This window comes from Evansella vedderi (assembly GCF_030813435.1).
Taxonomy (GTDB): Bacteria; Bacillota; Bacilli; order Bacillales; family Salisediminibacteriaceae; genus Evansella; species Evansella vedderi.
In genome coordinates this window covers 288358-346028 of the sequence record NZ_JAUSUG010000003.1, presented here as the reverse complement: position 1 = coordinate 346028, position 57671 = coordinate 288358, and the positions used below count along the sequence as shown (strand labels likewise).

Here is a 57671-nt window from a genome sequence, read left to right as displayed (position 1 = left end):
CCGCCCTTCAAATGGGGCGGTTTTTTCGTATAAGAGAGGTAGGAGGCCACAATTAAAATGGAAAGATAAGACAAAAAAACTACGGTTTACCACCGTAGTTTACCATTTATACATGTAATGGAGCTGTAAAAATACTTTAGGATGCATCCTCGTTCTTAAACAGAGTTGATTCCAAAAGGCTGTATATTTCTTGTGAATCTTTAAAACCTTCAATTCTAACCTTCACATTTAGGTCATATATGACTAGTAAGGTAGGATAGATTTCCACTTCAAAATAATTAACTAGCTCTTCGTCATTGGATGAGACTATACTTATTGTATTAATTTGATCAGGATACTTTCTTCTGAAATCTAGCAAAGCATCATAATAACTGCTTTCATCTTCCATTCTTTCATTATTGGAGAATAAATAGGTTATATGGGTATTTTCACTTTTAAACACAGGCTGACTGGAAGAAATGCTCTCATCTTCATTGAAGCAGCCTGCATTAATGAACATGAAGAAAATGAAGAAAACAAGTAAACCAGTAACTTTCATTCCAGCCATCCTTTCAAAGAAATTAAAGTTCGTCATTACACCTTATACTAGCATTTTTTTCTAGGGAGGGGGCTTTCGTAACAAAACTGTTATATAAATGAAAGCTTATGATACATTACTGGAATGGAGTCGCCACCCTCCGCTGACCCAAGCTTAAAAAAAATAAAGGTTTACGAAAACAGCCAAAATTATTAAAGCATAGGGAAAGGATTCCCTATGCAAAAGTGTAAGGACTTATACTTAATATCACTCGTATTCTTTGATTTTCCGCGGTGGTATTTTCTCCGCCCGTAATGCTTTTAATAAACTAATAATCATAAAGATCATAATGATAGTAAATGGAAAAGCAGCAATGATGGAGGCAGTCTGTAAAGCATCCAATCCACCTGACCAGAGTAACACACCTGCTGTTAACGATTGAACAATACCCCACATCAACTTAACACTGTTAGGTGGATTCATATTGCCGTTCGTTGTTTGCATTCCTAAAACAAATGTGGCTGAATCAGCAGATGTTATGAAGAAGGAAGAAATTAATAAGATTGCAATTCCTGACATGATAATACCGAAGTTATACTCTTGAAGGACAGCAAATAAAGCTATTTCTGTTCCATATTCTTCCATTAGTGTCATTAAATTAGAATTCCCAAACAACTCTAAGTGAATAGCAGTTCCACCAAAGACAGAGAACCATAAGGCACTGAAAACAGTAGGAACTGCAATAACACCAATAATAAACTCCCTAATGGTTCGCCCCTTAGATACACGAGCAATGAACGTTCCTACAAAAGGAGCCCATGCAATCCACCATGCCCAGTAAAAAATAGTCCACCCTTGTACCCAGTTTGATTCGGGATTAAAGGTGTCTAACTGAAAGCTCATTCTCACCAAGTTTTGTAAGTATCCACCTAATGTTTGGGTAAAGGAGTTCATAATGAAATTAGATGGACCCGAAAAAAGTAAGAAGAGCATAAGTACGATAGCTAAGTAAATATTCGTTTTACTAAGAATTCGTATCCCCCGATCTAGACCGGTGAGGGAAGAACCCATGTAAAGAACGGAAATAATAACTATTACCATTATTTGTAAAAATGGACTATTTTCCATTGGAAATAAATTAGAGATGCCACCGCTTATTTGAGCAGTACCAAACCCTAGGGACGTTGCTACACCAAAAATGGTTGCAAAAACAACAATTACATTTATGGTTGTTCCAATTCCTCCATTAATCTTATCTCCAAGGAGAGGTTCAAATGCGGCACTCAAAACCCCTGGAGCCCCTTTCCTAAATTTAAAGTAGGCAAGTGCAAGTGCGACGACAGAATAAATTGCCCATGGGTGAAGCCCCCAGTGGAAGAAGGAATATCTGAGGGCAATGGCTGCGGCCCTTTCTGGACTATCTATTACTTCTGCCGTTGGTGGTGCGTAAAAGTGATTAATTGGTTCGGCTACTCCCCAAAACACTAAACCAATCCCCATACCGGCAGTAAACAGAAATGCAAACCATGTTAAATTGTTGTATTCAGGTTCATCATCGTCTTTTCCAAGCTTTATTCTGCCTATGGGGCTAAACATTAAGATTAGAGCAAAGGCAAGAAACCCAGTGGCTGCTAACAAATAGAACCAGCCAAATTGATCCGTAATAAAACCTTGGATTGTGGCTGTAATATTATCTAAATTATTAGGCGCAATTACGCCCCATAATATAAATGCTAAAGAAATAGTAATAGAGATAATAAATACAGGAGTTAATCTTTTCAATTTGTATTCATTCCTTTCCTGCTGTAATTATTAAGCACGATTTAACTTTCCCCAAAAATTAAACATTTACTCAGTTTATAGTTTTCTTCTTTCATAGATCATGTGCTCATCGCTGGAGTCGCCGCCTTTCGCAGCTCCAAGCTTTTTAAAAAAGCAACAAAGTTTCGAATACTGCCTTCTTAATTTAAATTAGCAGCTTTTTTTGGGGGGGATTTGGTATAAAAAGAGGATTTCGCATACGAACTTTTATGTGGTAGAATTCAACAATAAGAAAAGAAAGGGGAATATTATGAAAAAGGTTAGTTTGTCTATGTTATGCTGCTTCATGGTGATTTTCATGATTGCCTGCGGGGGGGAAACGGAAAATGAAGGGGCATTTGAGGAAGTGGATAATCCGGTAGAGGATGAGACAGAAGCTAATGAAGAAATCGATGACTCCACGGAAGGTGATGAAACTAACCTCCCTTTAGAGGAAGAAGTAGAAGAAAAGACGAAGGAACCAGAAATAGAAGAAGTGGAAGAAGAAATTGAACCACTATATCAATTACATGGAGCTACCGTTCGCCCAATTGAGGAAGGTACACCTGAAAACGTAGTACTTATTACCATTGATGACTCCTTTGATTCACCTAGCGAATCAAAAACATATTATGCCCTTGAGATGGCACAAATCCTAAAAGATTTAGATGCTGGAGCAATCTTTTTTGTAAATGGTCAAGGCTTAGCCCACGAACATAACAGAGAGATGCTAAGAGAAATTTATGAATTGGGTTTTGAAATCGGTAATCACTCCATGACCCATTCCAATTTCAGAAATTTGTCTGAAGAGGAAGCAAGAGCAGAAATTATCGAATTAAATGATCTAATTGAAGAAATTACAGGGGAACGACCACGTTTTTTCCGTGCACCGTTCGGTATAAATACGGATGTTACTAGAGAGGTAACAGCAGAAGAGGGTATGCAATGGATGAATTGGACATACGGATATGACTGGGAGGAAGGGTATATGGAAGCGGAACCCCTTGCGGAAATTATGGTTGAGACGGAGTTACTCAGGAATGGAGCAAATTTATTAATGCATGACAGGGACTTTACAAGGGATGCCTTAAAGGATATTGTAGAAGGTCTTAGAGATAAAGGATTTGAAATAGTAGATCCAGCCTTAATTAAATAATTACCGAAGCATCGTAGGAGTGACTTATTAAAATGAAAGTTTGGATTACAACAATGCTAATGAGTATTTTCCTTATCGGTTGTACCATGTTTAATGGTGATGAAAATGGCAATCGTGAACAACTGCCCAAGGAAACGGAAGAAAATAGTACAGGTGAAGGTGTCGAAGAAACGGTTAGAAATGAAATCACCATCGATGTTTTTTCTGTAAATGGAAAAGAGGTTGTAGCTGTTGATCAACTAATGGAAAAAATAGATGGAATGTATGAATTTGATGAAGTAAACAGATCTTTAACGATGGAAGTAGCCGATCGTGAATTTTTTCTAGTAGATGAGATACCCGTATTAGAAGTAAATGGTGAGTACTTAGCTACAGACGAAATAACGCTACAAATAGATGAAGAAATGACTCCTCATGTGACCGTAGGATTTGTTGAAAAAGGGTTAGAAACGGAAGTTAATGATGTTGAATCAAATTTGGTTACTTTTGTATGGGAAGAGGAGGTTATTCAAGCCTGGAGCCCTGCTAACAGGGAAGAATTTGATCTCTTCTCCTTAAGTGTTGAGGAAATGATTGATTATTTATCCTTCTTAGAGAAACCAATAGAAGGAGCTCAGGTGAGTACACAAGAAAGCCATTTACCAGGAGCACCACGCCCCTATCGTAATGGAACGCACGAAGGTATTGACTGGTACGAACATACTTCTGGAACTGCCATTACTACAGATACTCCTATCTATGCCATGGGAGAAGGGATAGTTGTTAGGGCAGACCATGACTTCATTGAGTATAAATCACCAGAAGTTCGTAATGAGGACTTAGAGCTTTCAGCGGAGCTAGGCTTAACCCCAGAGTATATTTTAGACCGCTTAAGGGGTAAACAAGTGTGGGTCCAATATGATAATGGTATAATGAATCGTTTTGCCCATTTAGATCGCATACCTGATGATATAAGAGTTGGTGATAAAGTAGATGCGGAAACAATCATCGGTTATGTTGGTAATACGGGATCTAGTCATTCCGTCAATGGAGATGGCGGGGGATTGCATTTACATCAGGATTTACTAATATATGGAGAGCTTTTTTGGGAGCCGTATACACCAGAGGAAGTGCAACAAATATTAAGGGCCATTTGGGAGTAAAGATAGAAGAGGGGGGACTATTTACCCCCTTCTTTTTCATTAATTTTTATTTTTATTGAAAAATATTATTTTTAAATAAGACAAAAGGTGACAAAATTATTGTCTAATATATGCTACTATATAAAAACATTCAATACTGGCAGTTATTAATAGGTGGTGGGACTGTGAGGAAATCTGATTTTTTAGATCAACTGAGACTTGAAGTTGGTCTTGCTTATGACTATGCAGTAGATAAAGAGGACTTTTTTAAAAAGGTCCTAAATAAGCTATATGAAATGGTTAATAAGCGTTGTAATATTACCGTTTATATTCCTTTAGAGGATGGAAATCTAAGCAGAAGGTATGTCTTAGGAAAAGCGGAGGAATTTGGGGTTGGGTTTACAGGCTTATGTACTTTGAATACCTCTGTTCTTTTAAATAAAAATAATGAGCAGGCCATTATATCACCAATATTTGAAAATGGGAGCTTAACATATGTTATTTGTATTAACATCATAACTGAGTCGTATCGATTATCAAAACAAGACATGGAATTTGTAAATGAATTAGTTCGATTTATTGGGGCAAAGTGTGCCACATTTCCTAATTCCGAGCTAGAGGAGTAAGTCTTCCTACTTATTTTTAAAATGGGCTTGGCTCCATAGGCAGATTATTTGCTTTCCATCCCTCAATCATATTATAATTGAGAATATTCTGATTTTTACAAAGGAGGGATTTTCTTATGGAAACATATGAGAGGCTTTATGATGAGATGGAACGTGTAAATGTGAGGTTTGTAGGGATGACTACGGAAAAAACTCGTTATGATTTTGGATTGATGTATACGAATATGTTTTTTGGAAAGCCGCTCGTTACATGTATGCAAACAGGTCGCTCCTTTTTAATGTGTGCTGAAGATGCTGAAGATGTAGAATATCTTCAAAAGATTTTAAAGTTAACTGATATTGAGGAAGCGAAGGCACTCTCTGAATTTTTTAAGGTCACACTTCCATTCACTTCAATAGAAGCACAATACATTGATTAGATTGATTATAACACATTACCTGACAGGTAATGTGTTATTTTTTAGTGAAAACTACAATATATATGCAAATTATGGTCGGAATAATATTATAAAATAGGCTTTATTTCGATAAATATGTTATACGATTTATGTTGACAACATCAATGTGACATACTAAAATAAAAGTGTAGAAGCGCTTACATTTTAAAAAAGGGAGTGTGCCATACGAATGGGAAGCATTGTATGCCAATCTTGTGAGCAGGTAATCGAATATTATGAAGATGAAAAAGTATCTGTGTTATATGGAAAGTGCTGTCAGGTTTGTGGGGAGGACCACGAAGAGTAAGGTAATCATCAAATAAATACTTCGAGGGTGTCTTCAAAAGGTTATAATCATACCTTTTGAAGATACCCTCTTTTTTATAGTTTAAAACTATATTTTTACTAAATGAGGTTAACTGTGGCTGAATAATCGTCTAGCTTCAGCACCTACTCCCTCGAGGTCAAAAGCATTTGCTTGCTCCTGCGATTACTCGTCGCACAAAAGAGTGTCGCTCGTGTACAAGGCACTTACGCTTTTGTAATTACAATATAGCTTTTCTTTCTTGGATTACTCGAATGGTATTTAAAGTTGGGTCTTCTGGGCCTTGGACGGGTAAGCCAACTTCAATATTTTTAGCGATGTATTCCAGATTATCTTCGTCTATTATTTCCCCCGGTATAAGGATTGGTATTCCAGGTGGATAAACCATAACAAATTCTGCAATTATTCTCCCTGCAGACATATCTAGTGGAATAACTTCTGTTTCCGCATAAAAGGCATCCCGTGGTGATAAGGATAGTGTAGGGATATTTGGGACATAGACATTTACCTTTTCTTCCCTCTCTTCTTCAATAATCGATTGCTGTTCCATAGATAGGCGAGTCAGTGCATCAATAAGTAAATTTGTTTTCTCTTCTGTATCTCCGAAGGTGATGATACAAAGAATGTTATATAAGTCAGAAAGTTCTACTTCAATACGATAATTGTTTCGTAACCATAACTCTACATCGTGTCCCGTAAGACCTAAGTTTTTTACAGAGATAATTACTTTTGTAGGATCCATATCGTAAATAGCTCGGTCGTTCAATAATTCCTTCCCAGGACAAAAGATCCCAGGAATTGCATTTAACTTTGAACGTAAATCTTCAGCTAAGGCAATCGTTTGTGTGAGCTTTTCTTTTCCATGCATCACCAGGTGCCTTCTAGCTGTATCTAAAGAAGCTAGTAGCAAATAGGATGTTGATGTTGTCGTTAACATACTGATAATACTTTGTATTCGTCTAGGGGATACAAGGTTTCCCTGGACGTTCAAAACAGAGCTCTGGGTAAGGGAGCCCCCCAGTTTATGGACACTTGTCGCTGCCAAGTCAGCGCCAGCTTCCATTGCGGACATAGGTAATTCCTCATGGAAATGAATATGTACTCCATGGGCTTCGTCCACTAAGACTGGAATGTTTTTATCATGTGCTAAATCAACAATTGCTTTTAAATTTGCTGCTACTCCAAAATAAGTTGGATTGATCACTAATAATCCTTTTGCATCCGGATGGGCCTCAAGGGCTTTCTCTACCGCCTCCGTTGTAATACCGTGTGATATTCCCAATGTTTCATCAATTTCAGGATGAATAAAAATAGGTGTAGCACCGGAGAATACGATAGCAGACATAATGGATTTATGAACGTTCCGAGGAACGATAATTTTTTCCCCGGGACCACAAACACTCATAATCATGGTCATAATCGCGCCGCTTGTTCCTTGAACGGAGAAAAATGTATGATCAGCTCCAAAGGCTTCGGCTGCTAAACTTTGGGCCTCATTAATGATACCACCGGGATGGTGAAGGTCATCGAGAGGTTCAATATTTATTAGATCTAAGCTCAAGGCATTATCTCCGATGAATTCTCTAAAGTCCTGGTCCATACCCACTCCACCCTTATGCCCCGGAATGTGGAATTGGATTGGTTTTTGGTTTACATGGTTTAGGAGACCATCAAATAATGGTGTTTCCTGTTGTTTTTTATTATACAAAATTAATCACCTCAAACGTTTATCGACAAATAGTTTTCACATTCGTTTCTATTTGATATCCTTCTTATAAAACAAAAAGAGTATACCAAAATGTGTTTCTGTTGCAAAGTAATATTTTTTAAGGAGTGATTAATTATGGGTGATAATGTATCTCTTCCAATCTCTATTGATTGGAGTAAAGAGGAAATAGTGGATGTGGTAAATTTTTATGAAGCAGTAGATAAAGCATATAATAAAGGAGTGGACAAGGATCTTCTCCTTGCACTGTATTATCGGTTCAAGGAAGTGGTCCCAGGTAAAGCAGACGAAAAGAAAGATTTTAAATTATATGAAGAACAAACGAACCAGTCACCTTACCATGTGGTGAAGAAGGCGAAGGAGCTACAAGATACCGCTATTGTAAAAATGAATTAAAGTATAAAACAAGGATGTCTTAAAAGGTAAATTAATCTTTTGAGACATCCTCTTTTCTTAGTCGCGTATGGACATTTTATATAGTGGGACTAATGTTTGGAAGGTATCCTTTACTATTTCAAGGAACTTGTCCCCATTTTTTAAAATTGGATCGTTAGCTGATATATGGCGACCGATTAAAAATTCTGCTTTTTTTACATCATGGAAACGTTGGAGAGCATGTTGCAGATTAATTGTTTCTAATGGTTCTGCCCCCTTTTTCATATGATCGAGGGATACGACATAATCCCCTGGAACATTGTCTGTAATGGCATCTATATCGTCTAGGAATGTCTTTGCAATTTCCGATTTATTTGGTAGTTCATAAATATAAGCCAGCCATAGAAAAACATGGTCATCAAACAGTCCTACTTGGAAATGCGGATGTTTCTTATATCCACGTTTATTGTGGCACAATGCCATCCAAGTATCCTTCGGGGGATTTACACTACGGCGGGCGTGTTTGGCGATATGCAGGTACATCTCATGCCCTGCCCATTCTGAAAGATCCTCGGACACTGATTCCCCTATAATCCTAAATTTTGGCTGAATACGTTCTCGTATCGCTTCCATTCTTTCATCTAAACCGTCAATATGGAATGTTTCAAAATCTTGGGTAGTAAAGCCTTCCAGTTTCATATAAATACACCTTCTTTTTTAAAAAAATTTAGTTGTGTTATAGATTACATCGCCTTTATTTTGACATTTTCCGTTTTCTCCTGACAGTTTACCACAAATATTCATATAGTATAAAAAACAATGCTCTTCCAAATTCCAATGTTTAAAAAAATTTAATAAGAGGAAAAGAAACATACAAAGAATGTTCCAAATTTACCTTCTCTCACATATGCTATATTAATCCTAAATAAATCTGTTATGGAACAGCATCGTTGGAGTCAGTAAGACTAATCTTGAAAAGGGGTGTGGATCATGGAGAAGGTCATTCAAACCTTAAAGAGAAATGACGGTGAAAAGCGGATCCCCGTATTGAAAATGGAAATAGACTATGAACTTCTAACACTATATGATGCACTTCAATCCAACGATAAAGAACAAATTAAGAAAAGTAAAAAAAAGTTGGAGAAATTAAGAAGTGAATGGATCCTTTTAGAAGCATAAATGACAATTTTTATGTGAACCTTCAGAGGTTCACTTTTTTTGGGGTACAACGCCGATTCTTTAGGGAATGGCATTTGCCATTTAGTATGTTTTTTGGTATAAGTGATACATATTGCCGGCATTGAGAAGGGGGTATGATGAATGAACGACGATACTTTGCAACAGATTTACGATCACGCTGTCCAATGGACACGTGAAGCTGGTAAATACATACGTGAAAAAATGAAAGAGTCTATTTCCGTTTCAACGAAAGCGAATCAGGATGATTTAGTAACAGATGTGGATAGGGCAGTGGAAAGATTTTTTCAAGAGAAGATTGCTGCTTCCTTTCCTCACCACCGCCTGATGGGGGAAGAGGGGTCCTATGAAGCAATAAAAGATTTAACGGGCACCGTATGGATTCTAGACCCTATTGATGGGACAGTAAATTTTGTACATCAGGAACGGTACTTTGCCATATCACTAGGTGTTTTTACCGAAGGACACGGTGTTATTGGGATCGTATATGATGTAATGAACGATGAACTTTTTACTGCACAAGAAGGAAAAGGGGCTTTTGTTAATGGTCAAGAGTTGGCAAAGCTCTCAGAGATGAATCTCAATGAATCCATTTTAAGTTTCAATGCGGGCTGGATATTAAAGGACCGTAAATTGGAAATGTTAGTGGAGGAAGCAAGGGGGATCCGTTCTTATGGGGCAGCAGCCCTTGAAATTGCCTACGTAGCAGCAGGCCGTTTAGACGCTTACATAAGCTTTCACTTGGCACCATGGGACATTGCAGGTGGTTATGTCATCCTTCAAGAAGTGGGAGGGGTCGCAACAGATTACAGTGGGAAGGAGTTAACCTTTTTACATAAAGGAACTTTCTTTGCTGCAAATCCATACCTTCATAAGAAAATTTTGCAATTGCTTCGAGGATCCTAAATAAAGAGGCTGGGACATAACTAAAGTGTTTAATCGGAAATACGAACAATACACTACCTTAGGGAAGTATATTTCCGAAGCGGGTAGATTGCACCTACATCTAGTTTGTTCGGATTTCTTATTAGTAAAAATACTTTTGTCCCAGCCTCTTTTTTACGAATGGCTTTCTGCCTTCGCATTTAATTTTTTCTTTAAAGTAAATCCTGTACCAACGGATACTAAAGTAAGTATAATGGCACTTAGGATAATGATGGAACTACCTTCGGCAATACCAATACCAATTCCCATTAAACCTGTGGTACCTAATAAAGCTAACATAAAAAATTTCCAACTAAATCCTTCCATAGATCAAACCTCCTCTTCTCTAGTTTATCCGAAAATTATATTATAGAAAAGGTTTATATGTTACTTTCTTCTTTCCCTTATGATTGCTATAATAAGATAGTGTTATTATTAGAGATAATTTAGGAGTGAAGTTATGTTATTGGCAACTATAAATACAACTAGTACACCTGCACCAAATATGACCCCTATAGCAGAACTTTTCGGGGCTAGTAATCCCGAGAACTTTATTACAGCTTATACTGCCCTTTATATAATTGTAAATGTTTTAACTATTCTTGTATTCAATCTAGGATTTGCAAGAAAACTGCCTATTTTAAAAGCCGCAATCGTTTATATAATGATGCTTTTAGGTAATTTATTACTTACTTTCCTAGCCTTTACCTTACCAATCATTGAATCACTTGCTGTTGCTGCTATTGTGCTTGGGATGTATAAGCTTCAACTACGTCGACATAAACAGGAATCTCAATCGGAGAATACAGAATAGGGGATATAAATACAAGGGTTACACAAACCAATACGAAGCCAATTTGAGGATGCCTCAAAGGAAAATACGACCTTTAGAGGCATCCTCTTCTTATTGGAGAAATTTATCTTTGTTTTCATTACTTGAGTACTGTCTAAATTTTCCCGTTTCTTTTCTCTCGTTCGTTCTTATTTCTATCCTTTCATAACATTGGTTACACATATATGTATGAATAGGACGGTTACGTAATTTTTTTGCTAATGGTGAATAGTCGTCAATGTTTTCAATTACATCACAAATGACGCATTTAACCCGCATTTAGGATCACCTCACTGAAAGGGGATTCGAGTTTACCCTTATTTTAAATTTATTGGCTCTGTTAAATTTTGATGTTGATTTTCGCTTCAGATACTCCCTTTCCGTGGGCAACGCTTCAGCCTCCTCGTCCCTACGGGGTCTTCAGCCGTTTCTTTTCGAGGCCACTGAAAAAGTCATATATTTTTCGCTGAGAAAATAGCAATCGCTCCGCGCGTTGCGCGCCTGCTATGAAAAAACCACTCATAGCAGGCTTTAAAAACTTGCAACGGCTTCGCTGATTGCTTCGAGACCACTGAAAAAGGGAAAAAACGTCCTTTTTCAGTGGCCTCTTGCTTTTCCAGCAGGAGTCTCGTATCTTACGCTTCAATCAACTATGTTAAAAATTAATTTTATCCTTTAACAGAGCTAATTTATTAAATAATTCTTATTATTTTACCTTATATTAGCACATTATAGACTTCTATCCTATGGATGAAAAGGGTTTTTTCTAATATATCCTTTTATCCCTATGGTTTGAAGCTAAGTATTGACCTATCAAATTCTTTACTTTTTATTTTGATTACAACTGTTTTATCTTCAGGAAAATATAGGTATAGTAGTATTGTGAACAAATAATAAGGAGGCATCCACCAATGGCCAATCGTGTAGAAACGGAATTAACCGATGAATTATTACCATTGCTTAAACAAGAGCAATACGTAACTATTGCTACCGTAGATCATGAAACGGGGGCACCAAATGTTAATGCTATTTCTTGGGTTTATGCTCCTAATACGAAGAGTGTTCGTTTTTCCATCGATAATCGTTCTCGGATTGTGGAAAACATTAAGAAGCAGTCATTAGTAACATTGACTCTAATTGGTGCCGGATCTACATATAGTATTACGGGAAATGCCCGTATTCTTCTTGAAAAGATGGAAGAAGTTCCATTAAAATTGGCGCTTATTGAAATTACTGTTAAAGAAGTTAGGGATGTAATGTTTTATGGATCAAGGATCACCACAGGTCCTAAGTATGAAAAAACATATGACAAAGAGGCAGCAGATAAATTAGATCGTCAAGTAATGAGTGCGATGAAAAAGTAAAAGTGAGGTTGACTCAAAAGGGTTTATTTGTACCCCCCATGAGTCAACCTCTATTTTTAATCTTCGCTATTGGAATGAATCCAGAATGTTAGTTTTGATTGTTCCTATTACCGTTGTTCATTCGTCCATGACTTTGTTCATCTTGTATATCCTCTAGCTCATCCTGTTGATCTGGATCCAGTCTTTCATTATTTGTATCCGTTGGATCTTCTTCCCCAGGAGTCTCTCTTGGAATATGTTCATACCCAGGAACAATTGGCATTATTCTTCCAACAATTCCTGCAAGCTCATCCATAATAGCCCCTAATGGTCTCCCTTGTCCCATTTCAACCCGCATTTCCTCAATTCGATTTGTAATATCAGGGTCTGCTGTAACGGCAGCGGATGCCCCATACGGATCCTCAGCTAACGCAACAGCTACCTGATATTTAATGGACCCTACTTCTGCTTGGTCAATATCACCTTCCACATCGATACCAACTACAGCATACGGGCCAATAACAATAGCAGTTGCTCTATTTACATCAGGAATTTCAGTAGCTAAATTAGCAAGGTGGTTAGCAATTTCTGTTGCTGAATGCTGATCATAGTCCGCAAAATCACCGTTATCAAAGTTTTGTCCCTGAGATGCACCTTGCCCTTGCACTCCTCCTTGTTCTTCTAGAGTAGGGTCAGTCAAATCTTCTTGCCCTCCACAAGATGCTAGTAGGCTTAATGCAAGACAGCTTAAAATGAAACGTTTCATTTGAATATCCCTCACTTTTTTAATGTTGTTAAATGTATTGTTCGTTTAAAAGTCTATCTTTATTCGAGAGCACATACATTATAGTAAGTAAACGAGATTATCATAGTTTGTAGGAGGCGAGAAGTTGATTACACGACGATATATTTTAGATACGAACGTCCTACTACAAGATCCCTTGGCGATCTATGCATTTGAACAGCATGAGGTTATTATCCCTGCAGTGGTGTTAGAAGAGGTAGACTCCAAAAAAAGAAATATGGACGAAATAGGCAGAAATGCGAGATATGTAGCACGGTTGATTGATGATCTCCGAGAAAAAGGAAAGCTTCATTTAGGTGTACCTTTATCTAATGGAGGAAGTTTTCGAGTGGAACTTAATCACCGATCTTTTGGAAAAATGAAGGAGCATTTTTTTGAAGTTACAAATGATAATCGTATATTAGCAGTAGCACTCAATATGAGTCTGGAGGAAAAGGAGAATAATACTGGGGTTGCAGTAACACTCGTAAGTAAGGATGCATTGTTAAGAGTAAAGGCAGATGCTTTAGGAATTCATGCAGAAGATTTTTTAAGCGACAGGGTTGTCCAGTATGACCGGATGTACACTGGTTATAAGGAAATATCAGTACCTCCAGAAATCATAAATCAGTTATATGAAAAAAAGGTAATGAAACTAGATAAGGTGGGTAAGTTTAATTACTATCCAAATCAGTTTTTAATTATTAAAGATGAAACAAATAGTTCCCGTTCTGCACTTGGAATTATTAGTAAAGATTGTAAGGACATACAATTGTTTATTCCACAGGATGACACGATTTGGGGCATACGTCCAAGGAATGTTCAGCAACGCATTGCTTTTGAACTTCTCACAAGGGATGATATTCCACTTGTTACCCTCGCAGGTAAAGCAGGAACAGGCAAAACCTTATTATCATTGGCGGCTGGTTTATACCAGACAGAGGATTTACAGAAATATAATAAATTACTTGTGGCACGACCGGTAGTACCTGTTGGTAAAGATATAGGGTATTTACCCGGTGAAAAGGAAGAGAAGCTTCGACCATGGATGCAGCCAATATATGATAACCTAGAGTTTTTATTTAACACGAAGAAACCTGGAGAATTGGAACGAATATTAGCCGGCATGGGATCTATTCAAGTAGAAGCATTAACGTATATTAGGGGAAGGAGTATTCCGGATCAGTTTATTATTATTGATGAGGCTCAGAACCTAACGAAGCATGAAGTGAAAACGATATTAACTAGAGTGGGGGAAGGTAGTAAAATTGTATTAATGGGAGACCCGAAACAAATTGATCATCCCTATTTAGATGAGTATACGAATGGCTTGACCTATGTAACGGAAAGGTTAAAACATCTTTCAGAAACAGGTCATATTAAACTTCAAAAAGGAGAGCGTTCTGGGTTAGCACAAATGGCAGCTGATCTTTTATGACAATATTAGAGGGCGACTCAAAGTCTTTATTTAACCTTTTTGTCGCCCTCAAAGTGGTTCAACGTGACTTCAATTAGACAACTACTATGTTGTTAATATTAGTAACTGGATTATCTTTGTTTGATCCGTCTCTATAATAAAAATGGATCGGTCCATCTTCTTTGAGCGGCTTACCTTCCTTCGAAAATCCCAAAATTGCTTCCTTTGCTTCCTCTATGGAACATTCAAAGTCATCTCCTGTACTTCTTTTAAAAATAATTTTTGTGGCTTCTTCACCTGGTGTGGCATTTTCTAAAAATGGGAAAAAAGGAACACCGTAGGATTTTTCCAAAAGCTCTTTCTTACTTACCCTCACTTGGTTTCCATTTGTGAGGGCATTGGCACCTTCTTTTCTATGGTTATCCCAAGCCCTTGATAAATTTTCTAGCTCTTGATCTTGATGGTTTTTACGTTCTTGGGAAAAATATGTATGAAGATCTACCTTTCGGTCATCGAATATCCATACACCTGGATCAATCGTAATCGTATTTTTTACATTTCCTGAAATGGTTAAAATCATAGAAACTCTCCTTTCATCTAAAAATAAGTATAAAAGGATATATTGCTTTTGTCACGGACAAGGGGAGAAAGGGTGATAATTTATATGTTGTGTGAAGATCAAGATGTTATAGAAGCGATGATTGAGGAAGCGAAGAAGTATACGAGTCAAGGGAAGGTCGCTGATTATATCCCTGCTTTACAGTATGCCAATCAAAATAGTCTTGCTTTTGCAGTTTATAGTGATGCATCTACATGTACAACAGCAGGTAATATCGAAGAACAATTTACCCTTCAGAGTATCTCGAAGGTCATTACATTAGCGTTAGCACTAATGGATATTGGTGAAGAAGAAGTTTTTTCGAGGGTTGGTATGGAGCCTACAGGTGACCCCTTTAATTCCATCATAAAACTTGAAACCCATTCCCCATCTAAACCTTTAAATCCAATGATTAATGCAGGTGCGTTAGCAGTCACTTCTATGATACAAGGTTCCACTAATGATGAGAAAATGAATAGATTATTGGATCTAGTTCGTAAATTAACGGGGAACGCATCCATTAGTTACAATAAAGAGGTAGCACAATCAGAGTATGATACTGCCTTTCTAAATCGTTCCCTTTGTTACTTTATGAAGGAACACGGGGTTATTGAGGATAATGTAGAGAGCCTGTTGGAGCTGTATACAAAGCAATGTGCTATAGAAGTGAACTGTAAGGATTTAGCAAGAATTGGTTATGTAATTGCCAATCAAGGGAAAGTAGTTAATTCAGAAGAGCAAATTATTCCCCTTCAGATTGCAAGAATTTTAAAGACTTTCATGGTAACCTGTGGAATGTACAATGCCTCTGGAGAATTTGCCATTAGGGTTGGAATTCCAGCTAAAAGCGGTGTTTCAGGGGGGATAATGGCTTCCATTCCAAATGGGATGGGAATTGGAATTTATGGCCCTGCTTTAGATGAAAAAGGAAACAGTATTGCTGGGATGAAACTGTTAGAAGGACTGTCTAAGAGGTATGATTTGAGTATATTTTAAAATACCATCTATTGCATTTTTACGGTGGAAAAGATAATATATACTATGAAGAGTTTTTTACACATAGAGGAGGAGGGATTCCGTTGTCAGTTGAAACCCTATCCGGACAGAGCGAAAAGGCGTATGCCCTTCTACGGGAAGATGCTCAAAAGATCCTAAAACTAATTGAAGTACAGATGGCCAATTTAACAATGCCGCAATGTCCTCTTTATGAGGAAGTTTTAGATACACAAATGTTCGGTTTATCACGAGAGATTGATTTTGCCATTCGTTTAAACCTGATACAGGAGGAAGATGGAAAAGAGTTACTCGGCCAATTAGAGAGACAATTGTCTGCATTACATGATGCTTCTATAAAAAAGTGATAGATTATGTTAAAGCCAAGCGGAACTCCGTTGGGCTTTTTTATTTATCTACTGAGTTCGTATAATGTTCATAATTTGAGGATGAAGTGGAAGATAAAGCTACTGCTGACATGCTTATAGCAGTAAGACAATCTGTAGAAAAGCAAAGCTGGATGTTTAGATCTTTTTTAGGAAAATAATAGGTATAAAAAATGAGGGCGTCTCAAAAGCTATGTTTAAACTTTTGAGACGCCCTCCACTTTTTACTTTATTTCTGACCTATATGCTAAGAGGGAAAGGTAGCAGACGACTCCAAATAGTAAACTAATAAAGAAGGCATGGAAAATGGTTGTACCTAAAGTAAATCCACTAAACACAACAACGGCACCGCTTATTACTTGAACAGAGACAAAGAGGAAACTTACTAATCCGCTGTAATAAATATTCTTTTGCTCTTTATAATGGCGGAACACCCAAATGAATAGGATTAAAATGACTATAAATAGCACCCCTGCTGAAACACGGTGCCCAAACTGTATGGCAACAGTACCTTCTAATGGGGGGATCAACTGGCCATTACATAAAGGCCAACCGTAACAAGCTGCACTAGAATCCGTATGTTTTACATATGCACCAGTATATACCACAATATATAAATAAACTAATACAAAATAAATGTAATTTTTTAAATTTGAAGTAATGGTCGGTTGTATATATCTTTTTGGCAGGTCATTTTCAAAGGCAAGCAAAGTCAATAGCATGACACTGGCAAAAGAAATAAGTGAAAAGCCAAAATGAAGTGCCATTACTGCATTAGACTGTCCCCACACCACAGCCGCTGCCCCAAGTAAGCCTTGAAAAACAATAAACAAAACAGCCATAATTGCAAAAAACTTCGTTTCTTTTATATGAGATAGTTTTTTCCAGCTCCAAATAGATAAAATTATAACCATAATGCCTAATAAACCAGAAACTACCCTGTGTGTGTACTCTATTAAAGTTTGGATGCTGGGAGATTCAGGGAATACCTGACCTAAACACAGGGGCCATTCTGCGCCACAAGCATCACCAGAACCAGTCTGTGTCACTAATACTCCCTGTATTAAAACAATTATCATACCTAAAGTTGTAATAATACCAAAAATTTTTAAATAAATGTTATTCACTGCTTCACCGACTTTCTTAGAAAAAAAGTAAGATAAATTTTTTAAAAATAATAATATTTGCCTTATCTATAGAAAATAAGGACAAGAAAACAGATGTTGTCCAAATTACATTTTAATTCAAGATTTGAAAGAAAGTCAATTTATCTTTACTTTTAAGAAATTAACAAAAAGTAGAAATTTTTTAGAAGAAAAATGATGCATGAAAGTATATTTTCCTTGAAAAGATTATTAATATTGGTATAGTGATTATAGGAAAATTTTTTTTAAAACATGGTACATATTTGTAATGTTAATAATTGTGATGAAAATCACGGAATGTTCCTTTATAATGTGACTATAAGTCTAAAAATAATGCCATTTTCATGTGTTTTTATTTTCTACGAAAATTATTTTTAAAGATATTAATTTAATATTTAAATTATCTTAAATAGTTTAAGGCTGGATAATATTTATTGATCCTTTTTTTCGTAAAGGATATCTTTTTTATGTAGACAGCTTTAAGAGAAAAGATACTGGGCAGATTATTAGACTTATGGATAGATTCATGATTTGATAAAGATTAATAATTGAAATTTTTTTGAGGGGGGTGAAGGAATGAACAAGACAAGTACGCTGACATCAAACGATGCGATTGTATCCGAAAATGGTCAAAATCAAATAACATGGAAAACTTTCATAGCAATCTCTAAAACAGGTATAGTTAAATCCAATTTAATAACTACCTTTACTGGTTTATTTCTTGCAGCGGTTTATACAGGAACTTCTTTAAGCAATGACCCACTTACTGTACTTCTGACACTTCTAGGATCTGCCTTTATCATTGCAGGGGGCTGTGCTCTAAATAATTATATAGACCGTGATATTGATCATTTGATGGAAAGAACAATGGAAAGACCATCCGTTACTGGGGAGCTAAAGGGGAAGCAGATTTTAACATATGGTCTTGTCATTTCTGCGTTGGGGACGATATTGTTGGCCTTAACGACAATTATGGCAGCGGTTATTGGGTTGATTGGCCTTTTTGTTTATGTTGTTTTGTATTCCATGTGGACGAAAAGAACAACGACACTCAATACGATTGTTGGCAGTTTTTCAGGTGCTGTACCGCCGTTAATTGGGTGGGCCGCTATTGATGCTAGCCTGCATCCAGTAGCTTGGTCATTATTTCTTATTATGTTTATTTGGCAACCGCCACATTTTCTTGCGTTAGCGATGAAACGAGTGGATGAGTATAAAAGAGCTGGTATCCCAATGTTACCAGTAGTGGCTGGTTTTAAAGTCACAAAAAGACAAATAGTTTGGTATGTGGCAGCGTTGATTCCAGTATCTTTAACTGTTGCACATTTCGGAACTGTTTATACGATTGTTGCATCATTATTGGGGATTGGTTGGCTAGGTTTAGGTCTAGCGAGCTATAAGTACAAAGACGATGTTAAATGGGCAAGTCATATGTTCTTCTATTCGTTGATCTATATGACCGTTCTATTTATTCTTATGGTCATTGTACACTTGTTTTAATATTTAAAAGAAAGAAAGAGGGGTTTGTGACGAGATGAAATATTTATGGCGACTGCTTCCATTCACTTTCATCTTGCTGATTGTCGGTTGTGGACAACAAAATCTATCTGCCTTAGACCCACAGGGACCTGTAGCAGATATGCAGTTTTCCTTAATCCGACTCAGCTTGTATATCATGATCTTTGTTATTGTTGTCGTTTTCGCGCTTTATTTAATCGTTCTGTTTAAATTCCGCGAACGTCCAGGAGATACTCATATTCCTAAACAAGTTCATGGAAACAAAGCACTTGAAGTGATTTGGACGACGATTCCAATTATTTTACTTCTAATTTTAGCGATTCCAAACGTAATGGCTACATTTGAGCTAGCAGAAATTGATGACTCTGAAGGTGCTATTACAATTAGGGCACATGCACACTTATTCTGGTGGGAGTTTGAATACCCTGACCATGATATTATCGCTGGTCAAGAAATGTACATCCCAACGAATACAAGAATTAATATTGAGTTAGAGTCTAGCGATGTTATTCATGCATTCTGGGTACCTGCTCTAGCGGGGAAACAAGATAATGTACCAGGAATTACAAACACAATGTGGCTGGAAGCACCAAACGAAGGTGTATACTTAGGGAAGTGTGCAGAGCTTTGTGGGCCTGCCCACTGGCAAATGGATTTCAAAGTTATTGCTGTAGATCCCGATACATTTGAGACATGGGCAGCGAATATGGCAGAGGTTCCTTATGAAGAGGGCGAAATAACGGAATATGCTGTTGAAGGCCGTGCCATTTTTGAAGCTAATTGTCTTTCCTGTCATGCCATTGGGAATGAAGGTGGTAACTTCGGACCAAATTTAACCAATTTTGGGGAAAGAACGGTTTATGCTGGTTATATGGAAGCAACGGATGAGAATTTAGAGAATTTTATCCGTGACCCACAAGAGTGGAAACCAGGTAATAACATGCCGGCATTCTCAGATATGCCTCAAGAAGATATGGACGCACTTATTGAATATTTAAAAAGCTTAAAAGTATTAGATTAATCGTTTGTTAAGGGGGTAAAACAAGTGTCAAATGCGAAGGCGCAGTCTAAGAGTGTTCTTTGGGACTGGCTGACAACTGTTGACCATAAAAAGATAGGTATTATGTATTTGGTTGCAGGGGCATTTTTCTTCGCTCTTGGTGGTTTAGAAGCGATTTTAATGCGGATTCAGCTTATGTTTCCAGAGTTTTCCTTCGTACCAGCACAAACGTTTAACGAGTTGTTAACGATGCACGGTACGACGATGATATTTTTGGCAGCAATGCCGTTATTATTCGGATTTATGAACTACATCGTTCCACTGCAAATTGGGGCGAGAGACGTAGCATTTCCATTTTTAAATGCTTTAGGATTTTGGTTATTCCTTTTTGGGGGTATTTTATTAAATGTAAGTTGGTTTGTTGGTGGAGCACCTGATGCTGGATGGACTGCTTACGTTCCGTTATCTAGTGAATCACCTGGAACAGGCGTTGATTATTATGTACTTGGATTACAGGTGAGTGGTGCAGGTACATTAATCGGGGGTATTAACTTCCTTGTTACAATAATCAATATGCGTGCTCCAGGAATGAGTATGATGCGTATGCCTCTATTTACATGGAGTACTTTTGTAGCATCAATGTTAATTTTATTTGCTTTCCCAGCATTAACTATTGGCTTATTATTACTTATGCTGGAAAGAATTTTTGGGGCCACTTATTTTGCAGTAGACTTTGGTGGTAACGTTATAATTTGGCAACACTTATTCTGGATTTTTGGACACCCAGAAGTTTATATTTTGATACTTCCAGCATTCGGTATCTTCTCAGAAATTTTAAGTGCTTTCTCGAAGAAGCGTTTGTTTGGATACTCTGCAATGGTATTTGCAACATTAATTATCGGTTTCTTAGGATTCATGGTATGGGCTCACCACATGTTTACAGTTGGTATGGGACCTGTAGCTAACTCTATCTTTGCTGTTGCGACAATGGCAATTGCTGTTCCTACAGGTATCAAGATATTTAACTGGTTATTAACCCTTTGGGGAGGGCGTATCCAGTTCACAACAGCTAATTTATTTGCGTTAGCATTTATTCCGTCTTTCACTATGGGTGGGGTAACAGGTGTTATGCTTGCAACAAGTGCAGCAAACTATCAGTTCCATGATACTTATTTCGTAGTAGCCCACTTCCACTATGTAATTATTGGTGGGGTAGTACTCGGTCTATTCGCTGGTGCTTATTACTGGTGGCCAAGAATATTTGGTTACAAACTTGATGAGACACTTGGAAAATGGTTCTTCTGGTTATTCTTAATCGGATTCCACTTGACGTTCTTCGTACAGCACTTCCTAGGATTAATTGGAATGCCGCGTCGTGTTGCATCTTACTTAGGTGGTCAAGGATTGGATACGATGAACTTTATCAGTACGATTGGTGCATTCTTAATGGGTATTGCATTTATTATCTTTGTTGTAAGTATCTTTACTTCCATGAAAAACAAAGTTACAGATGCAGATCCATGGGGCAATGGAAGAACGCTTGAGTGGACAATGCCAATTCCAACTCCTGAATACAACTTTGCTCAAACACCACTTGTTCGTGATGTAGATGCTTTATGGTATGAGAAGTATGAAGGAGACGGAAAAATGAAGGCTGCGGAACCATTAGGAGATATTCACATGCCAAATGGCTCCATCTTACCGTTCATTATGTCTTTAGGGTTATTTATCTCTAGTTTTGGATTTATTTACTATCACGAAGGATTCCTATGGCTGGCAATTCTCGGTCTAGTTATTAACTTCGGTGCAATGTTTGTTCGTTCTATTAAAGAAGATCATGGGTATCATATACCTAAAGAAGAAGTAATTAAGGGGGGTAAGTAATATGGCAGATCAAACTGTTAATCAACATACATTACCTCCAAATCCTGAAAAGGCAACCCTTGAAGGGAGAAATAAATTTTTAGGATTCTGGTTCTTCCTCGGAGGAGAAACAGTATTGTTCGCCAGCCTCTTTGGAACCTATTTAGGATTAAGAGGCGGCGTTGTAAGTGGTCCAGGACCAGACGATTTATTCCACTTACCACTTGTTTTCATCATGACGATGATTCTTTTAACAAGTAGTTTAACTAGTGTATTTGCTATCATCTCCATGAAACGAGGAAATTACAAAGGTTTACTTGTTTGGATGTGGGTAACCGTTGCTCTTGGTTTAGCTTTCTTAGGCCTAGAGATCTATGAGTTCTATGAGTATTATCATTATGGCCTTGGATTTACAACTAGTGCTTTTGCTTCTTCGTTCTATACGTTAGTTGGTACGCACGGTGCTCACGTAGCATTTGGTATCGGATGGATAGTTACATTGTTAATTCGTTACCGTAAGACAGGGTTAACTTTAACAAATGCACCTAAATTTTACGTAGCAGTTTTATACTGGCACTTTATTGATGTAGTTTGGGTATTTATTTTCTCTGTCGTTTACTTAATGGGATATGGAGGTTGATCGTATGGGACAACATGGTATGGATCCAAGTGCTCCGTTAACGGGAAAACCGTCTAAAAAAACTCAACGTAAGCTAAGAAATGAAATGAGAACACAGCTTATCTCGTTTGTTCTCATGATTTTCTTAACGTCAATGGCTTTTATATCTATCGCAAGTGATGCTATTCCTACAGGCTTTGCTATGCCATTCATCTTATTACTTGCAGTAATTCAAGTAATCCTTCAGCTTTACGTTTTCATGCATTTAAATGAGCGTGGAAATGGGTGGCCAAATGCGATGATTTGGACCGGTGTCCTTGTGGCAATTCCAACAGTAGCATCTTTAATGCTGCTACTAGGCATTGTTAAATGGTAATATAAAAAAATACCCCCGCTCATGGCGGGGGTATCTTTATGAAGAGCTTCGTCAAAAATTGTAATAAAATCTTCATTATTTTTTAAAACATAAAAAGGGACAAGCCTATATAATGGAAATGGACAAAAGCACGAAAGGGTTGAACAGGAATGGCAGAACTTTTACCGTTAATCAGTACTATTTTTATCGCTTTTAGTGCTATTTTTGTAGCTGTTGGATGGTACTTAGTATCGAAAAGAAAAATTGAGGCACATAAAAAGGCCATGTTTTGGGCAGCTGTACTTGCATCTATATTTTTTATTACTTACCTTTCAAAGACAATCTTTGTAGGGAGTACCACTTTTGGTGGACCGGAGCATGTTGCTTTTTACTACCAGATATTTTTGATTATCCATATTATCTTAGCTACTTTAGCAGCTATTCTTGGGATAGTAACATTAGTATCAGGCTATAAAAATAATCTTGCAAAGCACGTTAGATTAGGGCCAATTACCTCTGTGTTATGGTTCATCTCTGCAACTACAGGTATTGCCGTTTATCTCATGCTTTATGTTATTTTCCCACCTGGTGAAACAACCAATTTATTTAGAGCTATTATTGGTGGATAAAAGAGAGGGTGAGTCAAAAGGGTTTTATAACCTTTCGACTCATCCTTTTAAATTTAGTAAATCTTCTAAATTTTAAAGTTTAGTTTAATGATTCCTGCTTCTTTTGCGCTTGTGAAGAGGATTACTAGCAATGGCCCTAAGATAAAGCCAAGGATACCTAAAAGTTGTAGTCCGATATATAGTGAAATTAGTGTGGCTAGCGGGGATAATCCAATATGATGTCCCATAACCTTAGGTTCCACAGTACGTCGAATTGTTAGGAGAATAGCTGCTAAAATGAACAACTGAACTGCCATTGCCGTATTTCCTACAATAATATGATAAAGACCCCATGGAGCAAGTATAACAATGGATCCTATTATAGGAATAAAATCAATTATCCAAATAACGATAGACATAATCAATGCTACATCTGGTGCTATAAAATATAGACCAATAAAAGTAACGATAAAAATAATGATACTTACGAGAAACTGTGCTTTAAAGAAGCCAAACACAACGTAAGAAAGACGTGAAGTCATAAAGGATACCTTCTCAGCCGTCTTATCTGTCATATAACCAAACATTTTTTCCTTTAAGCGCGGAAGCTCTAATAAAAATAAATATAAAGATATTAAATAGACTAACAACGAAACTATATAGGCAGGTATACTGATTAATACATTTGTAATTTGGCCAATAATATCAATTTCTTGGAAAAGCAATCTAAATTCAAAAAGATAATTTGCAATTACGTTATCAATTTCTTCGACAATATCCGGGAAATAGACACCAACTTTATCTTCAAGGTTAAAAATAAATTCTCTCCAAGCAGCGTAAATCTGGTTTATTGTCCGTGGAAGATTCTCAATAAAGGAATTTAACTGGTACAATGCCCGAGTTAAAATAAAATACCCCGCAAATACTAGAATCAACACAAATGTGATAAAAACAATAAATACAGAAATACTTCTCGACAGTTTAGCCTTACTCATCAAAATATTTACAAGAGGAGCTAAAAATAAAGCCGTAATAAAAGCAACTATTATTGGTATAGAAACAGGTAAAATAAAATATAAAACAAGGGCAAGTACTATGAGCCCTAGTACTATATAGGAATATTTTTTTATTGTTTGAGATGTCAAAGTAATGCCCCTTTCCGTTCAGGTAAATCATATACTTAATTATATTATGTCAGCGTGATCAAAGAAACTAATTAATAGTTAAACAAGCTTATTAGAATAAAGAAATGCCTTCGATAACGTCATTTGACAATAAATTCATATGACTGATATTATCGAAAGCACCTTTAGATTCATTTATTAATCAAATTAACCGTATGTAGGTTTTTTAAAGAGCTTCTTCTTTGATTTGATTTTTTACTAAATCTATTTTTTTATTACATTTATCAATGATGTTCTTAGGGAATTCCTCATCGTATTCAACACCATGTGGGTAATAATGCTTTCCTAAAATCGGAGCCATTAGTTTTACAGCACTATGAGGTGAAGGGATTTCACCCTCTACTGCGTAAGCTTGCACACGGAAATAATACACTTCATCTCGAACTTGGCTGACTATTTTATAGTCAAAGGTTACTCTTTCATAATCATATACATAATGGAATCCAGCATTCTCCATAATATCCTCTAGAGCCTGGAATTCTATGGTTAAACCTTCAAGTCCTGTTTCTTCAAATTTCATTACTTATACCTCCCAACAAATCATACTCACTTTACTATCTTATCATATTACGAAATGGTAGTAGATGCAAAGAAAACATGTAAATTTTCTTTCGTATAAAACTTTTTTTACGAAATTATAGTCTTTATACATAAAAAATAAGTATGAGGGAAATTTATAACAGTAAAATTGATTTTTGTCGGAGGGATAAGATGAAAACATTAAGAGACATTATGACAACTGAAGTAGAGTCTTGCAGTCCTGTGGATAATGTGTACGAGGCTGCTGTAAAAATGAAAGAATATGATGTTGGGGCGATACCTATTTGTGAAGGACAACAATTATTAGGAATGATTACAGATAGAGATATTGTTGTAAGAGGTGTAGCAGAAAAAAAACCAAATTCTACACAGGTAACGGATGTAATGACTGAACAATTACTTACTGCAACTCCTGATATGAGTGTAGATGAGGCTGCAAAAATGATGGCTGAAAAGCAAATCCGCAGACTACCTATAGTGGAAAATAGCAGACTTATTGGAATTGTAGCTCTAGGAGATTTAGCGGTTCATAAGAGCACTGCTGATGAAGCAGGTTTTGCCCTTTCAGAAATATCGGAGTCTGAGGAGTACCATCATTAATTATATATATTAGTAAATAGCAGAAAAGCTGTTCCATTAGGAAAAACCTTTTGGCTCAGCTTTTTGTCGTTTTAATGAGAGTTTTTGTTGAAAGGATGCTTTTCTCTTCGATTTATGTGATTGATTGTAATTTGGCAGGAACAATTATATCCTCTCTAGAAAGTTTAAAAAAGAGATTAGCTACGAGAGGAGCCATCAAATGAAAATTATAATTACCTTTATAATAGGATTTTTATTATGTTATACATTATTGACTTTTTTTTATGAAAATGAATTTGTGAATGAAGAAATAGAAGAGCTTGAAACCGCCTCTTCTCCTGAGGAAACTAGTGATGAAACTGATGGTAATTCACAAACTGATGAAGATATATTAAATCCCACGGTTCATGGCATCCACGAATGGATTGGAAAACCTGGGGATGATTTAGTAGGAGAGTTTGGAAATCCTGGTCGGGTAGATCCAACTCCTTATGGTTATGATTGGTGGATTTATAATGAAACGGATGTATATTTGCAATTTGCTCTATCTATGGAAGACAATACAGTAGTTTCCGTTTTCACTAATGATGAATTGGCAGAACTGCCTTATATACGAATTGGGGATTCCTATAACAGTATAGCGGAACAATTTGAATTCAACGATATAGTCTCCCTAAGTGGGGAATTTTCATCATACCAGTTTGAATTAAGGGAAGAGGAATTGAAAATGTATCCATTGGCACCATTAGAGGATATTTGGGTTCAATTTTACTTTGATACTGTGGAGGATACATTATCGTCGATTCGATTTATAGATCAAGAAACATTATTACTGCAAAGACCATATTCTATTGTGTACAGGGGTGTATTGCCTGAAATTGAACCTTTAACTGATGAACAATGGGAACATATTCAAGAGGGTCAGGCAAGACAAATATTTGATCTAACAAATGATATACGTAAGCGACATGGGCTCCCCCCCCTTAAATGGGAGGAAACAACAGCAAAAGTCGCCTTACTTCATAGTCAAGATATGCATTATAATAATTATTTTTCCCATACATCACCTACAAACGGAGAACTAAAGGATCGATTACAAGGGGAGTATTTGTCCTTTCATTCAGCAGCGGAAAATATAGCTGCCAATTATGTGGATGGAATTGCTGCAGTAGAGGGTTGGCTTAATAGTGAGGGCCATCGAGTTAATTTGTTAAACGATCGTTTTACTCATTTAGGAGTAGGAGTATATAGGAATCATTATACGCAGAATTTTATTACACCGCGGTAAGGGTAATCATTGGCAATGGCTTCGTCCGCCGCGCGCCCGCTATGAGAAAAACACTCATAACGGGCTTTTAAAAGAGTGCGGCGACTTCGCTCATTGCTTAGAGGATGACTCAAAAAACCCTTTTGAGTCATCCTCTAAATTTGGGCGCACCTCTTTGGGGTGTTGTTGGTATGATATAGTAATGAGAATCTAGTCGTGCGACTAGGAGGTGTAATTGGTGAGTAAGTCTCTTCATCCAGATGTGAAAAAGTTTAAAGCTTTTGTAAAAAATAATCCTTATATTTTAAAGCCAGTAAAAAATGGTGACAAGACGTTGCAGGATTTATTTGAGGAATACTTGTTGTTTGGGGAAGAGGATGATATTTGGGAGACATACCGAAGTGATGACGATGAAATTGATGAAGATGAAAATGAAGATGTAGAGTCGGATGAGGAAAAAGAAGAGGAAGAAGAAGAGAGTAAAGGGAAAAAGGGAAAGAAGTCTTCTTCCAAAGAATCATTAGGAACTCAAGATATATTGAACATGCTGAAAAAAATTAATTTTAATGATATGCAGGAACACTTAGCTCAATTTGGTGGTGTGTTAGCATCTGTCCAGGAATTATTGAATCAATTTAAACAAAATCCACAGCAGCCATCTCAAAATAACCAACAACAACAGCAAAATTCTCCCTTTTCTTTTCACGATGATTAATTAGGGGGCAGAGTCTTATGAGAACAGAAGTTTACCAATATATACGAAAGAAACCGGATCTTCATCAATTCCTTCGCTATAACCCCCAGTGGTACCGAAGGTTAGCAAGAAATCCGAGCTCTGTCTATGAAATGGAAAAGGAAGCAAAAGTATATTACGGTAAAACATTCCCACAACGAATGGAGCGTTTCCAAGATAGTATGAATACTGCAATGATGTTTCTGGAAATGATGCGTTCCTTTAATACGAAATAATGAAAAGTGGTTCGAATGGTAAATTAATCCATTCAGCCGCTTTTTTTCATTTCCTTACGAGTGAATAGGTAACTATTGATCGGTAGAAAATAGTAAAGTGGTAAAAATGGCAAATGGAGGGGATTTTATGTTACAAGAGCAAAAGCCACTCTGGATCCAAAATGATGGTGTGATTTTTTTTCGTTCAGACCACTCGGAGGGAAAAATCATTCAACCCTTTTTAAGTCAATTTGCACAACTAATGAAGACACCTTCTGCTATTCATTTATATAAATTGTCCCCTTTCTCTGTTTGGTATGCTATGGAGCAAGGGATTACCATAAACGAGATTATAGATTTTTTACATAATTTTTCTGATGGACCTATCCCAAAACAAGTAGAAGAGCAATTAGAGGTTTGGAAGGAAAGGAATGGGAAGCTTGAATTTATACACACGAAAGAGCTAGGCCCAATATTATATTCAAAGGAAAAAGGGTTACTGAAATCCATTTATAAAGAAAACAAAAGGGAAATTATTGCCGTACCTGATGGAGAAGTTGTTACAATCGCTTTAGAAGAAAGGGGATTAATAAAACAACGTCTAATGAAGCACGGATATCCTGTTTTGGATAAGTTAGGGGTGGAAAAGGGTGACTCCTTGAATCTATCACTAAAAAGTAATGTTACTTTAAGACCTTATCAAAAGGAAGCAGTTCATTCCTTTATCAAACCTTCTGGAGTCAATGAGGGGAATGGATTTATCATTCTACCTTGTGGTTCTGGGAAAACGATTGTAGGACTAGGTGTCATGAATCAAATAAAAGAAGATACCTTAATTCTTGTTCCAAATGATACGTCCCTTCGCCAATGGTATGATGAATTGTTAAGGAAGACAACCCTTGATGAGTCCCAAATAGGCTGCTATACAAGTGAAAGTAAGGATGTACGCTCCGTAACCATTACAACGTATCAGATGCTCACTTACCATCAGACAAAGGGGGAGGAGGAGTTTCCACACTATTCCTTATTTGATCAAAGATCATGGGGATTAGTCATTTATGATGAAGTACATCTTCTTCCTGCTCCGTTATTTCGAATTACCTCTAATCTTCAAGGGAAAAGAAGGTTAGGTTTAACGGCAACCTTTGTCCGTGAGGATGGGAAGGAAGGGGATATTTATAGTTTAATTGGACCTAAGAGGTACGAGGTTGGGATTAAGCCATTGGAAGAAAACGGCTGGATTGCCCGTCCTGTGTGTAAAGAAATAAAAATTGCCTTCCACGAAAAACAATGGGAAACTTATTTAAGTTTGTCCAAGAGAGAAAGATTTCGTTATGCAAGTGAAAATGATAGAAAACTCCAAGTAGTAGAGGGGCTTCTAGCTAAACACACGGGAGAGCAAGTAATCATTATTGGCCAGTATTTAGATCAATTACATAAAATTTCGTCCTATTTTTCTGCTCCGTTAATTACAGGTGAAATAAAAAAAGGAGAACGTCAGAAAATTTATGATGATTTTCGAAATGGAAGGATAACTGTCCTTGTCTTAAGTCGGGTGGCCAATATGGCGGTAGATCTTCCCGATGCGGAGGTGGCTATTCAGGTATCCGGAACGTATGGATCAAGACAAGAGGAAGCCCAGCGTATAGGTAGGCTGTTACGACCTAAAAAAAAGGGAAAAAGTGTTCTCTTTTATACACTAGTTACTCCTATGACCCAAGAGGAAGAGGTTGCTTCTAACAGGCAGTTATTTATGACGGAGCAAGGCTATACTTATGAATGGGAAGAGTGGTTAAATGTACAGTAAAGAATTCAAGGGAAGAATTGGGAAAGATTTAGAGTCAATTAAATTCAATAATAGGGAAATCCTAGATTGGTTAACCCTTGTTATTGATAAAAATAAAGCCCACGTAGATGAACTAGGTGTTAAATCATTTGGTCCCTTTCACTATTACTCCACCATGGGAGAACTGTGTCAGGATGGGTATTTCTTTCAAGTGAAGCTTGGCTCAGTAAATAAATATGTTATTCCGCGGGAATTAGATAAGCAACTGTCAGAAGGGGAAAGAAACATTGAATTTAAGGAACAGGAAGATTTGTGGTTCTTTGATTTTTTAAGTTTTCAAACGTATTTTCTCTTATGTTCGACAGGTCAATTGGATGAGAACAACTCAATAAATAGTTTAAATTCAAGAAACTATCAACTATTTCAGGATTTCGTCAATCAGTCTATAAAAAACATGGACGAAGAGGAAATATACAGCAGGTTGAGTAGTCCTGATGATTTTTTCGAAGAATTAGCGATTAAGTTTATTCATAAAGCATTTGACTTTCCTGTGAGTAATATTACTTTCCCTTTTGTGAAGAAAGTATTGTACGGCTTTCCGATAAAGCCCTATCAATTTAAGGATACTTCTGGGATGGATAAGGATATTGTAGTAGAAATGGAAGGATGGCCCTTTTTTGTGAAGAATAATCATACGACTATCCTTCACTATGAAAAGGCGGAACTTCATTTTCAAGGTGCATTTCATATACAAGGTAAGGAGTGGATTATTCCGAGTAATATTCACCCTTCTCTCCTTTGGGTGGTTTTAATTTTTAGTGAAGTAAAAAGTATCGGACAGATGCTTCATGTTGCATTCACAACAAAGTCTGTTCAATCAAGCAAGAGGATTCGTTCAGCTAAGGAGTTATGGGAAGAGCTTCAACGAAAGCTTCCGAGCAATGAAAAGGAAACAGCTCTATTTGAGGAGCTTTGGGACGAAAATCACCCTATTGTGAAAAAAAAGAAACACTATGTCTACTACCAGGTGGAAGATACCACTTTAAAAAATTATTTATTAAAGGAAGCAAGAAAAAGATTTCCTCCGAGTGACATTCACGCAAATGATAAAGGGTTGTTTATTTCATTGGATGTGGAGAAAAAATGGGATGAATATTTAGAAGATTCTTCCCTCCTATTCCAAGAGAAAGCTGTTGTGGAAAAGGAAGAAAGAGAATTTTTTCAGAGTACAAAAGATAAAGATTTTAAGTTGAAAGAATGGGAGCAACTAAATAAGTTAGCCCCTGTCTCTTTTCAATTAATGACTTATAAAGAAAATATGCTCGCTAGGTTAATTCGTCAAAGTCAGGCCTTTAAGCTACCTATTATAGTGGAAGATACAAAAGGTCAGACATTCGTAGCGGAAATTAAAACCTTACACTTTGATGCTGGTGAAGCCGAGGTAACAACTTATAGGGGAAATAAAATTAAATTGAGGGAAATGAAGCGGCTTGCCATCTATCATCCTGAAAAAGACTTGAAATTTTCGGCATTTAGATAAAGGGAATTATATGAAAACAACATAAACATGTTATAATAGAGTTTGGAGGTGGAAAAATGGTTACCACAATGACAAACGTAGATTTACTCCAAGAAGCTTACGATTTCGGTGAGGTTATAACTTCATCGGAAATCTTTTATAAATATATAGCAGCAAAAAAGGCCTTAGATAAAAATAGAGAAGCACAAGGGCTGATTAAACATTTCCAAACCTTAAAGGAGAAATATGATGAAGTACAAAGGTTTGGAAAATATCACCCTGATTTTAAACAAGTAACAAAGGATGTTAGGGAGTGGAAAAGGCAGTTAGATACTCACCCTGCCATAGCAGACTTTAAGCAGGCTGAAAATGAATTACACGACTTACTGACTGAAGTGAGTTTAATTATTGCTGATGCAGTTTCACCACACATTAAAGTACCAACTGGTAATCCTTTCTTTGATCAAGGTGGATGTGGTGGAGGTTGTGGTTCAGGTGGAAGTTGCGGTTGCGGTTAAACCTGTTGCATTATTTCATTGGACGTGTTAGACTGTTTGCAAAATTTCGGGATTAAAAAGGAGAAACAAAGATGGTCGGAAATCGAGTGGGACTAGCTATCTGGGTTCAATCTTTAAAGCAGGTAAAACAACTAAGGCGCTTTGGACATATACATTATACCTCTAGAAAAATGAAGTATGTGGTAATGTATTGTGACGGGGAAAACGTAGAGGAAACAATGGTGAAGCTACGTTCACTCCATTTTGTAAAAGAGGTCTCCATGTCCATGAGGCCTTGGTTAAAAACAGAGTATCAAAATTCAGTACCAGATAAAGAAAAAGAGTATGATTATAAAATGGGAATATAATAGTTGAACTAACCTCCTAAGTGAAGTAGCTTAGGGGGTTTTTGTTTATTTTGGGGGACTTCAACCTTAAGAGGGTAGAATGGTGTGAGTTACCCAGTTTCATGAAGTAGGTATGGAACAGGAAAAGTCTGAAGTGAAATTAAAAAAACCCGCATTGTACAATGCGGGCTGCCTCATGGCATTTATCTATGAGAAAATGAAACATTCTCTCTAGGAATGCCTAGGCTATGGGAGAGGAGAAACCGGAGGAAGAACTTATGGGGAAACGTAAGCCTTCTCCGCGGTTGTCAGCAACATGCTCAATAATGTTGCTAACATTAGTATGGACGAGTAATCAAAGTTTATACGTCAATAAAAAGAGTTAGAAAATTAAAACGTTTTTAGCCGTTTTTTTTCTTTTAAGTACTTTTGTGGTAGCATATGAGATGCAATTAATACTAATTTAAGGTGAGAGCATATGAGAGTAATTAGCGGTAAACAAAAGGGATTACATATAAAAGCTGTCCCCGGCCAATCTACCAGGCCAACAACAGATAAAGTAAAGGAATCCATTTTTAATATTGTAGGACCATATTTTGATGGTGGTACGATGCTTGATCTATATGGAGGCAGTGGATCTATTTCCATTGAAGCCCTTAGCAGAGGGATGAATAAGGCAATTATAGTGGATCGTGATCGAAAAGCTATTGAAACAATCTATACAAATTTAAAAAACTGTAAACTGGAAGGTAGGGCTGAAGTTTTTCGAACGGAATCCATCAGGGCTTTAAAAGCATTACAGAAGAAACAAAGCCAATTTCACTTTATTTTCCTGGACCCACCCTATCAGAAACATAGGCTTCATGATGAGCTAGCATTTATTGCCGAGCATAATATCCTAGCAGTAGATGGGATGATAGTAGTAGAACATGCCTCTAGTGTAGCTCTTAACGATACATATGGTGGTTTAAGGAAAATAAGAGAAGAACAGTATGGCGATACGACAATAACAATTTATACTCATGAATTGGAGGAATAATTATGGCCAGCATCGCAGTTTGTCCAGGGAGCTTCGATCCGGTAACATTAGGACATTTGGATATCATTACAAGGGGGGCAAAAGTATTTGATAAAGTGATTGTGGCAGTACTTAATAATCGAAATAAGCAGCCCCTCTTCACGGTGGAAGAAAGAATGGAACTCCTTAGGGAGACAACGAAGGATTTAAAGAATGTGGAAGTGGATCATTTTAATGGGTTACTTATTGATTATGTAAAAAAACAAAACGCTAATGCCATTATAAAAGGACTACGGGCAGTGTCTGATTTTGAATATGAACTTCAAATGGCTGCTATTAACCGTAAATTAGATGAAGAAGTGGAAACCTTCTTTATGATGACGAACAATAAGTATTCTTACTTAAGCTCTAGCATTGTTAAAGAGGTGGCGAAATATCAGGCCCCAGTTGGAGATTTAGTGCCTGAAGTGGTTGAGGAAGCTTTAAGAAAAAAATATGCCTTTTCCTAACTAACACGTGAAGGGTGATTCAATAGGAGTTATTTACCTATGAATCACCCTTTTACATTGTTATTTTTGCTGATATTTGAATAAGTTTAATACTACCCAGATAAGGAGGCTTGAAGCTGTGATAAAAAATCCCCATTCCAATAGCCAGTTATATGGATAGATAAAAAGGCTAGAAACGTCAGTGTGTTGAAATACTGGAATGACATGGTCACCCATTGGGGCGGAATTTTCTACGTAAAGCCAGTCGAATAAGTAATAGGTTAGAAAGGCAGAGACAAACCCATGAAAACACCTGGCAAGGAAAAATGGTCTAAATCGTATATCTGTTTCTGATAAGATACTAGCGACCTGCGCCTGAACACTCAGGCCATTAAAGGCTAAAATAAAACTTACAATAACAGCTTGTTGAAGCAGGGTGGACTTTACTGAGTTACTCACTAGCTGGCTTCCTAATGTAATTTCGAACAGCCCTTGAATAATCGCTGGGCTCAATTCGTTGGGCATCTGTAAAAATCCAAGTATAATAGTTATAAAAAAGCTGATGATCAGTGTAATATTGATAATGTTCAATATCTCATTTAGAACAGAAAATAAAATAATAAATCCGCCAATCATTAATAAGGTTTGAATGGCTGAATGGACAGCATCTCCCATCATTTTTCCAAAAGGACGTTTGTCATTTAGTCGTTCCTCATGCATTAATTGAACAGCGTATTTGATGGAAAATCTTTTCGGATAATGATTACGTTTTTTCGGTAAAGGTTCGTTACTTCCATAAAATCTCATTACTAACCCTACAATAATATTTCCTACATAATGTGAGGCAGCTAAAACAATCCCTAGGGCTGCATTTTGAAAAAAACCTACTGATATGGCACCGAATATAAAAAGTGGGTTAGATGCATTCGTAAATGAAACAAGTCTTTCCCCTTCAACGGCCGTTATTTTCTCTTCCTGGCGAAGTCTTGCAGTTAGTTTAGCTCCTGCTGGAAAACCAGAGGCTAATCCCATCGCCCATACAAAGCCGCCAGAGCCTGGTACACGGAATAAGGGGCGCATAATCGGTTCAAATAATGCCCCAATAAAGGAGACGACACCAAATCGAATTAAAAACTCAGACATTATAAAAAAGGGAAGAAGTGAGGGGAAAACGACGTCCCACCACATCGATAGCCCGCGAATCGATGCTTCATAAGCTTCCTTTGGGAATATCATAAATGATACCGCTATAAAGGTTGTAGTACTACCGTATAAAATAGTCTTGATGAGTGAGGCATTCATTGTATTTAAGGGCTCCTTTTCAATCTAAAATCATAAACTTGTCCTCATTCAAATATACGTAGACAAAGAAAGATTAGACCATTTTTAAAAATGGAGGAGAGGCAAACGTGGAACCAAAAATTGGTTTAGCCCTTGGTTCAGGAGGTTCGAGAGGTTTTGCTCATATTGGTGTTCTTAAAGTATTAAGTGAAGCAGGAATTACCGTAGATTATATTGCGGGTAGTAGTATGGGGGCATTAGTGGGTGTTCTATATGGTGCCGGCTACAAACCTGACTTCCTGGAAAAAATGGCTATACAGTTTCGCAGAAAGTATCTTCTTGACTTTACCGTACCAAAGATGGGATTTATAAAAGGGGATAAAGCGAAGCAATTAGTTGAAATGCTCGTAAATCAAAGAAAATTAGAGGATTTGACCCCCCGGGTATCCGTTGTTGCTACGGATTTAAAAAAAGGAGAAAAAATAATTTTTCAGAAGGGGGATATCGCCGCTGCAGTCCGGGCAAGTATTGCTATTCCTGGAATTGTTGTCCCTCAAACGGTCAACGGAAAGATATATGTTGATGGAGGAGTGATTGATCGAGTACCTGTTTCTGTGGTAAAAACGATGGGAGCAGATATAATAATAGCAGTGGATGTTTCTTACTTTGATGACGATCCTGATATTACCTCCATTTATGATGTGATTATGCAAAGTATGGATATTATGGAAAGGGAAATGGGGAAATATAGAGAAATTGAGTCTGATATCATGATTAAACCTATTTTATCCCATATAAAATCAACGCAATATACGAATGTTCAGGAAATAATTGAACAAGGGGAAATGGAAACAAGAAAAGTTCTTAAATCATTAACAGAGAAAATCAAGGACTGGAAGGAGAGGCAGCATGAGTGAAGGAAAAGGACGTATTGATAGAAGTACCATTAAGTGGGTTATCTTTATAATAATCCTCCTTGCTATAAATTTTTATGAATTACCATACTACTTTACCATTCCGGGGGATGCCAAGGTTCTGACAGAGGTAATTGAGGTAGAAGAGGGTCACGAATATGAAGGAACCTTTATGTTGACCACAGTAAGAATGGGGCAGGCAAATGTTATCAATTATGTTTGGGCATTGTTTAGCGATCAAAGGGAGCTTATTCCAGAAAATCAAATAAGACCAGAAGGAGAAACGGATGAAGAATATCAACATCGACAGTTGATGATGATGGCTGGTTCTCAGGACTTGGCTGTTATTGTGGCTTATGAACGGGCTGGTAAGACTGCATTTTTTGAAAATCATGGTGTATACGTCACATCCGTTATCCCTGATATGGATGCAGAGGGAAAGCTGAAAATGGGAGATCGTATTGTGGCTGTTCAGGGAGAAGAGGTGCTTGAAGCGAATAGGCTCCTTGAACTATTATCTGTATTCTCCATAGGAGATCAGGTTACATTAACCATCGAAAGGGACGATACGAAAGAGGATGTAGCCATTGAAATTAAGCCATTCCCAAGTGAACTTGATGAGACTGGGGAACGGGGGGGTATTGGAATTGCCAATCCGGTGACAGATCGTGAATTAATTATGGATCCTAAGGTGACTATAGATACAAGTAATATTGGCGGGCCTTCCGCAGGACTTATGTTTTCCTTAGAAATATATAATCAGCTTTCTGAAGAGGATATTACGAAGGGGTATGACATTGCAGGAACTGGTTCCATAGATGAACAGGGGAATGTTGGCAGAATCGGTGGCGTGAAGCAAAAGGTAATCGCCTCCCATAATGCTGGAGCAGATTTCTTCTTTGCTCCAAATGAACAGGGTGCACCAGAATCAAATTACACAGTGGCACAGGAAACCGCAGAATCTATTGGAACTAGCATGGTTATTGTCCCCGTTGATACCTTTGAAGAGGCAATTGCCTTCTTAAATCAATTGGAACCAAAACAATAAGCAGTTAAGGGAACCTTCATGTGAGGAAGATTCCCTTTATTTTATCGTACCTAATGGGGATAGCCTTAAATTCTTCCTGTAAGGAATGGTTTTTGAGGTATGGAAGAGAATGAAGCTGGCTTGCTAATACATCTTTTTGCAACACAGGGTGATCCCATTCACTAGCTCTTGTTATTAAGGGGATTTCCAGCTCTTTTTTTCGTGACGATAGAAAATGTCTTCCTTCCTCTGACATTCCAAGAATACGAATGTAAGGAGCTTCTAAAGGTTTACAATACTCTTCCATAAAGGACTTCGTTGTATTTAATAAAATATGAACGAAAAGGCGTTGGATTCTCGTCCAGGTATATCGCTTTGTCTTCACTACTTCCATTAATTCTTGAAAAGACGAAACCTTTGTTATTAATTTTAACAAACGATATTCTAACCCCTCTTCACATTCATAAATATTTCTAAGTTCCTCAGGAGAAGAGGTGAGAATTCTATATTGTAAGTATGGAAAATGCTTTTCCCAGTGAACAAAGGAGCCCCACCGCTGAAGTTGCCCTTTTAATTCCTGTAATGTATAGGAGGGGAGATATTGATATATAGCTTCTAAAGGCTGTTTCTCCTCAATCAGCTTCTTTCTAATAGCTGTAGCACTGGCAATGATATGTTCACGGGTTAATTCTTTATCGTGATATTGTGCCTTTTCTCGTTTTACTGTATATGGTTTCAGTTTTGATTCTAGCTTTTTAATTGCCTTAACATAATGATAGCCAAGAATATTATTTGGTTGGCTTAAATCAAGGATATTATCGCCCTCAAATACTGATTGAAAGGCAGCGGAAAATGCCCTTGGGTAACTTACTCCTGATTTTAAATGTTGCTGGATTTCCCTATTCAATTCCGACTCTTTTGCATCTACTTTATCTACTGAGGATTGGAATAACGCTACATCCCCTGCTTCGCTTCCAAAACAAAGTTGATTACAGCCAATCGAATGAAGTAAGCTCACAGCTCCATCGGAAAATATTTCAGCCTTTTGGGTAGAGTATATGTAAGGTAATTCGATGATAATATCAATACCAGCTTGAAGTGCCATTCTAGTACGTGTCCATTTATCAGCTATGGCCGGTTCACCCCTTTGTAAAAAGGAGCCGCTCATTACGGCTACCGTTACATCAGCCTTTGTTTTTTCAATGGATGCCCTTAAGTGGTACAGGTGACCATAATGGAATGGATTGTATTCCACAACAATACCGAGAATGTTCAAAGGTCCCACCTCATCTTTCTTGAACAAATAAATAGTCCTCCTTTGTCCATTCTAAACAGATTTGTGAAAAAAAACACCAATTTTATTAAAAGATTGAAGATTAGCTATTTAATTTTTGTTTATTTATATGTTATGGTATGAAATATACCTTATGGGGAAATATGTAGAAATGAAACTGATGTTAGAATGATTTGTAAAGAAACTATCTTGACAAACGATTAAACGAAAGCTATAATTACATTTGTTGTCTTGAGGTGAAAACCTATGAAATGGTCGGTTCAACAGTTGTTGACCTATAAAGAAAAAGGGTTGCATATCGATGAGTCTGTCGATGTGAGTGAAATTAAGAAAATAGACCGTGAAATTCGTGACATTACTCCTGTGCGAGTGATAGGGGATGCTCGTATTATGAAGCAGTCCGTAACCTTTCGCCTCGTAATTTCTGGTTCCATGACACTACCATGTGCCCGAACTTTAAATGATGTGGAGTATCCTTTTAATATTGAAGCTGTCGAAATATTTCAATTGGATGAAATGGCTGTTTTCGATGAAGAAGATGAAGTTCACAAGGTTAAAGGAAACACGGTTGATTTATTCCCTTATGTATTAGAACGTATTTTGTTAGAAAAACCGCTCCGTGTCTTCAGTAATGAAGACGAAGGTCTTGCTCCAGCGTCAGGTAAAGACTGGGAGCTGCAAACAAAGGAAGAGGATTCGGTAAAAATTGATCCTCGTTTAAAGGAACTGGAAAAGTTCTTTGATGAAACAAAATAAACATGCTTCGTACATGTTTCTGAATGATCTCCAAGGAGGTGGGACTCATGGCAGTACCTTTTAGAAGAACCAGTAAAACGAAAAAAAGAATGCGTCGTACGCACATTAAACTTCGTGTACCAGGTATGGTAAAATGTCCTGAATGTGGTGAAATGAAGTTATCACACCGCGTATGTAAAGAGTGTGGAACATACAAGGGCGAGAACGTAGTAAACAAATAATTACGATGAAACAGGGAGGACTGACCTTCCTGTTTTTTTATATTTGCGTTTTTATTTTTGGTAGACCTTGATGCAAATGGGATATGCACCATGGAGCAAGTGGACACAATTCTAACATTTTTTGAGGACAAGAGGGTAAAATTTTGGAAGTTATGTCCTCAGAAAGCGATTTTGAGGACATAACTATACTTGTGGTATAAGAGAAAACTCTAGATCCTACTCTCGTCGCTAGAGTCGCTATCTTTTACCACTTTATGGGTAGCGACCCAATACAGGTTTATATTTTCTAGGGTAGACCTCCATGCAATAGTAATTTTGCACCATAGAGAATGAAAATATTAATCTGCATTGGAATGAGCGAAGGTCCACGACACTTCTGCGGAAGAACGAGCAAGCCAAGACCACACAGGGCAAAGCCCGTGGGGGCTTGACAGGTCGTCCGCGGAAAGGGAGTGGACCGTAGCGAATACAACATAATTGGTATTTTCGCGGTAGACCTCCGTCCAGTTTGAAATTGGTACCATTGAGTATTCAAAAAGGGTAGCCCTATATTAAATATATTGTAATTGCTGTATAGAAAGGAGCTTATGAATGAAAGTTATTTGTCGGAAGCAGTCAGAGCACGTTGCGGAGATTATTTTAAACCGTCCAGAAAGACGAAATGCCGTCGATTTCGATGTCATAAATGATTTAAAGATGCATTTGCAAGAGCTGCGTCAAGATCGTAACTTGTCGGTCCTGATCATTCGGGGGGAAGGGGATGTATTTTGCAGTGGAGGTGATTTACAAAGCTTTCACAGTTTATTAACAAGGGAGGATGCCTTAACCATGCTCCGACCTATGGGGGAGGTATTAAAGGAAATTGTTACTTTTCCCGCTATAACGGTGGCTTATTTAAATGGCTCTGCGGTTGGGGGAGGAGCTGAAATTGCTAGTGCTGTTGATTATCGTTTTGCTAAGGGAATAGGCGTGGTCGGCTTTATCCAAGGAAATCTCCATATAACTACTGGTTGGGGAGGGGCTTCTTTGCTAAAACGACGGATAGGTCTTGAAAAGGCATTGATGATGTTAGGTACCACCAACAGGTTTTCCATGAAGGAAGCAATAGAATTGGGGTTTGTTGCGGATGTAACTTCATTAGAGGATTTGTATCGTTGGACCGAAAAATGGGTAAAGGGAGTTATTGTACAAACATACAAAGACCTGTTACTTACGAGAGGTGAAAAGGAAGATTTGTTTCTAGCAATGGACAAAGAAGTAGAAGCTTGTGCTAGTCTATGGGAGACAAGGGAACACCATGATGCTGTAAGGGCATTTTTAAATAAAAAATAATTCTTTTAATAGGACAATCTCTCTTTTTCACATGGTAGGAAAAGCTAGAAATGGGTTTCTGAATGGCTTATTTAAGAATGGTTCATACTATTTCTAGAACATTAGTCTATCTTTTCTACTAATTGCATACATATAAGGTGAAAAACGAAGAAGGAGGGATTAGTTCTTTGGTTAGACAGGATGCATGGAATCAAGATGAAGACCTGTTGTTAGCAGAAGTAGTACTGCGCCATATTCGTGAAGGGAGTACTCAGCTTGCAGCGTTCGAAGAAGTGGGAGAAAAGCTGTCTAGAACACCAGCTGCATGCGGATTTCGCTGGAACTCTTCCATACGGAAGAAATATGAATCGGCAATACAGTTAGCAAAAAAACAAAGGAAACAATTAAAGAAGGATGACTTTGAAGCGGATAAAGAAGTTACCTCTATACAAGCCTCTCCAGGAAACTTGGAAAGGAAGCCGGTAGTTCAGACCATAGACGAAATGGTTGAATTTCTGCTAGGGAAGAAGGAAGAGGTCCTAAAAAAGGAAAGGGAATTGTCGGAAGGGAGTACGTCTACGAAACGGATACAAGAATTAGTAGAAGAAAATCGAGCTCTTGAAAAGGAGTTGACACGTTTAAAGCACGAATATGAAATTGTAAAAAATGATTATCAGCTAATGATCAATGTTATGGAACGTGCAACAAAACGGAGTCAATATACCGTTAAATAAAATGGTTCTATTAAAGGTAAATGTTGATATATGAGGAAAAAAGTAAGGTGTGTCAATAGTACTTTGACACACCTTTTTTGTGCTTCCCGTATCTATTTCTCAGAATCAAAAACTTGTTCTGACACTCCTTCTGGGAACCAAACGTATGGGTTTTCACCTCGGTCACGCTCTGATTGATATGTAAGTGGTTCGAATCCTAATTTAGTCCAATAATCATCAGACCGTTGTCTAGCGTTCGTTTTTACTGGGAGCCCCAAGCTTTTTGCATAATCCACCAGGCTCTTACCAATTCCTTTACCTTGGTAACCAGGTAAAACTTCCAATTTCCAAAGCTCATAATAATCTTGCGGCGGCTCGAAATAGCGATCGAATTTCTTGTCGATTTTATATAAACTCATTCTCCCTACAAGCTTATTTCCAAAATAAACCCCATAAAATGGTGATTCGCTGTCATTTTCAATAATATTTGCTTCAAGGTCTTCCTTCATAGAAAGCTCTTGTTGGCCGTATTCCCTAAAATTTTCAAACTCTTCTAACGTTTTGAAATTAACATTTAAACGAACAACCTCATGTTTCTCCACAATGATCCCCTCCACAACAATTATAAAAAGCTAGTTTTAATTATCTATATTTTATTATAATTTAAAAAAGATAAAAAAGAAAAGAAATTCTCCATTTATTTTCCCTTTTGCTAGCAAACAAATATGCTAAAATAAGTGATAGGAAAGACCTAAAAAGAGGTGGGATTAATGAATGTTGTAATCATTGGTGGGGGAGCAATTGGTTTATTAGCGGCATTTTATTTACGGAAACAAGGACATGTTGTTACAGTTGTTACTAGAACAAGTGAACAAAGGGAGAAACTCCTACAGGAGGGGCTTTGTCTTGAAAAACAGGGTCAATCTTTTAATTTAGATATAAATGCCTCAACCTTCCAGAAGGATGATTACATAAATGGGGATGTATGGATAATAGCCTTAAAACAAACCCAACTAGATGATTTCTTTAAAAAGTGGGAAAAGTACAGTAATTTACCACCAATGTTGTTTTTACAAAATGGTATGGGACATTTAGAGCAGGCTTCCAGCTTGTTTACTAGTCCAATTTATGGTGGTGTAGTCACTCATGGTGCCATGAAGCTTAATGATCGTACTATTAAACATACAGGGTTAGGAAAAATCTTTCTAGGGTCTTGGAAAGGAATAACTAATTTCGACCTTGAACTTGCCACCCTGGTTTCCCATTCCACAAAGGAATTCCCAATAATAAAGACAGATAGTGTAGAGTATATGCTGAAGCGAAAGTTGCTTATAAATTTAATTGTCAACCCATTAACAGCCCTTTATGGTGTGAAAAATGGCTGTCTCCTAAGTAATGACGAATGGATTGATAATATGAGAGGACTTTTCAAAGAAGGTATAGAAGTATTGGGCTTATGTGAAAGTGAGTGGGAGACTGTCCTTGATGTTGTTGAAAATACTTCAGAAAATGAGTCGTCCATGCTGCGGGATTTGAAGCAAGGGAATAAAACGGAAATACATGCCATTACAGGTTATATTATCAAGGAGTCCTTTGAAAAAAATATCTCAGTTCCGATAACGAACTTTGTTCATCGTTCTATTGTGGGGTTAGAAGGGGGAAGGTAAATGGGGGAAGTGCTAGTCTTTGTTGCTGCAACATTAGTAACCATTCCACTTATAGGTTTATATCTTGTCTATTTAATAGCGGTAAAGACTACCCATAACAAGATATTTTCTTTAAAACTAGCAGTGGATTGTACAGCGTTACTGTTTATTATTGCTGTCTATTTTATTGTCCTTGAAATCTGGGGAGTAAAGTTGGCTTGGTTGTTTATATTATTTTTCTTAGTAACAGGTGCTGTATTTACAATACTCCATTGGCGACTCCATGAAGACATACATATTCAAAAAGTGTTTAAAGGGGTTTGGAGATTTCAATTTTTTGTTTATTTTTGTCTATATTTCTTGTTAATGCTGTATGGACTCATTAACCGTATGTATTCATTAGCATTAAACTAGAGCAAGTTAATTGGTGGGAAAAGATTTCTTTGCTATAATATAACGGAATTTATTTTTAGAGGCTGTTCAAAAAGTTCAAAAACCGACCTTTTTGAACAGCCTCTAAAATCAGATGTTATCTACTCTTCTCACCATAGAGATGTGAAAGGTTGAATTGTCATGAAAATGGTTCTGGAAGATCATTTAAAAAACCAACCCTTTTTACAACAATACATAAATAACAATGATAAAGTAATGGAATTTTTCGATTACCCTGTTAATGACGAAGGTTTATTAAGAAGGTACAAGGAAGTACGTAATAGGAGCTATCAGCGTTCAGAGTTAATAAAATCATTAATTTCTTTTAATAAACGATTTACGGACTCTCCAGCGACCTATTCCCAAATAGCCCGACTAGAGGACAAAAACTCTGTTGTCGTCGTAGGCGGACAGCAGGCAGGATTATTAACTGGCCCTGTTTATACAATAAATAAAATATTTTCTATATTACATGAAGCTAAAGCGATAGAAAATAAATTAAATATTCCGGTTGTGCCCATCTTTTGGATTGCGGGAGAGGATCATGATGTTGATGAAATAAATCATATTTATCTACACCGTGGTCAGCGATCAAGAAAGTTTAACCTTAGGGAACGAAATGATATAAAGCGACCGGCTTCCGATAGGATAATCTCAGCTGAAAAGGGAAGGGCGTTTATAAAGGAGGCATTTCAATATCTTCAGGAAACCCCCTTTACAAAAGACCTTTACCTTACTTTGTTAGAAGATGTGAAAGAGGATTGTACTTATGTGGAGTGGTTTGCTACCATTATTCACCGTCTATTTAACGGTACAGGATTAGTATTGATGGATGCTCATGATCAAGGGATAAGAGAGATTGAAAGACCTTATTTTAAGGAAATGGTTACTAATAATGATCGTTTAAGGAGCGCCTTTTATGAAGGGGCAAAGGGCTTCCAGGAGGCCGGATTTGGAGAGCCCATTGAAATCGATGAAAAGAATGCTCATCTTTTTATTCATGACCAAGGGCAGCGTTTTTTATTAGAAAAGGAAGGCATGTTTTTTAAAGAAAAAAACGGAGCAAATAAATGGATGGAAGAAGAGATACTTCAGAAGCTTAACCAAAATTCATTGCAATTGAGTAATAATGTGGTAACACGTCCTGTCATGCAGGATAAATTGCTTCCTGTTATTACCTTTATTGCCGGTCCTGGGGAGTTGAAATATTGGGGAACTTTAAGAAGAGTGTTCCATACACTGCAAATAAACATGCCCCTTATTTTACCTAGAGTTCACCTAACCTTTATTTCTAGGCGAATTGAAAAAAATCTTGCATGGATCGGTATGGAAGCTAGTGAGGTCTCAAAAGCAGCTTTGACAGAACAAAAGGAATTGTGGTTAGATGCGAATACCCCATCTAATATGGAGGGGGCCTTTGAAAGAGCAAGAAAGGAACTGGAAGCAACAACTGAGAAATTGGCATACTCTTTCCCTACATTAGGAAAAGGTGCAAGCGCGGTTCATTCAAAATATGAAGCCATACTAAAAAAAGGGCTTATCCAGTATGAAAAACAACTTAGCAGCTTTATTCTTCACGAAAATAAAACAGCCTTAAATAAATATGATGAGGTTGAAGTAGAACTGATTCCCGATGGTAATTTGCAAGAGAGGTATATAAATATTTACTCTTTTTTAAACTTGTACGGCGATGATTTAGTTACGAGAGTATACAATCAACTGAAAGAGGAAGACACTTTATTAGGAAAACACGTATACATTTATTTATAGAGTCTGTTCAAAATTCTCAAGTCCTTTTAAACACTACGATAAATGAAGACTATTTTGGCTGTGCTAAATTAGGCAGTTGATTTACGATCCAGGCACTCGCTTTCCGCTTCAATCAACTTCGTTTGAAAAAAATTAAATAGTTCCATTAACATTTACCCACTCTGAGAAGCCCTCTCTTAGTGGGCTTTTTTTTATTTTGTGGAAAAAATTTATGTCAGAGTGGTGAAAAGTGGGGAGATGTGGTAAATTAGTGTTATAAAGTGGGGAGGAGGTGGATATCTGTGTTCATGGGCGAATTTCATCACACGATTGATGAAAAGGGAAGGATGATAATCCCAGCAAAATTTCGTGAAGAACTAGGATCCACCTTCGTCGTAACAAGAGGGATGGATAAATGCTTATTTGTCTACCCTGAACCAGAATGGAAACAATTAGAACAGAAATTAAAAACTCTCCCCTTTACAAAAAAAGATGCCCGTGCCTTTACCCGTTTTTTCTTTTCAGGAGCTACGGAAAGTGAGCTAGATAAACAAGGGAGAGTTAACATTGCACAAACCCTCCGTTCCTATGCGCAATTAGAAAAAGAATGCGTTGTAATCGGAGTTTCGAATCGAGTGGAGATTTGGAGTAAGGAAATTTGGGAAGACTATTTCGCAGAATCGGAAGAATCTTTTGCAGAAATCGCAGAAGGTATCGTTGATTTTGATCTATAGAGTAGGTACTAAAGGTCGGTTTTACCTTTTGTACCTACTCGAAGCGGTGACTGCGAGTCAACGCAATAGCTACTACCTTTTATCTAATAAAGGAGGACAATTCTTTGTTTGAACATGTAACTGTCTTAAAAGAAGAAACTGTAAAAGGACTTAACATTCATCCAGACGGGATATATGTTGATTGTACACTAGGCGGTGGAGGACATAGTGAGAAAATCGTTACTAAGCTTAGTGAAAAAGGCAGGTTGATTGCCTTTGATCAAGATGAACGAGCATTAGCCCACGCCAAAAAGCGATTAGATACCTATAAAGACCGAATTCTGTTTGTACATAGTAATTTTCAGTTTTTAAAAAAGGAATTAATCCACCTTGGAATAGAACAAGTCGATGGTTTTGTCTTCGACCTTGGTGTTTCATCTCCACAATTTGATGAGCCAGAACGAGGATTCAGCTATCGCTTTGATGCTCCCCTTGATATGAGGATGGACCAAGGACAACCCCTTTCTGCTTATGAGGTTGTTAATGAATGGAAGTTTGAAAAAATCATGAAAATTATCTCAAGGTATGGGGAAGAACGTTTTGCCAAGCAAATAGCTAGAAAAATTGAAAAGGCAAGAGAAACGAAGCCCATTGAAACGACCTTTGAATTAGTAGAAATCATCAAGGATGCCATTCCTGCACCTGCAAGAAGGAAAGGGGGCCATCCGGCAAAAAGGACCTTCCAAGCAATAAGGATTGCCGTTAATGATGAGCTTAATGTATTTGAAAGTGCATTAAACGATGCCATTGATATGACAGCACCTAAAGGAAGACTGGCGGTTATTACCTTCCACTCATTAGAGGATCGTATTTGTAAACAAGTATTTAAGCAGAGAAGTACAAGGGAGGATATACCGAAAGATTTGCCAATTATACCAGATGAATTCCAGCCAGAGTTGGTTTTAATTAATCGTAAGCCAATAGTTGCGTCAAACGAAGAGTTGGAATTAAACCCAAGAGCAGAGTCAGCAAAGCTTAGAATTGCGGAAAAACAATAATGAGGAGGAATGAGAGGTTATGAGTCCATTAGTACAAAGACAAATAGAACAACCAATGACACAGCCAGCGGGAAAGCCGGAAAAGAAACAGGTACATAAAAAATCAGGTATTTCCAAAGGGGAAAAAGTAATCTATACTGGTACTTTAGTAGCGATTGTTATTGCTCTATATTTCGTTTTATCAAATTATGCATCCATTTATATTGCTAATCATCAGATTCAGCAAAGTGAGTCGGAAATCCAGACCCAGTTAAAGGTAAATGAGGGTTTAAGTCTACAAGTAATGGAATTATCTGATCCTGAGCGTATTTTATCAGAAGCGAAAGCTATGGGAATGATCCTAGATGAAAATAATGTGAGATTTACCCATACAAATGATTAGTCTTTAAGAAGGTGGTAGTGCGTGGAACAAAAGAAAAACAATATAGTAACGAAGCGTGCCTTATTGATTCTAATAATTTTTTTAGTAGGGGTGTCTGTCCTGTTTTCCCGTTTTGTATACATACAAGCGGAGCAAGAAATTCAAGGTCAGGATTTGCAAACTTTATTGGAGTCGCGCTGGTCCCAGTCAAGGGTTCTTGAAGGGAGAAGAGGTACAATATTTGATAGGAATGGAGAGGCCCTTGCTGAGGAAATACCATCTTATACTATTGTCGCAAACTTGGACGAGCGTTATGGGGGGTATGTGGAGGATCCTGCATTTACGGCAATGCAACTTAGTACTGTCTTAGACATTGATCCCGCAGTAGTGGAGGGTATCTTGACCCGTGGTATAGAACAAGGAAGAGTTCAAGTGGAATTAGGTGCTCGTACTAAGTTCTTAAGCTACGAAACTACAGAAGAGGTTAGGGCTTTGGAATTGCAAGGAATAAATTTTCGTGAAGATGCCCGGAGGTATTACCCTAAACAAACATTTGCATCCCATATTATTGGTTATACAGAACGGGATATGTCTGTTGCGAGAATGGGATTGGAAAGCAGTTTGAATGAGTACTTACAAGAGGAAAATGGGAGAATTTCTTACCAGAAAGATGGTAGGAATCGCAGACTACCCAATGCCAATGAAATAATCGATCCCCCTAAAAACGGAAGTAATGTCTTTTTAACGTTAGATACTCGAATACAAATGGCTATTGAACAGACAATGAATCAAGTGGAACAAGAGTTTGAGCCAGAACGGATAATGGCTATTGTAGCCAATGCTAAAACTGGTGAAATACTAGGGATGTCTAATAGACCAAGCTTTAACCCTAATCAATATGAATCTATTGTTAATTTTATAAACTATAATACAGCATCGAGGTTTGAACCTGGATCAACATTGAAAATATTTACGTTAGCAGCAGCAATTGAAGAGGGCGTCTATCGTGGAGAAGATTATTTTCTCTCAGGAAGTTACACTGTAGGTAGTGATACTATTAATGACCATTATCGTGGTGGTTGGGGAGAAATTACTTACAATGAAGGGTTTGAACGATCTTCTAATGTTGCCTTTACTAAGCTTGCCCTTGAAGAGCTTGGAGCAGATCGTTTATATGAGTATATTGATAGATTTGGCTTTTCCCAACCTACAGGAATTGACCTTCCAAATGAAATAAGTGGCTCCATTGCTCGGAGGGGATTAAGTGAGCTTGCCACAACGGCATTTGGACAAGGAACTGCTGTTACACCTATTCAACAGGTTCAGGCAGCTACCGCTATTGCTAATGATGGGAAAATGATGAAACCGTTTGTTATTGATCGAATTGAGTCCGGAGATGATGGAGAGGTCATTAAACAAAATGAACCTGAAATAGCCGGTCAGCCCATTTCTAAAGAAACGGCAGATGAGGTTTTAAGATTAATGGAAACAGTAGTAACATCGGAGGTAGGAACAGGGAGGCCATTTGCCATTGATGGCTTTAGAGTTGCAGGGAAAACAGGCACAGCAGAGATTCCAAGGGAAAATGGCCGAGGTTATTTGGAGGGGCATGGTAATTTTATTTATTCTTTTATAGGAATGGCCCCAGCGGAAGACCCTGAAGTAATTGTGTATGTAGCAGTAGATCGTCCTAAACTACAAGCGTATGAATCAGGTTCCTTACCAGTATCCATGATCTTTAAATCAGTTATGAACCAAAGTCTTCAATACTTGAATATATCACCGGATAATTCCAATGGTGAGCAAGTCATCGAAGAAAGAGAAATAGAAGATGTCATAGGTTTGAATACAGAAGATGCTAAAAACAATCTAATTTCAACGGGTTATGATGTTGTCGTATTAGGAGACGGTAATCAAGTGAAGCGGCAATACCCACAACCGGAAAGTAAAATAATGCGTGGTGAGAAAGTATTTATTTTAACGGACGGGAATACTTTCCTTATGCCGGATATTTCAGGTTGGTCCTTAAGAAATGTGCTCATACTTCAGAATATGTTAGATATACAATTGGATATTCAAGGAAATGGATTTGTAAATAACCAGAGACCAGAACCGGGAGACAGATTAGATGACATAGATCGGATCATGGTAAGTTTGAGGCCCCCTGGTGAAAGGGATGATGGAGAAGATGGTTATGAAGATACCATCGATACGATAAGCAGTATGGAAGAAGAGGATGAAGATGAGGAGTTCTTTATGGACTAATGGATGATGAAATCTTATAATTATAGAAATTTGTGAAGGACAGGTTCTAACCTGTCCTTTTTTCTCATATGTCTGAACCAAGCCATAGTGTTTAAATATGGGAGGTCAACGATGAGAAGAGTATCTAATGTTACCGTTCGCAAGCGGCTTATTTTTGCATTGAGTGTTGGGTTGGTCGTGTTTATAATCATGATTGTAAGGTTAGGATTTGTTCAGCTCGTAATGGGTGATGAAATTGCCTCGAGGGCAGAGGATTCCTGGAGCAGGAACATCCCATTCGAAGGAAAACGTGGGGAAATATTAGATAGAAATGGAGTTCCCTTAGCTACTAATATTAGTGCGCCCTCTGTGCTTGTTGTCCCCCGTCAAATATCAGATCCTTCGGGTACCGCTGCTAAGCTGGCCAGCGTTTTATCAATGGATGAAAAGAAAGCATATGAATATGTGACAAAAAATGAGTCCATTGTACGAATAAATCCAGAGGGTAGGAAGCTAAGTAATGATATAGCGGATCAAGTAAGGGATTTGAGGCTAGAAGGAGTTTATATAGCAGAGGACAATAAAAGACATTATCCAAATGGTCGATATTTATCACATGTATTAGGGTTTGCTGGGATAGATAACCAAGGGCTAACTGGATTAGAATTGTTTTATGATGATAGATTGTCTGGGGAACCTGGACATGTATCCTTTTATTCCACTGCAAAAGGGACGAAAATGCCTAATTTAGCCGATGTGTATACCCCGCCTGTGGATGGACAACACTTAAAACTGACGATTGATTCGAGAATACAAACGATTATTGAACGGGAATTGGATAATGCAGAAGCAATATACAATCCAGATGGTGCCATTGCCATAGCAATGGATCCGAACACTGGTGAAATATTAGGGATGTCTTCAAGACCAGACTATGATCCAGAGCGGTTTAAAGAAGTACCACCTGAAATATACAATCAAAATAAACCAGTTTGGAGCCAATATGAGCCTGGATCAACCTTTAAAATTATTACGTTAGCTGCTGCGCTAGAAGAAGGTATTGTTGATCTTGACAATGATACCTTTCATGACCCAGGGTATGTAGAGGTTTCTGGCCATAAACTCCGTTGTTGGAAAAAAGGTGGACATGGGTCACAGACTTATTTAGAGGTTGTCCAAAATTCATGTAACCCGGGCTTCGTGGCTTTAGGTGAGGAACTAGGAAAAGAAACACTATTTAATTATATTCATAACTTCGGTTTCGGCAGTGAAACAGGCATTGATTTACAGGGAGAAGGTAGAGGGATATTGTTTGATTTAGATGCTGTTGGTCCTTTAGAGCTTGCTACAACTTCCTTCGGTCAGGGGGTATCCGTTACTCCAATACAGCAGGTGGCTGCAGTTGCAGCAGCAATAAATGGGGGTAAGCTTTTTCAGCCTTATTTGGCAAAGGAATTTCTAGATCCAGAGACGAATGAGATTATTTCAAGGACAACACCTACGTTAAAAAATACAATCATCTCTGAAGAAACCTCGGCTGAAATAAGAAGGGCTTTAGAATATGTTGTGGCAAAAGGGTCTGGGCGTAATGCGTATGTTGATGGGTTTCGGGTTGGTGGTAAAACAGGTACGGCTCAAAAAGCGAAGGATGGAAGATATTTAGAGAATAATCATATCGTTTCCTTTATTGGCTTTGCCCCAGCTGACGATCCACAAATAGTGGTTTATGTTGCAATCGATAACCCTAAAAACACGATACAATTTGGTGGTACTGTTGCAGCACCAATAGTAGGAAATATTATGGAGGACGGACTAAGAGCTTTAGGAGTGGAAAGGCGAGAAGGACAAATAGAAAAGGAATTAATGTGGAACGATGAGCCAATCGTAGAAATTCCCGATTTAGTGGGCTTAACTATGCGGGAAATTAACCAAGCCTATTATGAATTACAGTTAGTTGTAGAAGGCCGGGGAAATGAAGTGTTGGTGCAATCACCCTCACCGGGTACTCGTGTAAGGGCAGGATCAGAAATTCGCGTATATATGGGTGACAATCAGGGCGAGGAACAGTAAAATGGAATTTGTGGTAAGAAAAGTGTAAACTGCTTTTCTTACCATCTACATAAAAGTAATATAAAAATATATGTACCACAGTTCAAATGTTAGTAAACGAAAGAGGGTTAAAAATGATTTCATTAACTACACTTATAAATAAACTCCCTTCCTACAACTATTTAGATACGCAGGATCCAATTATTAAAGATCTACAAATGGATTCCCGTGAAGTAACGGAAGGCAGTCTCTTTTTCTGTATTCCTGGGTTTACAGTGGATGGGCACGATTTTGCACATCAAGCTGTTGGAAATGGCGCAGTGGCTATTATCGCTGAAAGAGAGCTAGATGTGTCTGTTCCTGTTGTCGTTGTGAAGGACGCAAAGAAAGCGATGGCAATTCTTTCTGCAAGATTCTATAATTACCCAACAAACAAGCTTCATTTAATTGGCGTTACTGGTACAAACGGTAAGACGACAGTGACACATTTAATTGAAAAAATATTATCCGATGCTGGAAAAAACACGGGACTTATTGGAACTATGTATGTGAAATATAATAAACAAATAGAAGATGCAAAAAATACAACTCCAGAATCACTTGTATTACAAAAGAATTTCTCTAAAATGGTGGAAAATGGTGTAGAAGCAGTGACAATGGAGGTGTCTTCCCATGCCCTCCAATTAGGGAGAGTACATGGTACCCATTTTGATGTAGCTGTATTTACGAACCTTTCCCAAGATCATTTAGACTTCCATGAAACGATGGAAAAATATGCTCAGGCAAAGGGCTTGCTATTTGCTCAATTAGGGAACGGGTATCATGAAAACAATCAACCAATTGCAGTGCTAAATGTAGATGATCATTACTACAAGATGATCTCCACTATGACTGCTGCTCCCATATTGTCTTATGGGATTAACGGAGAAGGGGACATGAAAGCAACAAATATTAATTTAAATGAAAAAGGAGTTTCCTTTCAACTAAATATAGGGAATGAAACGGCGAAGGTATCCATGAAAATGGCAGGTACTTTTTCTATTTATAATGCCCTTGCAGCAGCAGCGGCAACCTATGCATCAGGTATACCTTTAGAGGCAATTGCCCATAGTTTATCTCAAGTAAAAGGGGTTTCCGGAAGGTTTGAAAGGGTGGAATTAAATCAGCCTTTTCATGTCATTGTTGATTATGCCCATACACCAGACAGCTTAGAAAACGTATTAGAAACCATTAGAGAGTTTGCTAAGGGAAAGATTAGTGTTGTTGTGGGGTGTGGTGGTGATAGAGATAAAACAAAGAGACCTAAAATGGCAGCCATTGCTGAATCATTGTCTGATTTTGTTTATTTAACTTCAGACAACCCTAGAACAGAAGCCCCAGAAGCCATCCTAAGACAAATGGAAGAAGGTATGAAGGGATCTAATTATCAAGTTATAATTAATCGTAAGGACGCTATCTATGAGGCAGTTCGTCGTGCGGAAAAAGATGAGGTCATTTTAATTGCAGGAAAAGGGCATGAAACCTATCAGACCATAGGTACAGTGAATCATCATTTTGATGATCGGCTAGTAGCAAAAGAGGCGGTAAAGGAGTGCAGAAATTAATGGCTAATTTAAATATAAGTTTTGTCAAATCCTTCTGCACAGATATTACAGGTAATATTTCTTCGTCGTTTATATTTAATGGTGTTTCCACTGAATCGAAGGAAGTTATGGAGGGGAATTTATTTATTCCTCTAAAGGATGAAGGTGGAAATGAAAAAAAAGAAGTTCTTGAGGCAATAAAGAATGGGGCAGCTGCTCTCATATGGTCAAAAGAAAGGGCCATTCCTGAGGACCTTCCTGATAGTTTCCCTGTATTTTGGGTGGAAGATATAAAGCAAACTATTCAAAAAATGGCCAAGCGGTATATGGAAGAAGTGGATCCGACTGTTATTGCTGTTACTGGGGGCGAAGACAAAGCAATAACAAAAGAGCTTATTGCCGCTACGTTAAAGAAGAACTACCATGTTCATACAACTTCCCAGTCTAAATCCCCTTGGATGGATCTATGTTTAGGGGTACTAAATATGGATGCCCATACGAATGTATTTATTGGGGAATATGGTTCTCACACCCAGGGGGACATTAGTAAATTAAGTCATTTGATAGAACCTAATATAGCTGTAATTACTTCTATTCAACAAGATGAACAAGAAGGAAATAAGTCCCCAGAAGTGATACTAGAAGAATTTAGTTCCATTGAAAGTGGTATGAGACCGAGTGCTGTTCTAGTATTGGATGGTGACAATACCCAGTTATTTAATAAGGAATGGAAGACAGATACAGTATTTTGTGGTTTTTCTCATCATTCACTCTTCCAGATCCAATCTTTACAGGAAGAGAATGAATATATTCACTTTGAACTCAAAGGTGTTCATATGCCTTTTACACTTCATAAACAATGGAAGCAGTTTATTAAAAATGCCGTTTTTGGTATTGCTATTGCAGTCCATCTTGGTGTATTACCAGATGAAATGTTAGCTTCATTAAAAGAATATAAAAAATAAATTTGAAAGTCTTTGTCGAGAGGGTTCATCCAAATTAGACAAAACCTTTTCCTTATGAGAGTCATTAATTTACTATAAAAGCGATAAAATAAATATGAAACTATATTTTTATTTTACTTAATAGCTTTTTTCCTATTGGATTATGATTTAGGGAATTTAATTTAGTTTAATGGATGAGCTGCAGTTTAGAAAGGAGTTCCTAATATGTTGGAACAAGGCCTATTATTTACTTTAATTTTATCATTTCTGATTGCCGTATTGCTTTCCCCGATTTTGATTCCCTTTTTAAAAAGGCTAAAATTTGGCCAAAGCATTCGCGAAGAAGGACCGAAATCTCATCAAAAGAAAAGTGGAACACCAACAATGGGGGGAATCATGATTTTATTGGCATTAATCATTGCTACACTCGTCATGGCTACCCAATTCCACTCTTTAGATGTGGAAATCTGGTTATTATTATTTGTAACTGCTGGGTTTGGTCTATTAGGATTTTTAGATGACTTTATAAAAGTAGTGAAAAAGAGAAACTTAGGATTAACTTCCAAACAAAAATTTCTCGGTCAGGTAGTTATTTCTGTCATTGTCTATGTTGTTTTATTGCAGACAAATTTATTGGACTCATCAATCAGTATACCGGGAACAACCTTAGCAGTAGATATAGGGTGGCTTTATTTACCTTTAATTATTGTGATTCTTGTTGGTGCCTCTAATGCTGTCAATTTAACAGATGGATTGGATGGATTAGTAGCTGGTACGACAGCAGTTGCCTTTGGAGCTTTTGCTATCATTGCTTATTCATTATCTTTATTTACGGTGTCACTATTCTCAGTGGCTGTGGTTGGAGCAGTATTAGGGTTTCTTGTCTTTAATGCTCATCCTGCTAAAGTGTTTATGGGTGACACAGGATCCCTCGCTCTTGGGGGAGCCTTAGGAATGATTGCAATCCTAACAAAAATGGAACTCTTGCTAGTGATTATAGGCGGAGTATTTGTAATAGAAACTTTGTCCGTTATTCTACAGGTAGCTTATTTTAAAATCACTGGCGGGAAAAGATTGTTTAAAATGAGTCCCCTTCATCATCACTATGAGCTTTCAGGGTGGAGTGAGTGGCGCGTTGTTGTTACATTTTGGCTAGTAGGTATCTTGTTTGGGATTACCGGAGTATATATCGAGGTGTGGATGTAATGAGAAAAACCACTCAGTTTAAAGACAAAAATATATTGGTTCTTGGCTTAGCAAAAAGTGGGACTGCTGCTGCACAATTGTTACTCCAACTTGGAGCAAAGGTGACTGTTAATGATCAAAAACCTTTGGAAGAAAATAAGGAGGCTCAGAAGCTGCAGCAGCTCGGAGCTGAGGTTATTTGCGGATCACATCCTTTAGAGCTTGTTCATGATCAACTTGATTATGTGGTGAAAAATCCGGGGATTCGCTATGATAACCCCCTTATTGAAAAGGCAATAGAAAAAAATATTTCTGTAATAACGGAAGTGGAACTTGCTTATGAGATAAGTGAGGCTGATATTATTGGAATTACCGGTTCTAATGGGAAAACGACTACGACAACTTATATTTATGAGATGTTAAAGGGGAGCAGTAAAGACCCTTTAATAGCAGGTAATATTGGTAAAGTAGCCACTGAAGTCGCACAAAGAGCTTCGACGAATAACGTGCTAGTTACGGAGCTATCTAGTTTTCAGTTAATGGGAATTGAGCATTTTCGCCCAAGAATTTCTCTCCTCTTAAATTTAGTAGAGGCCCATATTGATTATCATGGCTCCATGGAGAATTACATACAGGCTAAGGGGAATATCTTTAGGAATCAATCTCCCGAAGATTATATTATCTATAACGCTGATGATGAGAGGGTTTGTAAGCTAGTTAAGGGTGGACAAGCTAAATTAATCCCTTTTTCCACAGAAGTTTATGATGAAACTGGAGCAGGTATTAAGGACAATTATCTGATGATTTTTAAAGAAAAGCTTATCCCCATAGAAGAGATGTCCCTACCTGGGGAACATAATGTAGCTAATGGATTAGCAGCAGCAGCAGCAGCTTATTTGGCTGGAGCCCATATACAACGAATACGAGAGGTTCTTAAAACATTTACAGGAGTAGAGCACCGCTTGCAATTTGTTACCAATGTAGGGGGAAGAAGTTTTTATAACAATTCGAAAGCTACTAATGTTCCTGCTACGATCACATCTTTAAAAGCCTTTGACCAACCAGTAGTGCTCATAGCTGGTGGACTGGACCGGGGGATTTCCTTTGACGATTTAATTCCCTATTTCAAGGATAAAGTTAAAAGTGTTATTACGTATGGAGAGACTGCTGCCAAGATTGCAGAAACGGCTAAACGAGCTACTGTCCCAACAGTTGAAGTTGTAGAAACTTTAGACGATGCCGTCACTATGGCATATGAGAATTCAACTTCAGGAGACGTAATTTTATTATCACCAGCTTGTGCTTCTTGGGATCAATTTAAAACCTTTGAAGAAAGAGGAAACTGTTTTGTTGAAGCAGTAAAAAAGATTGTCCCATAATTGTCATGTTTGTCCCAATCGTTCATAAAGATAGGTAATAGAGAGATTAATGTACTGACGAAACCGAGGTGTTCTCTATTGCCAAAAAAAGTGAAAACCGCTCCAGATATTTTACTCATTTCTGCTACAGTCAGCTTACTAATAATTGGATTAGTGATGGTCTACAGTGCCAGTGCTGTAATGGCAGAATACAACTTTGATGACTCCTTTTTTTTCCTGAAAAGGCAGCTGTTTTTTGCTAGCTTAGGAATTGTAATCATGCTTTTTATGATGAATCTGGATTATTGGTCCTATCGTAAAATGACCAAACCCCTTATGATCGTTTGTTTTCTTTTACTAGTAATAGTACTTATACCAGGAGTAGGACTAGTCCGTGGAGGGGCCAGAAGCTGGTTAGGGGTTGGGGCATTTTCCATTCAACCTTCAGAGTTTATGAAAATAGCCATGATTTTTTTCTTGGCAAAGTATTTATCGGAGAAACAGAAATATATAACTACTGTAAAACGGGGGCTTGTCCCAACGCTTGGTCTTGTATTGGTTGCCTTTGGATTGATTATGCTGCAGCCCGATTTAGGTACTGGTGCTGTAATGGTATTTACAAGCGTAGCGATGATTTTTATTGCTGGAGCACAAATTAAACACTTTGTAGTTTTGGGCCTAATGGGTTTAGCTGGCTTTGTTGGACTTATCGTTTCTGCTCCTTATCGCTTACAAAGAATCACCTCCTTTCTTGACCCTTGGTCGGATCCTTTAGGGAGTGGTTTTCAAATCATTCAATCTCTTTATGCCATAGGACCTGGTGGGTTTCTTGGCTTAGGATTAGGGGATAGCAGACAGAAGTACTTTTATTTACCGGAACCACAAACAGATTTTATTTTCGCAATTTTATCTGAGGAGTTAGGGTTTTTAGGCGGTGCTTTCGTCTTGTCTTGCTTTGCCATTCTATTATGGAGAGGGCTCCGCATTGCCCTAT

62 protein-coding genes (1 of these 62 running past the window's edge) are annotated in these 57671 nt (G+C 37.5%); 48 read left to right on the top strand and 14 right to left on the bottom strand.

The window, feature by feature from the left end; translation table 11 throughout:
* Positions 1-136: 136 nt before the first annotated feature.
* Both J2S74_RS06080 and J2S74_RS06075 read right to left on the bottom strand, forming a co-directional pair.
* The gene (locus tag J2S74_RS06080) at positions 137-574 is read right to left on the bottom strand and encodes a hypothetical protein (RefSeq protein ID WP_307323081.1); all 438 of its coding nucleotides are present in this window, start codon (positions 572-574) and stop codon (positions 137-139) included.
* Positions 575-784: 210 nt separating this feature from the next.
* The gene (locus J2S74_RS06075; protein ID WP_307323079.1) at positions 785-2299 is read right to left on the bottom strand and encodes a glycine betaine uptake BCCT transporter; all 1515 of its coding nucleotides are present in this window, start codon (positions 2297-2299) and stop codon (positions 785-787) included.
* 289 nt (positions 2300-2588) lie between these two features.
* Here J2S74_RS06075 and J2S74_RS06070 point away from each other — a divergent pair, with 289 nt between their 5' ends.
* The 5 genes from J2S74_RS06070 (at position 2589) to J2S74_RS06050 (ending at position 5964) form a co-directional block, all read left to right on the top strand.
* A complete protein-coding gene (locus J2S74_RS06070; RefSeq protein WP_307323077.1) occupies positions 2589-3473 on the top strand; it encodes a polysaccharide deacetylase family protein in 885 nt (294 codons plus the stop codon).
* A 32-nt stretch (positions 3474-3505) separates the two neighbouring features.
* Entirely contained in the window at positions 3506-4615 is a 1110-nt protein-coding gene (locus tag J2S74_RS06065; protein WP_307323075.1) for a M23 family metallopeptidase, read from the top strand.
* A gap of 164 nt (positions 4616-4779) precedes the next feature.
* Complete coding sequence (locus J2S74_RS06060; RefSeq protein ID WP_307323074.1) at positions 4780-5220, top strand: hypothetical protein; 441 nt, start codon at positions 4780-4782, stop codon at positions 5218-5220.
* A gap of 116 nt (positions 5221-5336) precedes the next feature.
* A complete protein-coding gene (locus J2S74_RS06055; protein ID WP_307323072.1) occupies positions 5337-5639 on the top strand; it encodes a DUF3055 domain-containing protein in 303 nt (100 codons plus the stop codon).
* Between the two features lie 208 nt (positions 5640-5847).
* Positions 5848-5964, top strand: coding sequence for a GapA-binding peptide SR1P (locus J2S74_RS06050; protein ID WP_307323070.1), 117 nt, complete (start codon positions 5848-5850; stop codon positions 5962-5964).
* Between the two features lie 238 nt (positions 5965-6202).
* On the opposite strand, the gene J2S74_RS06045 is transcribed toward J2S74_RS06050, so the two are convergent.
* Complete coding sequence (locus J2S74_RS06045; RefSeq protein ID WP_307323068.1) at positions 6203-7690, bottom strand: aminotransferase class I/II-fold pyridoxal phosphate-dependent enzyme; 1488 nt, start codon at positions 7688-7690, stop codon at positions 6203-6205.
* A 135-nt stretch (positions 7691-7825) separates the two neighbouring features.
* On the opposite strand from J2S74_RS06045, the gene J2S74_RS06040 reads away from it, so the two are divergent.
* Complete coding sequence (locus J2S74_RS06040; protein ID WP_307323066.1) at positions 7826-8104, top strand: UPF0223 family protein; 279 nt, start codon at positions 7826-7828, stop codon at positions 8102-8104.
* A gap of 57 nt (positions 8105-8161) precedes the next feature.
* Here J2S74_RS06040 and J2S74_RS06035 read toward each other — a convergent pair whose 3' ends face one another.
* Positions 8162-8782 (bottom strand): DUF1054 domain-containing protein, encoded by a 621-nt coding sequence (locus tag J2S74_RS06035; RefSeq protein WP_307323065.1) that lies wholly within the window; start codon positions 8780-8782, stop codon positions 8162-8164.
* Positions 8783-9073: 291 nt separating this feature from the next.
* On the opposite strand from J2S74_RS06035, the gene J2S74_RS06030 reads away from it, so the two are divergent.
* Positions 9074-9262, top strand: a complete 189-nt coding sequence (locus J2S74_RS06030) for a YkzI domain-containing protein (protein ID WP_307323063.1) — start codon at positions 9074-9076, stop codon at positions 9260-9262.
* Between the two features lie 141 nt (positions 9263-9403).
* Positions 9404-10186, top strand: a complete 783-nt coding sequence (locus J2S74_RS06025; protein ID WP_307323061.1) for an inositol monophosphatase family protein — start codon at positions 9404-9406, stop codon at positions 10184-10186.
* Between the two features lie 153 nt (positions 10187-10339).
* Here the strand turns inward: J2S74_RS06025 and J2S74_RS06020 are convergent, their stop codons facing one another.
* Positions 10340-10531, bottom strand: a complete 192-nt coding sequence (locus J2S74_RS06020; protein ID WP_307323059.1) for a DUF5325 family protein — start codon at positions 10529-10531, stop codon at positions 10340-10342.
* 133 nt (positions 10532-10664) lie between these two features.
* On the opposite strand from J2S74_RS06020, the gene J2S74_RS06015 reads away from it, so the two are divergent.
* The gene (locus J2S74_RS06015; RefSeq protein ID WP_307323057.1) at positions 10665-11018 is read left to right on the top strand and encodes a YlaH-like family protein; all 354 of its coding nucleotides are present in this window, start codon (positions 10665-10667) and stop codon (positions 11016-11018) included.
* 90 nt (positions 11019-11108) lie between these two features.
* On the opposite strand, the gene J2S74_RS06010 is transcribed toward J2S74_RS06015, so the two are convergent.
* Complete coding sequence (locus tag J2S74_RS06010) at positions 11109-11315, bottom strand: YlaI family protein (RefSeq protein WP_307323055.1); 207 nt, start codon at positions 11313-11315, stop codon at positions 11109-11111.
* A 632-nt stretch (positions 11316-11947) separates the two neighbouring features.
* Here J2S74_RS06010 and J2S74_RS06005 point away from each other — a divergent pair.
* On the top strand, positions 11948-12400 hold the full coding sequence (locus J2S74_RS06005) for a pyridoxamine 5'-phosphate oxidase family protein (protein ID WP_307323053.1): 453 nt from the start codon (positions 11948-11950) through the stop codon (positions 12398-12400).
* Positions 12401-12488: 88 nt separating this feature from the next.
* Here J2S74_RS06005 and J2S74_RS06000 read toward each other — a convergent pair whose 3' ends face one another.
* Positions 12489-13145, bottom strand: coding sequence for a YhcN/YlaJ family sporulation lipoprotein (locus tag J2S74_RS06000; RefSeq protein ID WP_307323051.1), 657 nt, complete (start codon positions 13143-13145; stop codon positions 12489-12491).
* Between the two features lie 127 nt (positions 13146-13272).
* Between J2S74_RS06000 and J2S74_RS05995 the strand changes: the two genes are divergently transcribed.
* Positions 13273-14601 (top strand): PhoH family protein, encoded by a 1329-nt coding sequence (locus J2S74_RS05995; protein ID WP_307323175.1) that lies wholly within the window; start codon positions 13273-13275, stop codon positions 14599-14601.
* A gap of 73 nt (positions 14602-14674) precedes the next feature.
* Here the strand turns inward: J2S74_RS05995 and J2S74_RS05990 are convergent, their stop codons facing one another.
* The gene (locus J2S74_RS05990) at positions 14675-15160 is read right to left on the bottom strand and encodes a peptidyl-prolyl cis-trans isomerase (RefSeq protein ID WP_307323049.1); all 486 of its coding nucleotides are present in this window, start codon (positions 15158-15160) and stop codon (positions 14675-14677) included.
* 84 nt (positions 15161-15244) lie between these two features.
* On the opposite strand from J2S74_RS05990, the gene glsA reads away from it, so the two are divergent.
* Together glsA and J2S74_RS05980 are read left to right on the top strand one after the other, a co-directional pair.
* The gene (gene glsA / locus J2S74_RS05985; RefSeq protein ID WP_307323173.1) at positions 15245-16174 is read left to right on the top strand and encodes a glutaminase A; all 930 of its coding nucleotides are present in this window, start codon (positions 15245-15247) and stop codon (positions 16172-16174) included.
* 83 nt (positions 16175-16257) lie between these two features.
* On the top strand, positions 16258-16539 hold the full coding sequence (locus J2S74_RS05980) for an Fpa/YlaN family protein (RefSeq protein WP_307323048.1): 282 nt from the start codon (positions 16258-16260) through the stop codon (positions 16537-16539).
* 242 nt (positions 16540-16781) lie between these two features.
* On the opposite strand, the gene J2S74_RS05975 is transcribed toward J2S74_RS05980, so the two are convergent.
* Entirely contained in the window at positions 16782-17684 is a 903-nt protein-coding gene (locus tag J2S74_RS05975; RefSeq protein WP_307323046.1) for a COX15/CtaA family protein, read from the bottom strand.
* 594 nt (positions 17685-18278) lie between these two features.
* Here J2S74_RS05975 and cyoE point away from each other — a divergent pair.
* The 6 genes from cyoE to J2S74_RS05945 all read left to right on the top strand — a co-directional run bounded on the left by cyoE (position 18279) and on the right by J2S74_RS05945 (position 23686).
* Positions 18279-19202 (top strand): heme o synthase, encoded by a 924-nt coding sequence (gene cyoE, locus J2S74_RS05970; RefSeq protein WP_307323044.1) that lies wholly within the window; start codon positions 18279-18281, stop codon positions 19200-19202.
* A gap of 34 nt (positions 19203-19236) precedes the next feature.
* Positions 19237-20241 carry a cytochrome c oxidase subunit II gene (gene coxB, locus J2S74_RS05965; RefSeq protein ID WP_307323042.1) on the top strand — a complete coding sequence of 335 codons (1005 nt, stop codon included), beginning with the start codon at positions 19237-19239 and terminating at the stop codon, positions 20239-20241.
* A 24-nt stretch (positions 20242-20265) separates the two neighbouring features.
* A complete protein-coding gene (ctaD, locus tag J2S74_RS05960) occupies positions 20266-22104 on the top strand; it encodes a cytochrome c oxidase subunit I (protein WP_307323040.1) in 1839 nt (612 codons plus the stop codon).
* A gap of 1 nt (position 22105) precedes the next feature.
* Positions 22106-22723: a cytochrome (ubi)quinol oxidase subunit III gene (locus J2S74_RS05955; RefSeq protein WP_307323038.1), complete on the top strand. Its 618-nt coding sequence runs from the start codon at positions 22106-22108 to the stop codon at positions 22721-22723.
* Positions 22724-22727: 4 nt separating this feature from the next.
* Entirely contained in the window at positions 22728-23078 is a 351-nt protein-coding gene (locus J2S74_RS05950) for a cytochrome C oxidase subunit IV family protein (protein WP_307323037.1), read from the top strand.
* 149 nt (positions 23079-23227) lie between these two features.
* On the top strand, positions 23228-23686 hold the full coding sequence (locus J2S74_RS05945; protein WP_307323035.1) for a DUF420 domain-containing protein: 459 nt from the start codon (positions 23228-23230) through the stop codon (positions 23684-23686).
* 65 nt (positions 23687-23751) lie between these two features.
* Here the strand turns inward: J2S74_RS05945 and ytvI are convergent, their stop codons facing one another.
* Positions 23752-24810, bottom strand: a complete 1059-nt coding sequence (ytvI, locus tag J2S74_RS05940) for a sporulation integral membrane protein YtvI (protein WP_307323033.1) — start codon at positions 24808-24810, stop codon at positions 23752-23754.
* A gap of 205 nt (positions 24811-25015) precedes the next feature.
* The gene (locus tag J2S74_RS05935; RefSeq protein ID WP_307323031.1) at positions 25016-25369 is read right to left on the bottom strand and encodes a YugN family protein; all 354 of its coding nucleotides are present in this window, start codon (positions 25367-25369) and stop codon (positions 25016-25018) included.
* Positions 25370-25560: 191 nt separating this feature from the next.
* Between J2S74_RS05935 and J2S74_RS05930 the strand changes: the two genes are divergently transcribed.
* The 10 genes from J2S74_RS05930 to coaD all read left to right on the top strand — a co-directional run bounded on the left by J2S74_RS05930 (position 25561) and on the right by coaD (position 33859).
* Positions 25561-25989, top strand: coding sequence for a CBS domain-containing protein (locus tag J2S74_RS05930; RefSeq protein WP_307323029.1), 429 nt, complete (start codon positions 25561-25563; stop codon positions 25987-25989).
* A gap of 199 nt (positions 25990-26188) precedes the next feature.
* Entirely contained in the window at positions 26189-27256 is a 1068-nt protein-coding gene (locus J2S74_RS05925) for a CAP domain-containing protein (protein WP_307323027.1), read from the top strand.
* A 217-nt stretch (positions 27257-27473) separates the two neighbouring features.
* Positions 27474-27950, top strand: coding sequence for a spore coat protein YlbD (ylbD, locus tag J2S74_RS05920; protein ID WP_307323025.1), 477 nt, complete (start codon positions 27474-27476; stop codon positions 27948-27950).
* A 17-nt stretch (positions 27951-27967) separates the two neighbouring features.
* Positions 27968-28204, top strand: a complete 237-nt coding sequence (locus J2S74_RS05915; RefSeq protein WP_307323023.1) for a YlbE-like family protein — start codon at positions 27968-27970, stop codon at positions 28202-28204.
* A gap of 127 nt (positions 28205-28331) precedes the next feature.
* The gene (locus J2S74_RS05910) at positions 28332-29990 is read left to right on the top strand and encodes a DNA repair helicase XPB (protein WP_307323021.1); all 1659 of its coding nucleotides are present in this window, start codon (positions 28332-28334) and stop codon (positions 29988-29990) included.
* The gene (locus J2S74_RS05905) at positions 29980-31509 is read left to right on the top strand and encodes a hypothetical protein (protein WP_307323020.1); all 1530 of its coding nucleotides are present in this window, start codon (positions 29980-29982) and stop codon (positions 31507-31509) included. Before J2S74_RS05910 ends, J2S74_RS05905 begins: the two co-directional genes overlap by 11 nt.
* 56 nt (positions 31510-31565) lie before the next feature.
* On the top strand, positions 31566-32006 hold the full coding sequence (locus J2S74_RS05900; RefSeq protein ID WP_307323018.1) for a YlbF/YmcA family competence regulator: 441 nt from the start codon (positions 31566-31568) through the stop codon (positions 32004-32006).
* A gap of 71 nt (positions 32007-32077) precedes the next feature.
* Entirely contained in the window at positions 32078-32353 is a 276-nt protein-coding gene (locus J2S74_RS05895; protein ID WP_307323016.1) for a YlbG family protein, read from the top strand.
* Between the two features lie 457 nt (positions 32354-32810).
* On the top strand, positions 32811-33371 hold the full coding sequence (rsmD, locus tag J2S74_RS05890; protein ID WP_307323014.1) for a 16S rRNA (guanine(966)-N(2))-methyltransferase RsmD: 561 nt from the start codon (positions 32811-32813) through the stop codon (positions 33369-33371).
* Between the two features lie 2 nt (positions 33372-33373).
* Positions 33374-33859, top strand: a complete 486-nt coding sequence (gene coaD, locus J2S74_RS05885) for a pantetheine-phosphate adenylyltransferase (RefSeq protein ID WP_307323013.1) — start codon at positions 33374-33376, stop codon at positions 33857-33859.
* Positions 33860-33919: 60 nt separating this feature from the next.
* On the opposite strand, the gene spoVV is transcribed toward coaD, so the two are convergent.
* Positions 33920-35140 carry a dipicolinic acid transporter SpoVV gene (spoVV, locus tag J2S74_RS05880; RefSeq protein WP_307323011.1) on the bottom strand — a complete coding sequence of 407 codons (1221 nt, stop codon included), beginning with the start codon at positions 35138-35140 and terminating at the stop codon, positions 33920-33922.
* A gap of 107 nt (positions 35141-35247) precedes the next feature.
* Between spoVV and J2S74_RS05875 the strand changes: the two genes are divergently transcribed.
* Entirely contained in the window at positions 35248-36036 is a 789-nt protein-coding gene (locus J2S74_RS05875) for a patatin-like phospholipase family protein (RefSeq protein WP_307323009.1), read from the top strand.
* Positions 36029-37081: a SepM family pheromone-processing serine protease gene (locus J2S74_RS05870; RefSeq protein WP_307323007.1), complete on the top strand. Its 1053-nt coding sequence runs from the start codon at positions 36029-36031 to the stop codon at positions 37079-37081. Before J2S74_RS05875 ends, J2S74_RS05870 begins: the two co-directional genes overlap by 8 nt.
* Positions 37082-37097: 16 nt before the next feature.
* Here the strand turns inward: J2S74_RS05870 and J2S74_RS05865 are convergent, their stop codons facing one another.
* A complete protein-coding gene (locus J2S74_RS05865) occupies positions 37098-38363 on the bottom strand; it encodes a nucleotidyltransferase (protein ID WP_307323005.1) in 1266 nt (421 codons plus the stop codon).
* A 237-nt stretch (positions 38364-38600) separates the two neighbouring features.
* Here J2S74_RS05865 and J2S74_RS05860 point away from each other — a divergent pair, with 237 nt between their 5' ends.
* From J2S74_RS05860 to J2S74_RS05845, 4 genes are all read left to right on the top strand, one after another.
* The gene (locus tag J2S74_RS05860; RefSeq protein ID WP_307323003.1) at positions 38601-39110 is read left to right on the top strand and encodes a YceD family protein; all 510 of its coding nucleotides are present in this window, start codon (positions 38601-38603) and stop codon (positions 39108-39110) included.
* A 47-nt stretch (positions 39111-39157) separates the two neighbouring features.
* Positions 39158-39331: a 50S ribosomal protein L32 gene (gene rpmF / locus J2S74_RS05855; protein ID WP_307323001.1), complete on the top strand. Its 174-nt coding sequence runs from the start codon at positions 39158-39160 to the stop codon at positions 39329-39331.
* Positions 39332-39922: 591 nt separating this feature from the next.
* Entirely contained in the window at positions 39923-40663 is a 741-nt protein-coding gene (locus J2S74_RS05850) for an enoyl-CoA hydratase/isomerase family protein (RefSeq protein ID WP_307322999.1), read from the top strand.
* A gap of 158 nt (positions 40664-40821) precedes the next feature.
* Positions 40822-41376: an RsfA family transcriptional regulator gene (locus J2S74_RS05845; protein ID WP_370875975.1), complete on the top strand. Its 555-nt coding sequence runs from the start codon at positions 40822-40824 to the stop codon at positions 41374-41376.
* A 92-nt stretch (positions 41377-41468) separates the two neighbouring features.
* Here J2S74_RS05845 and J2S74_RS05840 read toward each other — a convergent pair whose 3' ends face one another.
* Positions 41469-41957, bottom strand: coding sequence for an N-acetyltransferase (locus J2S74_RS05840; RefSeq protein WP_307322993.1), 489 nt, complete (start codon positions 41955-41957; stop codon positions 41469-41471).
* Positions 41958-42125: 168 nt separating this feature from the next.
* Here J2S74_RS05840 and J2S74_RS05835 point away from each other — a divergent pair, with 168 nt between their 5' ends.
* From J2S74_RS05835 to spoVE, 13 genes are all read left to right on the top strand, one after another.
* On the top strand, positions 42126-43022 hold the full coding sequence (locus J2S74_RS05835; RefSeq protein WP_307322990.1) for a 2-dehydropantoate 2-reductase: 897 nt from the start codon (positions 42126-42128) through the stop codon (positions 43020-43022).
* Positions 43023-43415 (top strand): DUF3397 domain-containing protein, encoded by a 393-nt coding sequence (locus J2S74_RS05830; RefSeq protein ID WP_307322989.1) that lies wholly within the window; start codon positions 43023-43025, stop codon positions 43413-43415.
* Positions 43416-43574: 159 nt separating this feature from the next.
* Entirely contained in the window at positions 43575-45203 is a 1629-nt protein-coding gene (gene bshC, locus J2S74_RS05825) for a bacillithiol biosynthesis cysteine-adding enzyme BshC (protein WP_307322987.1), read from the top strand.
* 281 nt (positions 45204-45484) lie between these two features.
* The gene (gene mraZ, locus J2S74_RS05820) at positions 45485-45916 is read left to right on the top strand and encodes a division/cell wall cluster transcriptional repressor MraZ (RefSeq protein ID WP_307322985.1); all 432 of its coding nucleotides are present in this window, start codon (positions 45485-45487) and stop codon (positions 45914-45916) included.
* A 104-nt stretch (positions 45917-46020) separates the two neighbouring features.
* The gene (gene rsmH, locus J2S74_RS05815; protein ID WP_307322983.1) at positions 46021-46953 is read left to right on the top strand and encodes a 16S rRNA (cytosine(1402)-N(4))-methyltransferase RsmH; all 933 of its coding nucleotides are present in this window, start codon (positions 46021-46023) and stop codon (positions 46951-46953) included.
* Positions 46954-46972: 19 nt separating this feature from the next.
* Positions 46973-47335 carry a cell division protein FtsL gene (gene ftsL / locus J2S74_RS05810; protein WP_307322980.1) on the top strand — a complete coding sequence of 121 codons (363 nt, stop codon included), beginning with the start codon at positions 46973-46975 and terminating at the stop codon, positions 47333-47335.
* Between the two features lie 21 nt (positions 47336-47356).
* Complete coding sequence (locus J2S74_RS05805; RefSeq protein ID WP_307322977.1) at positions 47357-49579, top strand: penicillin-binding protein; 2223 nt, start codon at positions 47357-47359, stop codon at positions 49577-49579.
* Between the two features lie 111 nt (positions 49580-49690).
* Positions 49691-51628, top strand: coding sequence for a stage V sporulation protein D (locus J2S74_RS05800; protein WP_307322974.1), 1938 nt, complete (start codon positions 49691-49693; stop codon positions 51626-51628).
* A 113-nt stretch (positions 51629-51741) separates the two neighbouring features.
* Positions 51742-53211 (top strand): UDP-N-acetylmuramoyl-L-alanyl-D-glutamate--2,6-diaminopimelate ligase, encoded by a 1470-nt coding sequence (locus J2S74_RS05795; RefSeq protein ID WP_307322971.1) that lies wholly within the window; start codon positions 51742-51744, stop codon positions 53209-53211.
* Positions 53211-54155 (top strand): Mur ligase family protein, encoded by a 945-nt coding sequence (locus tag J2S74_RS05790; protein ID WP_307322968.1) that lies wholly within the window; start codon positions 53211-53213, stop codon positions 54153-54155. Before J2S74_RS05795 ends, J2S74_RS05790 begins: the two co-directional genes overlap by 1 nt.
* Positions 54156-54359: 204 nt before the next feature.
* Complete coding sequence (mraY, locus tag J2S74_RS05785) at positions 54360-55340, top strand: phospho-N-acetylmuramoyl-pentapeptide-transferase (RefSeq protein WP_307322966.1); 981 nt, start codon at positions 54360-54362, stop codon at positions 55338-55340.
* The gene (gene murD, locus J2S74_RS05780) at positions 55340-56698 is read left to right on the top strand and encodes a UDP-N-acetylmuramoyl-L-alanine--D-glutamate ligase (RefSeq protein ID WP_307322963.1); all 1359 of its coding nucleotides are present in this window, start codon (positions 55340-55342) and stop codon (positions 56696-56698) included. Before mraY ends, murD begins: the two co-directional genes overlap by 1 nt.
* A 78-nt stretch (positions 56699-56776) precedes the next feature.
* Positions 56777-57671, top strand: partial view of a stage V sporulation protein E gene (gene spoVE / locus J2S74_RS05775; RefSeq protein WP_307322961.1) — the 5' portion only. It continues 206 nt past the right edge of the window; the window shows 895 of its 1101 coding nt (coding positions 1-895); its start codon is at positions 56777-56779; the stop codon falls past the right edge of the window.

Coding starts and splice junctions, on each gene's coding strand:
- J2S74_RS06080 (WP_307323081.1), bottom strand. CDS start 574: ATGACGAACTTTAATTTCTTTGAAAGGATGGCTGGAATGAAAGTTACT.
- J2S74_RS06070 (WP_307323077.1), top strand. CDS start 2,589: ATGAAAAAGGTTAGTTTGTCTATGTTATGCTGCTTCATGGTGATTTTC.
- J2S74_RS06065 (WP_307323075.1), top strand. CDS start 3,506: ATGAAAGTTTGGATTACAACAATGCTAATGAGTATTTTCCTTATCGGT.
- J2S74_RS06055 (WP_307323072.1), top strand. CDS start 5,337: ATGGAAACATATGAGAGGCTTTATGATGAGATGGAACGTGTAAATGTG.
- J2S74_RS06050 (WP_307323070.1), top strand. CDS start 5,848: ATGGGAAGCATTGTATGCCAATCTTGTGAGCAGGTAATCGAATATTAT.
- J2S74_RS06040 (WP_307323066.1), top strand. CDS start 7,826: ATGGGTGATAATGTATCTCTTCCAATCTCTATTGATTGGAGTAAAGAG.
- J2S74_RS06035 (WP_307323065.1), bottom strand. CDS start 8,782: ATGAAACTGGAAGGCTTTACTACCCAAGATTTTGAAACATTCCATATT.
- J2S74_RS06030 (WP_307323063.1), top strand. CDS start 9,074: ATGGAGAAGGTCATTCAAACCTTAAAGAGAAATGACGGTGAAAAGCGG.
- J2S74_RS06025 (WP_307323061.1), top strand. CDS start 9,404: ATGAACGACGATACTTTGCAACAGATTTACGATCACGCTGTCCAATGG.
- J2S74_RS06020 (WP_307323059.1), bottom strand. CDS start 10,531: ATGGAAGGATTTAGTTGGAAATTTTTTATGTTAGCTTTATTAGGTACC.
- J2S74_RS06015 (WP_307323057.1), top strand. CDS start 10,665: ATGTTATTGGCAACTATAAATACAACTAGTACACCTGCACCAAATATG.
- J2S74_RS06010 (WP_307323055.1), bottom strand. CDS start 11,315: ATGCGGGTTAAATGCGTCATTTGTGATGTAATTGAAAACATTGACGAC.
- J2S74_RS06005 (WP_307323053.1), top strand. CDS start 11,948: ATGGCCAATCGTGTAGAAACGGAATTAACCGATGAATTATTACCATTG.
- J2S74_RS06000 (WP_307323051.1), bottom strand. CDS start 13,145: ATGAAACGTTTCATTTTAAGCTGTCTTGCATTAAGCCTACTAGCATCT.
- J2S74_RS05990 (WP_307323049.1), bottom strand. CDS start 15,160: ATGATTTTAACCATTTCAGGAAATGTAAAAAATACGATTACGATTGAT.
- glsA (WP_307323173.1), top strand. CDS start 15,245: ATGTTGTGTGAAGATCAAGATGTTATAGAAGCGATGATTGAGGAAGCG.
- cyoE (WP_307323044.1), top strand. CDS start 18,279: ATGAACAAGACAAGTACGCTGACATCAAACGATGCGATTGTATCCGAA.
- coxB (WP_307323042.1), top strand. CDS start 19,237: ATGAAATATTTATGGCGACTGCTTCCATTCACTTTCATCTTGCTGATT.
- J2S74_RS05955 (WP_307323038.1), top strand. CDS start 22,106: ATGGCAGATCAAACTGTTAATCAACATACATTACCTCCAAATCCTGAA.
- J2S74_RS05950 (WP_307323037.1), top strand. CDS start 22,728: ATGGGACAACATGGTATGGATCCAAGTGCTCCGTTAACGGGAAAACCG.
- J2S74_RS05945 (WP_307323035.1), top strand. CDS start 23,228: ATGGCAGAACTTTTACCGTTAATCAGTACTATTTTTATCGCTTTTAGT.
- J2S74_RS05935 (WP_307323031.1), bottom strand. CDS start 25,369: ATGAAATTTGAAGAAACAGGACTTGAAGGTTTAACCATAGAATTCCAG.
- J2S74_RS05930 (WP_307323029.1), top strand. CDS start 25,561: ATGAAAACATTAAGAGACATTATGACAACTGAAGTAGAGTCTTGCAGT.
- J2S74_RS05925 (WP_307323027.1), top strand. CDS start 26,189: ATGAAAATTATAATTACCTTTATAATAGGATTTTTATTATGTTATACA.
- J2S74_RS05915 (WP_307323023.1), top strand. CDS start 27,968: ATGAGAACAGAAGTTTACCAATATATACGAAAGAAACCGGATCTTCAT.
- J2S74_RS05910 (WP_307323021.1), top strand. CDS start 28,332: ATGTTACAAGAGCAAAAGCCACTCTGGATCCAAAATGATGGTGTGATT.
- J2S74_RS05905 (WP_307323020.1), top strand. CDS start 29,980: ATGTACAGTAAAGAATTCAAGGGAAGAATTGGGAAAGATTTAGAGTCA.
- J2S74_RS05900 (WP_307323018.1), top strand. CDS start 31,566: ATGGTTACCACAATGACAAACGTAGATTTACTCCAAGAAGCTTACGAT.
- J2S74_RS05895 (WP_307323016.1), top strand. CDS start 32,078: ATGGTCGGAAATCGAGTGGGACTAGCTATCTGGGTTCAATCTTTAAAG.
- rsmD (WP_307323014.1), top strand. CDS start 32,811: ATGAGAGTAATTAGCGGTAAACAAAAGGGATTACATATAAAAGCTGTC.
- coaD (WP_307323013.1), top strand. CDS start 33,374: ATGGCCAGCATCGCAGTTTGTCCAGGGAGCTTCGATCCGGTAACATTA.
- spoVV (WP_307323011.1), bottom strand. CDS start 35,140: ATGAATGCCTCACTCATCAAGACTATTTTATACGGTAGTACTACAACC.
- J2S74_RS05870 (WP_307323007.1), top strand. CDS start 36,029: ATGAGTGAAGGAAAAGGACGTATTGATAGAAGTACCATTAAGTGGGTT.
- J2S74_RS05860 (WP_307323003.1), top strand. CDS start 38,601: ATGAAATGGTCGGTTCAACAGTTGTTGACCTATAAAGAAAAAGGGTTG.
- rpmF (WP_307323001.1), top strand. CDS start 39,158: ATGGCAGTACCTTTTAGAAGAACCAGTAAAACGAAAAAAAGAATGCGT.
- J2S74_RS05850 (WP_307322999.1), top strand. CDS start 39,923: ATGAAAGTTATTTGTCGGAAGCAGTCAGAGCACGTTGCGGAGATTATT.
- J2S74_RS05835 (WP_307322990.1), top strand. CDS start 42,126: ATGAATGTTGTAATCATTGGTGGGGGAGCAATTGGTTTATTAGCGGCA.
- J2S74_RS05830 (WP_307322989.1), top strand. CDS start 43,023: ATGGGGGAAGTGCTAGTCTTTGTTGCTGCAACATTAGTAACCATTCCA.
- bshC (WP_307322987.1), top strand. CDS start 43,575: ATGAAAATGGTTCTGGAAGATCATTTAAAAAACCAACCCTTTTTACAA.
- ftsL (WP_307322980.1), top strand. CDS start 46,973: ATGAGTCCATTAGTACAAAGACAAATAGAACAACCAATGACACAGCCA.
- J2S74_RS05800 (WP_307322974.1), top strand. CDS start 49,691: ATGAGAAGAGTATCTAATGTTACCGTTCGCAAGCGGCTTATTTTTGCA.
- J2S74_RS05795 (WP_307322971.1), top strand. CDS start 51,742: ATGATTTCATTAACTACACTTATAAATAAACTCCCTTCCTACAACTAT.
- J2S74_RS05790 (WP_307322968.1), top strand. CDS start 53,211: ATGGCTAATTTAAATATAAGTTTTGTCAAATCCTTCTGCACAGATATT.
- mraY (WP_307322966.1), top strand. CDS start 54,360: ATGTTGGAACAAGGCCTATTATTTACTTTAATTTTATCATTTCTGATT.
- murD (WP_307322963.1), top strand. CDS start 55,340: ATGAGAAAAACCACTCAGTTTAAAGACAAAAATATATTGGTTCTTGGC.